The sequence below is a fragment of the Alloacidobacterium sp. genome (assembly GCF_035631355.1).
Lineage (GTDB): Bacteria > Acidobacteriota > Terriglobia > Terriglobales > Acidobacteriaceae > Alloacidobacterium.
On the sequence record NZ_DASQIX010000104.1, the window covers coordinates 1 to 52,291 of the forward strand.

The 52,291-nt window shown below is 54.2% G+C and carries 47 protein-coding genes and 1 pseudogene; 28 read left to right on the top strand and 20 right to left on the bottom strand.

The features are described 5' to 3' along the window. The 6 genes and pseudogenes from VEV40_RS18325 to VEV40_RS18350 all read left to right on the top strand — a co-directional run. Window positions 1-438 (top strand): annotated as a pseudogene (locus tag VEV40_RS18325) (hypothetical protein); the annotation flags it as partial. An 18-nt stretch (window positions 439-456) separates the two neighbouring features. After that, window positions 457-2,772 carry a hypothetical protein gene (locus VEV40_RS18330; RefSeq protein WP_324834423.1) on the top strand — a complete coding sequence of 772 codons (2,316 nt, stop codon included), beginning with the start codon at window positions 457-459 and terminating at the stop codon, window positions 2,770-2,772. 27 nt (window positions 2,773-2,799) lie between these two features. Continuing rightward, a complete protein-coding gene (locus tag VEV40_RS18335) occupies window positions 2,800-3,039 on the top strand; it encodes a hypothetical protein (RefSeq protein ID WP_324834425.1) in 240 nt (79 codons plus the stop codon). After that, window positions 3,040-3,321, top strand: a complete 282-nt coding sequence (locus VEV40_RS18340) for a hypothetical protein (RefSeq protein WP_324834427.1) — start codon at window positions 3,040-3,042, stop codon at window positions 3,319-3,321. A gap of 53 nt (window positions 3,322-3,374) precedes the next feature. Further along, window positions 3,375-3,866: a 5-(carboxyamino)imidazole ribonucleotide mutase gene (gene purE, locus VEV40_RS18345; RefSeq protein ID WP_324834428.1), complete on the top strand. Its 492-nt coding sequence runs from the start codon at window positions 3,375-3,377 to the stop codon at window positions 3,864-3,866. Continuing rightward, the gene (locus VEV40_RS18350) at window positions 3,863-4,996 is read left to right on the top strand and encodes a 5-(carboxyamino)imidazole ribonucleotide synthase (RefSeq protein WP_324834429.1); all 1,134 of its coding nucleotides are present in this window, start codon (window positions 3,863-3,865) and stop codon (window positions 4,994-4,996) included. The genes purE and VEV40_RS18350 overlap by 4 nt, the downstream gene beginning before the upstream one ends. 106 nt (window positions 4,997-5,102) lie before the next feature. Here the strand turns inward: VEV40_RS18350 and sucB are convergent, their stop codons facing one another. From sucB to hemB, 4 genes are all read right to left on the bottom strand, one after another. Continuing rightward, entirely contained in the window at window positions 5,103-6,719 is a 1,617-nt protein-coding gene (sucB, locus tag VEV40_RS18355) for a 2-oxoglutarate dehydrogenase, E2 component, dihydrolipoamide succinyltransferase (protein ID WP_324834430.1), read from the bottom strand. 95 nt (window positions 6,720-6,814) lie between these two features. Next, window positions 6,815-7,600: a lipoyl(octanoyl) transferase LipB gene (gene lipB / locus VEV40_RS18360; protein ID WP_324834431.1), complete on the bottom strand. Its 786-nt coding sequence runs from the start codon at window positions 7,598-7,600 to the stop codon at window positions 6,815-6,817. Window positions 7,601-7,642: 42 nt separating this feature from the next. Continuing rightward, window positions 7,643-9,064 (bottom strand): dihydrolipoyl dehydrogenase, encoded by a 1,422-nt coding sequence (gene lpdA, locus VEV40_RS18365; protein ID WP_324834432.1) that lies wholly within the window; start codon window positions 9,062-9,064, stop codon window positions 7,643-7,645. A 136-nt stretch (window positions 9,065-9,200) separates the two neighbouring features. After that, a complete protein-coding gene (gene hemB / locus VEV40_RS18370) occupies window positions 9,201-10,190 on the bottom strand; it encodes a porphobilinogen synthase (protein WP_324834434.1) in 990 nt (329 codons plus the stop codon). A gap of 82 nt (window positions 10,191-10,272) precedes the next feature. Here hemB and VEV40_RS18375 point away from each other — a divergent pair, with 82 nt between their 5' ends. Then, the gene (locus VEV40_RS18375; protein WP_324834436.1) at window positions 10,273-10,551 is read left to right on the top strand and encodes a DUF2164 domain-containing protein; all 279 of its coding nucleotides are present in this window, start codon (window positions 10,273-10,275) and stop codon (window positions 10,549-10,551) included. An 11-nt stretch (window positions 10,552-10,562) separates the two neighbouring features. On the opposite strand, the gene VEV40_RS18380 is transcribed toward VEV40_RS18375, so the two are convergent. Next, window positions 10,563-11,003, bottom strand: a complete 441-nt coding sequence (locus VEV40_RS18380; RefSeq protein ID WP_324834438.1) for a hypothetical protein — start codon at window positions 11,001-11,003, stop codon at window positions 10,563-10,565. A 154-nt stretch (window positions 11,004-11,157) separates the two neighbouring features. Between VEV40_RS18380 and VEV40_RS18385 the strand changes: the two genes are divergently transcribed. From VEV40_RS18385 to VEV40_RS18395, 3 genes are all read left to right on the top strand, one after another. Continuing rightward, complete coding sequence (locus VEV40_RS18385) at window positions 11,158-13,659, top strand: endonuclease MutS2 (RefSeq protein WP_324834441.1); 2,502 nt, start codon at window positions 11,158-11,160, stop codon at window positions 13,657-13,659. A 65-nt stretch (window positions 13,660-13,724) separates the two neighbouring features. Continuing rightward, the gene (locus VEV40_RS18390) at window positions 13,725-14,366 is read left to right on the top strand and encodes a cytidylate kinase-like family protein (protein ID WP_324834442.1); all 642 of its coding nucleotides are present in this window, start codon (window positions 13,725-13,727) and stop codon (window positions 14,364-14,366) included. Between the two features lie 313 nt (window positions 14,367-14,679). Continuing rightward, window positions 14,680-16,002 (top strand): hypothetical protein, encoded by a 1,323-nt coding sequence (locus tag VEV40_RS18395; protein ID WP_324834444.1) that lies wholly within the window; start codon window positions 14,680-14,682, stop codon window positions 16,000-16,002. A gap of 70 nt (window positions 16,003-16,072) precedes the next feature. Here VEV40_RS18395 and dnaN read toward each other — a convergent pair whose 3' ends face one another. Then, complete coding sequence (gene dnaN / locus VEV40_RS18400) at window positions 16,073-17,239, bottom strand: DNA polymerase III subunit beta (protein ID WP_324834445.1); 1,167 nt, start codon at window positions 17,237-17,239, stop codon at window positions 16,073-16,075. Between the two features lie 636 nt (window positions 17,240-17,875). Here dnaN and VEV40_RS18405 point away from each other — a divergent pair. Continuing rightward, entirely contained in the window at window positions 17,876-18,208 is a 333-nt protein-coding gene (locus VEV40_RS18405; RefSeq protein WP_324834446.1) for a helix-hairpin-helix domain-containing protein, read from the top strand. A gap of 93 nt (window positions 18,209-18,301) precedes the next feature. Here VEV40_RS18405 and VEV40_RS18410 read toward each other — a convergent pair whose 3' ends face one another. Beyond that, on the bottom strand, window positions 18,302-18,556 hold the full coding sequence (locus tag VEV40_RS18410) for a GlsB/YeaQ/YmgE family stress response membrane protein (protein WP_324834447.1): 255 nt from the start codon (window positions 18,554-18,556) through the stop codon (window positions 18,302-18,304). A 137-nt stretch (window positions 18,557-18,693) separates the two neighbouring features. Continuing rightward, window positions 18,694-20,133, bottom strand: a complete 1,440-nt coding sequence (gene dnaA, locus VEV40_RS18415; protein WP_324834449.1) for a chromosomal replication initiator protein DnaA — start codon at window positions 20,131-20,133, stop codon at window positions 18,694-18,696. A 434-nt stretch (window positions 20,134-20,567) separates the two neighbouring features. Here dnaA and rpmH point away from each other — a divergent pair, with 434 nt between their 5' ends. From rpmH to mnmE, 6 genes are all read left to right on the top strand, one after another. Further along, window positions 20,568-20,723, top strand: a complete 156-nt coding sequence (gene rpmH / locus VEV40_RS18420) for a 50S ribosomal protein L34 (RefSeq protein WP_324834450.1) — start codon at window positions 20,568-20,570, stop codon at window positions 20,721-20,723. Window positions 20,724-20,779: 56 nt separating this feature from the next. After that, the gene (gene rnpA, locus VEV40_RS18425; RefSeq protein WP_324834452.1) at window positions 20,780-21,190 is read left to right on the top strand and encodes a ribonuclease P protein component; all 411 of its coding nucleotides are present in this window, start codon (window positions 20,780-20,782) and stop codon (window positions 21,188-21,190) included. After that, entirely contained in the window at window positions 21,187-21,480 is a 294-nt protein-coding gene (yidD, locus tag VEV40_RS18430; protein ID WP_324834453.1) for a membrane protein insertion efficiency factor YidD, read from the top strand. The genes rnpA and yidD overlap by 4 nt, the downstream gene beginning before the upstream one ends. A 44-nt stretch (window positions 21,481-21,524) precedes the next feature. Then, window positions 21,525-23,294, top strand: a complete 1,770-nt coding sequence (gene yidC / locus VEV40_RS18435) for a membrane protein insertase YidC (protein WP_324834455.1) — start codon at window positions 21,525-21,527, stop codon at window positions 23,292-23,294. Between the two features lie 128 nt (window positions 23,295-23,422). Next, complete coding sequence (locus VEV40_RS18440; protein WP_324834456.1) at window positions 23,423-23,950, top strand: protein jag; 528 nt, start codon at window positions 23,423-23,425, stop codon at window positions 23,948-23,950. A 3-nt stretch (window positions 23,951-23,953) separates the two neighbouring features. Then, window positions 23,954-25,342, top strand: coding sequence for a tRNA uridine-5-carboxymethylaminomethyl(34) synthesis GTPase MnmE (mnmE, locus tag VEV40_RS18445; RefSeq protein WP_324834458.1), 1,389 nt, complete (start codon window positions 23,954-23,956; stop codon window positions 25,340-25,342). A gap of 30 nt (window positions 25,343-25,372) precedes the next feature. Here the strand turns inward: mnmE and VEV40_RS18450 are convergent, their stop codons facing one another. From VEV40_RS18450 to rfbH, 5 genes are read right to left on the bottom strand one after another with little or no spacing between them, the layout of a single operon-like run. Next, window positions 25,373-26,419, bottom strand: coding sequence for an NAD-dependent epimerase/dehydratase family protein (locus tag VEV40_RS18450; RefSeq protein ID WP_324834460.1), 1,047 nt, complete (start codon window positions 26,417-26,419; stop codon window positions 25,373-25,375). After that, complete coding sequence (locus tag VEV40_RS18455) at window positions 26,419-28,218, bottom strand: thiamine pyrophosphate-binding protein (protein ID WP_324834462.1); 1,800 nt, start codon at window positions 28,216-28,218, stop codon at window positions 26,419-26,421. The genes VEV40_RS18450 and VEV40_RS18455 overlap by 1 nt, the downstream gene beginning before the upstream one ends. After that, a complete protein-coding gene (locus VEV40_RS18460) occupies window positions 28,215-28,802 on the bottom strand; it encodes a hypothetical protein (protein ID WP_324834464.1) in 588 nt (195 codons plus the stop codon). Before VEV40_RS18460 ends, VEV40_RS18455 begins: the two co-directional genes overlap by 4 nt. Next, window positions 28,802-30,307, bottom strand: a complete 1,506-nt coding sequence (locus VEV40_RS18465; protein ID WP_324834466.1) for an N-acetylneuraminate synthase family protein — start codon at window positions 30,305-30,307, stop codon at window positions 28,802-28,804. Before VEV40_RS18465 ends, VEV40_RS18460 begins: the two co-directional genes overlap by 1 nt. Window positions 30,308-30,341: 34 nt before the next feature. Then, on the bottom strand, window positions 30,342-31,703 hold the full coding sequence (rfbH, locus tag VEV40_RS18470) for a lipopolysaccharide biosynthesis protein RfbH (RefSeq protein WP_324834468.1): 1,362 nt from the start codon (window positions 31,701-31,703) through the stop codon (window positions 30,342-30,344). A 154-nt stretch (window positions 31,704-31,857) separates the two neighbouring features. Between rfbH and rfbF the strand changes: the two genes are divergently transcribed. From rfbF to VEV40_RS18520, 10 genes are all read left to right on the top strand, one after another. Next, window positions 31,858-32,628, top strand: coding sequence for a glucose-1-phosphate cytidylyltransferase (gene rfbF, locus VEV40_RS18475; RefSeq protein ID WP_324834470.1), 771 nt, complete (start codon window positions 31,858-31,860; stop codon window positions 32,626-32,628). Continuing rightward, a complete protein-coding gene (gene rfbG, locus VEV40_RS18480; protein ID WP_324834472.1) occupies window positions 32,613-33,704 on the top strand; it encodes a CDP-glucose 4,6-dehydratase in 1,092 nt (363 codons plus the stop codon). Before rfbF ends, rfbG begins: the two co-directional genes overlap by 16 nt. Before the next feature lie 3 nt (window positions 33,705-33,707). Next, window positions 33,708-34,916 (top strand): FkbM family methyltransferase, encoded by a 1,209-nt coding sequence (locus VEV40_RS18485; protein WP_324834473.1) that lies wholly within the window; start codon window positions 33,708-33,710, stop codon window positions 34,914-34,916. Window positions 34,917-35,098: 182 nt separating this feature from the next. Next, window positions 35,099-36,502 carry a hypothetical protein gene (locus VEV40_RS18490; protein ID WP_324834474.1) on the top strand — a complete coding sequence of 468 codons (1,404 nt, stop codon included), beginning with the start codon at window positions 35,099-35,101 and terminating at the stop codon, window positions 36,500-36,502. Beyond that, entirely contained in the window at window positions 36,492-37,490 is a 999-nt protein-coding gene (locus VEV40_RS18495) for a glycosyltransferase family 2 protein (RefSeq protein WP_324834475.1), read from the top strand. The genes VEV40_RS18490 and VEV40_RS18495 overlap by 11 nt, the downstream gene beginning before the upstream one ends. An 18-nt stretch (window positions 37,491-37,508) precedes the next feature. Next, on the top strand, window positions 37,509-38,150 hold the full coding sequence (locus tag VEV40_RS18500; RefSeq protein ID WP_324834477.1) for a DapH/DapD/GlmU-related protein: 642 nt from the start codon (window positions 37,509-37,511) through the stop codon (window positions 38,148-38,150). Beyond that, window positions 38,147-39,397, top strand: coding sequence for a group 1 glycosyl transferase (locus VEV40_RS18505; RefSeq protein ID WP_324834478.1), 1,251 nt, complete (start codon window positions 38,147-38,149; stop codon window positions 39,395-39,397). Before VEV40_RS18500 ends, VEV40_RS18505 begins: the two co-directional genes overlap by 4 nt. Beyond that, window positions 39,394-40,803: a hypothetical protein gene (locus tag VEV40_RS18510; protein ID WP_324834480.1), complete on the top strand. Its 1,410-nt coding sequence runs from the start codon at window positions 39,394-39,396 to the stop codon at window positions 40,801-40,803. The genes VEV40_RS18505 and VEV40_RS18510 overlap by 4 nt, the downstream gene beginning before the upstream one ends. Window positions 40,804-40,871: 68 nt before the next feature. After that, entirely contained in the window at window positions 40,872-41,846 is a 975-nt protein-coding gene (locus VEV40_RS18515; protein ID WP_324834481.1) for a hypothetical protein, read from the top strand. Between the two features lie 386 nt (window positions 41,847-42,232). Next, window positions 42,233-43,267 carry a glycosyltransferase family 9 protein gene (locus VEV40_RS18520; RefSeq protein WP_324834482.1) on the top strand — a complete coding sequence of 345 codons (1,035 nt, stop codon included), beginning with the start codon at window positions 42,233-42,235 and terminating at the stop codon, window positions 43,265-43,267. 49 nt (window positions 43,268-43,316) lie between these two features. Here the strand turns inward: VEV40_RS18520 and VEV40_RS18525 are convergent, their stop codons facing one another. The 7 genes from VEV40_RS18525 to VEV40_RS18555 all read right to left on the bottom strand — a co-directional run bounded on the left by VEV40_RS18525 (window position 43,317) and on the right by VEV40_RS18555 (window position 51,929). Beyond that, a complete protein-coding gene (locus tag VEV40_RS18525) occupies window positions 43,317-44,984 on the bottom strand; it encodes a hypothetical protein (RefSeq protein ID WP_324834483.1) in 1,668 nt (555 codons plus the stop codon). Window positions 44,985-45,134: 150 nt separating this feature from the next. Further along, on the bottom strand, window positions 45,135-45,704 hold the full coding sequence (locus VEV40_RS18530; RefSeq protein WP_324834485.1) for a DinB family protein: 570 nt from the start codon (window positions 45,702-45,704) through the stop codon (window positions 45,135-45,137). Between the two features lie 196 nt (window positions 45,705-45,900). After that, window positions 45,901-47,937 carry a threonine--tRNA ligase gene (thrS, locus tag VEV40_RS18535; RefSeq protein WP_324834486.1) on the bottom strand — a complete coding sequence of 679 codons (2,037 nt, stop codon included), beginning with the start codon at window positions 47,935-47,937 and terminating at the stop codon, window positions 45,901-45,903. 98 nt (window positions 47,938-48,035) lie between these two features. Continuing rightward, complete coding sequence (locus tag VEV40_RS18540; RefSeq protein WP_324834488.1) at window positions 48,036-48,596, bottom strand: GyrI-like domain-containing protein; 561 nt, start codon at window positions 48,594-48,596, stop codon at window positions 48,036-48,038. A gap of 96 nt (window positions 48,597-48,692) precedes the next feature. Continuing rightward, window positions 48,693-50,474, bottom strand: a complete 1,782-nt coding sequence (locus tag VEV40_RS18545) for a M20/M25/M40 family metallo-hydrolase (protein ID WP_324834489.1) — start codon at window positions 50,472-50,474, stop codon at window positions 48,693-48,695. A gap of 110 nt (window positions 50,475-50,584) precedes the next feature. Beyond that, on the bottom strand, window positions 50,585-51,277 hold the full coding sequence (locus VEV40_RS18550) for a GNAT family N-acetyltransferase (RefSeq protein WP_324834490.1): 693 nt from the start codon (window positions 51,275-51,277) through the stop codon (window positions 50,585-50,587). 46 nt (window positions 51,278-51,323) lie between these two features. Then, entirely contained in the window at window positions 51,324-51,929 is a 606-nt protein-coding gene (locus VEV40_RS18555; protein ID WP_324834491.1) for a TetR/AcrR family transcriptional regulator, read from the bottom strand. Between the two features lie 69 nt (window positions 51,930-51,998). On the opposite strand from VEV40_RS18555, the gene VEV40_RS18560 reads away from it, so the two are divergent. After that, a partial coding sequence (locus VEV40_RS18560) for an MFS transporter (protein ID WP_324834492.1) occupies window positions 51,999-52,291 on the top strand: 293 nt, incomplete at its 3' end.

Here is a 52,291-nt window from a genome sequence, read left to right on the forward strand (position 1 = left end):
GCTGCGTATGTGCGTAGCGCGGCGTCGGTGAACAACGATCCGGACTATGTTCGGCGGGTGAGTTTCAATGTTGCGCGTGTTGCGCAGGTGACAGCAGGTGGATTACAGCTCGCGCAACCGCTGCTTGCGGGTTCACCGGCGAGCGGCATGAAGGCCCAACCCATTGTGGGCTTCGTTGACCGCGAGGGTGGGAGCTTTTTTCAGGAGTGGTCGGCAGTATTCGTTATGCCGGGCGAGCAAGGTGAGCGCGTGATCTTTCACTATCCACGCCTACAGCCGATGCAAGGCGCGTCGGAAAGCGCCGATGTTCTGGCTGCACCGCTGGAGCGCGTCGCGTTAAACGCCAGCTTCCGCGCACTGCCGATGACGGATGCCAATGACGGCGAGCAGGTGGTTTGCTTCCGCAGCTTCATGCCGGCAAACGCGACATTGATATAGCGCACTCAAGGAGATTATGTGATCCTAACGATCGACAATCTTGATGGCGCGGGCGTCCTGAATTACACGAGCGCCCTGGTTGCGAAGCCATCGCTGCGCATCGAGCGGACTTTGAATGAGCCTTCGATCTGCAGCTTCACGCTTGCGACGCAAGCGTCGGGTCTGCCGGTGCCTCTTCGTCTGGCAAGAATTGTTGTCAGCGATGACAATGATGTTCTTTTATTCACTGGTTATGTAGCCAGCGAGCCTGCGCTGGAGCTGGTGGGTGAAGGACTAGCCGGGCCGGTGTATCAGGCTGCGGTATCGGCTGTAAGTGACGATGTTCTGCTCGACATGCAGGAAGTGCTGTCAACAAGGGCTAGTTTTGGCCTCGAAGCAGGGCAGTTGGCGCAGAACCTCACCAACAGTGTAGATCCGACGCGCTTCACATTAAATACAGCACAGGCGCAGGGAACAGTGGGCCGGTTTGTTCCCGAGCCAGGCAAGGGCTGGTCGGGAAATGTTGGCGCCGTCGCTTCCACTTCGCGCAATGCATACCGGGTTGTTGCTGGTGGCATGACGATGGCGCCCATAGGCAGCGTTATGCATTCCTTGAATGAAACTGACGGCTCTCTGCAAGTCGGCAAATTGCAGGCATCCATGGTTAAGATGCTCGCGAATGACGTGACCGTTTGCGGGGAGGAAGAACCAAGCGCTTATGTAACGGAGGTATTTGCCGGTGATGGTACGACAGTACGTTTCGATTTGACTGAAGAACCTTTCTTCCCTCCTTCTTCTAAGACGAAGCCGCTAGTGGATCTTTTTCAGGAGCCTGCGATTAATTCGTTACTATGGCAGTTACAAGATCCGGGAGGTCATGTTTCCATCACGCCGAATGGGCTGACCTGCACAGGTGGAAATGGCATAGATGGACAAACCAATCTGTGCGCAAACAGCAATGTGGAACTTGGCGGCTCTCTTGTAATCGAAGCTAACGGGCTGATCTTAAGCGCCGGAAGCACGGGAATCATCAATGGGCTGTATGGCGGCGACGTGAATACGGCGACCTGTATTGCCGGGTTCCAAGTAAGCCAGGTGAATGGCAGCACCAGTATTTCGCCGCTCATTGCCGGGCTTGTTGCAGGCAGCTCGTTCTTTCCTGTGGCAGGTCATATGTACACGCTGCGCCTGCGCGTGTATGCCAAAGAGCTGCAGCGCGTCCTGCAGTCGTACTACTCTGTGGGCGCCAACGGCACGGAGCTCTACGGCGGTTCGGCTGTTCCCTGCGGAATAAATCTGGTGCTGGAAATACAGGACACGACGAATGGCATAAGCCAGGCTCCTGTTGTTCTGTACGACGGCTCGCTGGCCATGCCATCGTCTTTCTGCACATTTGGGCTGCTGAACAGCATGAACCTGATTTGCAGCATCCGCAGTGTGAATATTGCTCAGGAAGGACCGGTATGGGTCGCGAGCCTTCCGTCCGGGGGAAGCATGACAACGCGGCGAATCGGAACTACGGCGCAGGGAGCGGATTGCAAGATTGAGCGGACCGGCAAGCTTCGTTTTTATGCGACCAGCGTGCCGGAGTTCGGGGAACAGGTATTTGTTTCCTACCGGACGAGACGCCGCGCCGTGGCGCGCATGGCGAATGCCGTGAGTGTATCTTCGCAGAATTCCTCGCAGTTACCTGCCACGTCGCGTTGGATGGGCACCGTGACCAGCCCTCAGGCTCTAAGTTCGGCGGATTGCGAAAATGCCGCGTCAGCATTGCTTTCCTTGTCGTCAGGCCGCGCGGCAGCGTGGAAAGGGACATACACCGGCTGGAACATGGAGACGCAGGGCGACATCTGGCCCGGCGATCTGCTGGCGGTCACGGCTCCTTCGGCTAACATGACAGCCGATCTTGTAGTGCGAAGTGTGCAGATTGATATGGGCTGCACATCGCCGCAGATGAACAGGTACACCATTCGCTTTGCCAACGATTGGGCAGACGCGCTCGCCATCAAAACTTCATTCGCAGTGCCTGCCGATACATGGCTGCCGCTGCAACCGCAGACGGTCGAGCCGTTGGCTAATCTGCAAACGCTGGACATGTCACCGATCAATGCGAGCGCGATTCAGGTAAATGCAAACGCGACGCCTCCTTCAGGTGGCGGGTTTGAAGTACGCCGGCGGGATTGGTCGTTTGGGCCTGGATCTGATTCTGACCTTGTGCTGCGAAGCCCGGTCAGCAACTTCACCATTCCGCGCGAAGCGGCAATGGAACAGTACTATGTGCGGATGTATGACGGATCGACGCCACCGAACTACTCGCGATTCTCCAGCGCGATTATTGTCAATGTCCCTCTCTAAGACATATGCAATCAAGGTGAACAGATCATGAGCTTTATGTACTCGGGCGATTCCGCGCAATCGTTCTGGACGGGGGCTGGCGTCCTATGGGTCTTTTCAGCCGCGATAAGCGCCATGGAGCCACCGCGAAATGGAGCCAGCAGCTTTTATGGCTGGCTCTATCGCTTTACCCATCTTCTGGCAGCGAACCTGGACAGAGTCATCCGGCCAGCCGCGCCTGAAATCATGCAAAAACAAACACACACCCAAAATGAGGAGAACGAATAAATGGCCCACATACTGCTGGGAATTGAACATGGAATCGAAGTAGCGGCGGAAGACATGCTCAAATTTGTGAGCGGCGTCGCGGTTGCAAGCAACAAAGCCACCCCCGGCGTCGTTGCCGGACTTGGCGTCCTGCTCGGCGCCCTCGCTAAAGCGCTGGCAGACGTCAATGGCGTAGCGGCCAATCCGCTGAATCTTTCTTTAGATGCGGCGACCATCCAGGATGTCAAGGCCGTCTGGCCCGCGATAGCGCAGTTTGCGGGATCGCTTGGAATCAAGCTGTAGCAAACACGCGAACATTCGGGGCGCTCTGGAGATGACACACTATAATCACACTCATGGAGCACGCCCCGCTTGTCGGCGTGGTGATGGGCAGCAAGAGCGATTATGAAGTGCTTAAGCCTGCCGTCGACCTGCTGAAAGAATTTTCCATCCCTTATGAAGTGCGAATCGTTTCTGCCCATCGCACTCCCGATTGGCTTTTCACTTATGCAGAACAGGCAGAAGCGCGCGGCTTGCGAGTAATTATCGCCGGCGCTGGCGGTGCTGCGCATCTGCCCGGAATGCTGGCAGCGAAGACGCTTGTTCCAGTGCTCGGCGTGCCGGTTCCGGCAACCATGCTGAACGGCATTGATTCACTGCTATCGATTGTGCAGATGCCGAAAGGTGTGCCCGTTGGCACGCTGGCCATCGGCAAGCCGGGCGCGGCGAATGCCGGTTTGTTCGCTGCTCAAATATTGGCGGCATCGGACCATGGACTACGTGAGCGGCTGCGTGCCTGGCGCTCTTCACGCAAAGAAGAAGTGCTGGCCGAGGAGCTGCCGCAGTGAGCGCAATCCTCCCCGGCTCAACCATTGGAATTCTTGGCGGCGGACAGCTCGGGCGCATGACCGCAATGGCCGCGCGTTCGCTTGGCTACCGCATTCAGGTCATGGACCCAGACCCGTCGTGCCCGGCACGTTTTGTAGTTGACGCTTGCTTTGAAGGCTCATGGGACGATGCGCGTGCCGCTGCCGATCTGGCGCGAGGCAGCGATGTAGTCACTCTTGAGATTGAGCAGATTGCCATATCCAGCCTGGAGGCTGCAGCGAAGCACGCCCAGCTGCGTCCCAGCGTGGCGATGATGCGGATTATCCAGGACCGCATTCTGCAAAAGAACTGGCTGGTGGAGCACGATTTTCCGGTTGGTGAGTTCAGGGCGATCCAGGCAGAAGCCGATTTACAAGCCGCTGTGCCAGCGCTCGGCGGCCGCTGCTTTGTAAAGAGCGCCCGCGGCGGATACGACGGACGCAGTCAGGTAAAAATTGACTTTGCCAATGATGTGGATGCTGCCGAGGCGTGGCGTTTGCTTGGTCAGCAGCCAGCAGTTGCGGAAAAAGCTCTGGAGCTGGAAAAAGAAATCTCAGTGCTGGTGGCGCGTGCGCCGAACGGTGAAGTGAAAAGCTATCCTTCGGCGGAAAACTACCACGAGAATCAGATTCTGGCGTGGAGCGTGATTCCGTCTTCGGTCTCCGCTGAAGTGGAAACGCAGGCCCAGGGAATTGCTTGCCGAATCGCTGAACAGATGAAGCTCGAGGGCGTGCTTGCCGTCGAGATGTTTCTTACAAAGGACGGAGGGCTGCTAGTGAATGAGCTTGCGCCGCGGCCGCATAACAGCTATCACGCCAGCGAGCGCGCATGCGCCACCAGCCAGTTTGAGCAGATTGTCCGCGCCGTCTGCGATTTGCCGCTCGGCGATGTGTCCATCGTGAAGCCGGCGGCGATTGCGAACCTTCTTGGTGAACTCTGGCTGGACCATGAACCGAAGTTTGACCGCGCACTTTCCGTGTCGGGGGTGCGGCTGCATCTGTATGAGAAACATACACCCCGAGCAGGACGGAAGATGGGACACCTTTCCGCAATTGGCGAAACGCCAAAAGATGCAGTGCAGCGCGTGTTGCAGGCAAAAGCGCTACTCTGAAATTACGAAGGCAGGCTCAATGCCTGCCTTCTGTGATTCTGTAGAATGACCGAGTAACAGCTGGTCCTTCGCTTTCGCTCAGGATGACAACCTGCGCTCATTAAAATTAGCCGATATCTTCGCTCCAGTTCTCCAGATACTTTTTCACCTCTGCCATGAACTTTCCTGCGTCGGCCCCGTCGATGATGCGGTGATCGAAGCCAAGTGTCAGGTGGATCATGTGCCGGATCGCGATTGAATCTGTCCCGTCATCGCTGGTGACGACCGCAGGCTCCTTGAAGAGGCCACCAACGCCGAGAATAGCGCTTTCAGGCTGATTAATGATGGGCGTGCCGAACTGCTCGCCGAAGATTCCCGGATTTGTAATCGTGAAGGTGCCGGAACCAACTTCGTCAGGCTTCAGCTTCTTGCCGCGCGCGCGTTCCGCCAGGTCTGCGATGGCACGGGCAATGCCCACGAAGCTGCGCTCTTCCGCCTGCTTGATGACCGGCACGATCAGGCCCCAGTCAAGCGCAACAGCGATACCGAGGTTAATGTTCTGATGGTAGCGGATAGCGTCGCCTTCCATCGACGCATTGACGATCGGCATCTTCCGCAGCGTCGCAATCACAGCGCGCGAGATGAACGGCATATAGGTCAGCTTTACAGCATTACGCTGCTCATACTTTGACTTTTCCTTCTCGCGGATTTTGACGATGCGCGTGAAGTCGATCTTGAAGACGGTGTGCACGTGCGCGTTCGTGCGCTTGGAATCGACCATGCGCTGCGCGATGATCGAACGCATCTTCGACAGCGGAACCAACTCGCCAGGAAGAGCGGGGGTAGCGGGCGCGGCCGGAGCGGCAGGCTTCGCTGCAACGGGTTGAGGCGCGGAAGCGCTGACTGGTGCAGCAGGCGTAGCGGCGCCGTGCTTCTCGATAAAGCCTAATACATCGGTCTTTGTGATGCGGCCACCAGCGCCTGTGCCGGAAACCTGGCCGAGATCGAGATTGTTGTCTTTCGCAATTTTGCGAACGAGCGGCGAGGAGCGCACGGTCTCGGCAGCAGCCGCTGCGGGAGCGGCCTGCGGCACAGCGGCAGGAGCGGGCTCAGCCTTTGCGGGCGTTGGCGCGGCCGCGGCGGGCGCAGTTGCTGCGGCACCCGCTGCTCCACCAATCACTGCAACGACGGTATTGATCTGGACGGTGTCTCCTGCAGGAACCTTGATCTCTGTTAGCACGCCAGCGGCAGGAGATGGAATCTCAGCATCGACTTTGTCGGTCGAAATTTCAAAAAGTGGTTCGTCGCGCTGGACTGTATCGCCGACCTGCTTCAACCACTTCGTAATCGTGCCCTCGAAAATCGATTCACCCATCTGGGGCATGATCACGTCTGTTCCCGGACCTGCGGCGGCGGGCGCAGAGGCAGGCGCAGCCGGAGCTTCAGCAGGAGGCTCAACTTTAGGGCTGGCAGCTTGCGGGGTTGGTGCGGCAGCGGCAGTCGAGCCGGACTCATTAATCACGCCAACGACGGTATTGATCTGGACCGTGGTCCCCTCGGGAATTTTGATCTCGGAAAGAACGCCAGCGGCGGGCGACGGAATCTCCGCATCGACTTTGTCGGTTGAAATCTCAAAGAGCGGCTCGTCGCGCTGCACACTGTCCCCGGGCTTCTTGAGCCATTTAGTGATGGTTCCTTCAAAGATCGATTCGCCCATCTGGGGCATGATTACATCCGTCGGCATGTTTCCCTTTCCGCAGTGCTAAAAGCTTGTATTGCGCAAATTGTGATTATAAATCTGTGTTCAGGCCCGAGGCTGGCATGGCCAAACCGTTTAGTTTACGCGAAATGCGTTCCCTTCTCATCTCGCAGACGCTTCAGATCGCCTGGAATTGTCATAGGCGTGTCCTGCGCCGGACTCGTTGCCGGATTGGGGAGCAGATCGTCCAGAGACTCCAGCCAGAGCACCTGATGATCAAAAACCTGCCCGAAATATCGTGAGACGGTGTGCATGGCGTTTTCAAAATCAGGGGGCGTGCTGGTTTCCAGCTCCAGACTGGTCACGTCGCGGTCCGCGATGCCGCAGGGAACGATAAGATTGAAGTCGCGCAAGTCCGTGGTCACGTTGAAGGCAAAGCCGTGCGAGGTAATGCCACGGGAAATATGCACGCCGATAGCGGCGATTTTTCTCTCCTGTACGGAACCGCCGGCAAAAGTCCACACCCCGGTCCTGCCAGCAATACGCTGTGCGCGGATGCCATAGTCGCCGCAGGCGCGGATCAGGACTTCTTCGAGCTTGCGGACGTAGTCCACTGCGCCGAGACGCGGATTGAAGCTGCGCAGATCAAAGATGGGATAGCCAACCAGTTGTCCGGGGCCGTGATAAGTCACGTCTCCGCCGCGGTTGATCTCATGCACTTCCACGCCGCGCGTTGCCAGCAACTCATCGCTCGCCAGAATATTTGCGCGGCTGGAGTTACGGCCGAGCGTCAATACTGGCGGATGTTCCAACAGCAGCAATACATTACCGATGCGCTGCTGATGCCTTAGTTCGACCAATGTCTTTTGCAGGGCCAGTCCTATGGCGTAATCGATGCGTCCGAGATGGAGGACTGAGAGGACCATTCCAGAAAAAGCCCGGCTTATCACCGGGCTTTGTTTCTACCGTTATGCATTGATCGCCAGACCTTCGACGCTGCCAAAGCCATCCAGCATGGCCTCTGCAAGCGTCGGATGGGCGTGGATCATATACATCATGTCCTCGACCGTCGCTTCCAGTTCCATGGCTGTGACCGCTTCCGCAATCAGCTCGGTTGCCTGTGGGCCGATGATGTGTACGCCGAGAATCTCGCCATACTTCGTGTCTGCTACCACCTTGACGAAGCCTTCGTGCGAATCCACGATTGATGCCTTTGAGTTGCCGGTAAATGGGAATTTGCCGACTTTTACGGTATGCCCCGCTTCTTTTGCCTGGGCTTCTGTCAGGCCGACGCTGCCGATCTGCGGCTCAGTGTAAGTGCAGGCGGGAACGCGCTGACGGATGATAGGCCGCGCATATTTTCCTGCGATTTTTGCCGCGACCACCATGCCGGCCATCGAACCGCTGTGCGCAAGCTGCGGCAATCCGGCGACGATATCGCCAATCGCATAGACACCCGGCTCGTCGGTCTGCATCCATTCGTTGGTCTTGATGAAGCCGCGCTCCGGTTTGATTTTCGTCTTCTCAAGGCCGATACCTTCAACGCGTCCGGCACGGCCCACCGCCACCAGGACCTTCTCTGCTTCCTTCACTACCTGTTTCCCGTCGGATGCGGTGAAAGTAACTTTGACTCCAGTCTTCGTCTTCTCAACCTTCTCCACCTTCGCGCCGGTATGCGCATCGATGCCGCGCTTGCGGAAGGCGCGGGCCAGTTCCTTGCTGACGTCTTCATCCTCGACCGGGACCAGCCGCGGCAGATATTCGACGAGGGTGATTTCTGAGCCGAAGCTGCGGAAGATTGAAGCGAACTCAACGCCAACTGCGCCCGCCCCAATCACGATCTGCGATTTGGGAATCTGTGGAATGGATAGGATTTCGATGTTGGTCAGAATCTTGTCGTCTGGGGAGAGGCCGGGCAGCATCTTGGCATCAGACCCGGTCGCCAGCACGATGTTCTTCGTTTTGAGCTGGCTGGTTTTGTCTGTTGTGTCCGTGACTTCGATGGCGTGCACACCATCTTTCGCGGGGCCGGTCAGGCGTCCGAAACCGGGCACGACGGTCACTTTGTTCTTCCGCATCAGGAAGTCGAGGCCCTTGGTGTGCTTAGTGACGATCTGGTTCTTGCGGTCGAGGATGGTCTTCCAGTTGAGCTTGGCGTCGCCCGCCAGCTCGATCCCGTAGTCCTTGGCGTGCTTCAGGTGGTCGTAGACCTCGGCATTGAAAAGCAAGGCTTTGGTGGGGATGCAGCCCACATGCAGGCAGGTCCCGCCCAGCTTGTCTGCTTTTTCAATCAGGGCGGTCTTCAGACCAAACTGGCCCGCGCGGATGGCGCAGGTATATCCAGCCGGTCCGCCGCCGATAATTGCTATGTCATACGTTGTTTCTGCCAAGGGATGCTCCGTTCAAGAGAATAGCTCGATGGATCGAGGGGCGAGGACCCTTCATCCAAACATTTCATTGTACGCGGTAAGCCGCGAGGTGCTGCCTAATGAGAGATGTTCCAGCCGAGCGGAAGATGCAGAGCGCTTAACCCAACACCTTCGCAGCATTCTTAGCGAAATACGTCACGATAAATCCCGCTCCTGCCCGCCGGATCGAAATCAGCGATTCCACCATGGCCCGTTGCGGATCAAGCCAGCCTTTCGCGAAGGCTGAATGCAACATCGAGTATTCACCGGAGACCTGATAAGCGCCAATTGGCACATCGAAGCGCTCGCGCGCGGCACGGATCACGTCAAGATAAGGCATGGCCGGCTTCATCAGGACCATGTCAGCGCCTTCAGCCAGATCCAGCTCGATTTCGCGCATTGCCTCGCGCAGGTTCGCGCCATCCATCTGGTAGCTGCGACGGTCGCCGAATTGCGGCGCGGAATCAGCGGCTTCACGAAACGGCCCATAGAAGGCGGAAGCAAATTTCGACGCGTAGGAGAGAATCGGCGTCTGTTCCAGTCCTGCTTCGTCCAGTTCATCGCGGATGGCGGCCACGCGGCCATCCATCATGTCGCTGGGGGCGACGATGTCGGCCCCGGATTGTGCCAGTGAAAGCGCCGTGCGCGCAACCAAGCGGACGCTGGAATCGTTTTCGACCTCATATGACTCGCCCTGCTTCTTCACAATGCCGCAGTGTCCATGCGAGGTGTATTCGCAGAGACAGACATCGGCAATCAGCAGCAGGTTTTTCAGGGCGCTGGTCTTTTTGAACTCACGCAGAGCGCGCTGGACGATGCCGTCATCGGCCCAAGCCCCCGTCCCTTGTTCATCTTTGCCTTCCGGCAGACCAAAAAGCAGTAACCCCCCAATACCGAGCGACGCGGCACCTTCAACTTCCTTCAGGGCCTCATCAATGGAGAGATTGAAGACCCCCGGCATAGAGCTGATCTCGTTCCGCACGCCTTCGCCCGGGCAGATAAATAACGGATAGATAAGCGCGGAAGGCTCCAGATGAGTTTCGCGTACCAGAGCGCGCATAGGTTCGCTGGACCGCAGGCGGCGCAGCCGGGTTACTGGATATTCCATGCTTTTATTTTAGTGTGTGGTGCGAAGCATAGGCATCATCGCTGACAACAGACCTGTAAGCTGACATATAGGAACCAGACCCATGACGACGATTCAGCTCTCAAAGCAGGCGCGTGCCGACGCAATTGCCTCGATGCAACATTACTTCAAAGAAAATATGCGTGAACCGATTGGCGATCTACCCGCCAGCTTATTGCTCAACTTCTTTCTTGAGGAAATTGGGCCCGTCATATACAACCAGGCGATTTCTGATGCGCAGGCACGCATGCAACAGCACCTATTAGATCTCAACGGAGAGCTTTACGTTGATGAGTTCCAGTATTGGCCTAAAGTGGACAACAAGCGAAAGATTCGCCGTTAATCTTGCCCCAATCAGGGCACGGCTATCTGCTCATATTCCTGACCCGCCGGCGCAGGCAATAGTACCCACAGCGTGTAGATAGAGAGCACGGTTCCTGTTAGAGGCTTGATGAGCGTAAGGAACGCAGCCACGATGGCCAGCGTTCTTGCCCAAGGAGCGCGGCGCAGCAGGCTTATCCCGGTGATGAAGGCCAGCAGGGATCTTCCGAAGACCAGTACGGTTATAAACCCAGGCACCCACATCATATGAGGAAAGGGAAAACCAGGTCCGAAGGTGTAGTAGCCATGATGACCATGCCCCCATACTCCCCAGCCACCAAAGGCGCCGGCGACAAAGGGAAGAGCGATAAGCCATCCAATAACGCTCCATGCAGCCCATACGATCCAGAGAATGGCGACGGTTTGAATGTGCCGCTGCACGCGTGAGTAAGCCATCGGACGGGAAAGCGGCATGGGAGGCACGGGGCGCCCGCATTTGGGGCAGACTTGCTCAAATCCTTGCATCGCCTGGCCACATCCGCTGCAGAACATTGTCCGATTCCTCCTGAAGAGGGCTACGCAGCCGACCTACTGCCGGTTCCAAAGAATCGCAATTACCATGTATTTCATGGCTTTAGTGAAGTCCATCCCGTCTCCACTGGGTGATTTCAGCCATGGCGTTCTGGAATGGGACAGGTTTCTCGCTCTTCTGGCTGGCTATTCGGTTTCTCTTATAGGGAAGAAATGGATTCTCAGCCTGCGCCCTTCGATGGACCGCGGATGGCTCGACCGGCAGCATTCTCTAGTTGAAGAAATACGGCTGCTGCTTGGCGAAGGCACGCAGCCGCGATTGGGTTCGCTCTTCGATCCCACCACCCTGCTCGACAAGTCACGTATTGAAGGAGCGGCGCTGGAGGCGGAAGAAATCCGCGACCTGCTGAACCTCGCCGACGACATCTCTAGCTGGACATTGCTGCTGCGCCTGCCGCCCGAACGCGTTCAGGACAGAATTCCGGAACTGAAGGCCCTCTCCGCGCCTTTGTTGACGAGCGAGCTTGGCCCATTAGTGAAATCTCTGCGCGCGAAGTTCCTCCCCGATGGCACACTTACCGACGATGCTTCTCTCGAGCTCCGGCGCATACGCCGTGAGATGGGGCGTCAGCAGCGCGCCATCGAGGAGAGCTTGCGTTCCGCGCTGCGCCGCTTATCAGAAGGAGGCAGCACACAGGACGATCTGATCACCATACGCGGCGAGCGCTTTGTCATTCCCGTAAAGAGCGAGATCAAGCGCCGCGTGCAAGGCGTGATTCACGGGGCGAGCTCCAGCGGGCAGACGGTTTATCTTGAGCCGCTCGAAACCATCGAGCTGAATAACGAGCTTGTGCGGCTGCTTGAAGACGAGCAGGCCGAGATCCACCGCATTTTTCTCGCCATGACACACCAGATCGCGGCCGATGCTGCCATTATCGGCGAAGGCGCGGCCGTGCTGGCCGAGGTTGAAACTTTGCTGGTTCGGGCGCGATTCGCACAGGAATTCGAATGCGTACGGCCCCGGTTCTGCGATGACGCTTCGCCTGTCTTCGAGCTGAAGCAGGCGCGGCATCCCTTGCTCGAAAAACGATTGCGCGAAATCCCACCCTTCGCTGACCCTCAGGACGGGGCACCCAAGCGGTCCAATACCGGGAAAATCGTGCCTCTCACTTTGGCTCTTTCCAGCGAAGAACGGCAGCTTATCATCAGCGGCCCCAATACAGGCGGCAAAACCGTCTCGCTCAAGACGGCGGGACTGCTCTCTACCATGGCGCTGGCCGGTATTCCTGTACCTGCGGAAGACGCCGTGCTTCCGGTCTTTGAAAATATTCTGGCTGATATTGGCGATTCGCAGTCAATCGAGCAGAGCCTGTCAACTTTTTCGGCCCACATTGTCAATCTGAACCGCATTGCGCAGATCGCCAGTCGCGGGTCGCTGGTGCTGCTCGACGAACTCGGCTCGGCCACCGATCCCGAGGAAGGTGCGGCACTCGCTGTCGCCATCGCTGGACACTTTCTGCGTGCGCAAGCGTGGTCAGTCATCTCGACGCATCTCACTTCGCTCAAGGTCTATGCGGCAGACAACGCTGGCGTGAGGAATGCCGCAGTCGGCTTTGATGAGCACACTTTGGCGCCCACTTATGAGTTGCGACTCGGCGTGCCGGGCGCATCGGCAGGTATCAACATCGCACAGCGGCTGGGCCTGAACCCGGAGATCATCGCAGGCGCCCGCTCACAGCTCAACACACAGACGCAGGATATTGCCAGCTTCATCGACAGCCTGCATGCACAACTGGAAGAATTAAGCGTAGAACGCAATCGCGTGCAGAAGCTGGAGCAGGAGCTCGCTCGCGAGCGCAACCGCCTGGCGACAGAAGGCATGAAGGAGTGGCGCGCGAAAGTCCGCGAGTTGGAACAAAAGCTGCAATCCCTGCTCAAAGACTTTGAGTATCAGGCGCGCGAAACTGTCCGCGCCATCGACGACCGCGCGGTGCAGCAGAAGCTCTCCAAACACGCCGAGCAGCGCATTGCCCGTTTGCGACGCGAATTTCAGGAGAACTTCAATGCAGCAGTCGTCGCCGACAAAACCGGCGCGGACAAAGGCGACCAGCACGCGCATCCTCATGTTGCTCGGAATATCTCATCCGGCGACACGGTAAAACTGAGAACTCTCGGCCGTACAGGCATTGTGCAACGTGAGATTGACGAAAATACCTTTGAGGTCGCAGTTGGCCCCATGAAGATGCGCGTAGCGCGCGACGAAATCGCCGAAATCATTTCCCGGCGATCCAATCCAATCGAGGCGGCTCGACGTCGGGGCATCTCTGTTTCAGCCACTCACCCTGATTCGGAAATGCGTCCGGAGATCAATCTGATTGGCCGCACGGTAGATGACGCCACGGACGAAGTCGAAAAGTTTCTCGATCGCGCATATCTGGCCGGGCTGCCACGCGTCCGCATCATACATGGCACAGGAACGGGCGTCCTGCGGCGTGCATTGCGAGCGATGCTGGAACGTCATCCGCATGTGGCCTCAATCAGCGAGCCGGGCCAGGCTGAAGGCGGCGCAGGCGCGACGGTGGTTGAGCTTCGGAGCTAGGCGCTAGCTTCTGGACGGCCCGCCAAAACCAGTGCTAGGATACGTCACGCGAGCGGGGGCGCATCATGATTCGGGTCATTACGGTGGAACGCGAGTACGGAAGCCAGGGAGCGGAGTTTGCCTATCATCTTGCGCACCGCCTGCAGTGGAAGCTCGTCGATCAGTGCCTCATCGATGAGATTGCCGCGAAGGCTGGCATCACCAAAAAGCTGGCCGAGAGCTGTGACGAGCGTCTCGATCCCTGGTATTACCGTTTCGGCAAAGCCTTCTGGCATGGCTCGATTGAACGGCTGCCGGCAACGCCTGACCCGGAATTTTTTGATGCGGAGCGCATGGTCGAGTTTGTGCGCGATTACCTGCATCAACTGGTCAAGACGGGTCATTGCGTCATCGTCGGGCGTGGAGCGACCAGCGCGCTACTGACGACGCCCGGCGTCTTTCACCTCTTTGTGCATGCCTCCATGAAGCGCAAGGCGGAATGGTTCGAGAAGAATTTTCCTCAGCACGCCAACGATGCCGAACAAGAAATTCTGGCGACAGACAAGCGGCGCTCCGCTTATGTACGCCGCTTCTATAACCGCGACTGGACGGACTACCGTCTCTATCATCTCATGCTGAATTCATGTATGGGTTTTGACGCGATGGTCAACGCAACTATCGATGCGGCAGGACTATCAGCATCTATTTCACAGCACGTAGAACGCTAGCTCTGCGCAATTTGGTTGCCTCTGTTTGAAATTTTTCTGTTCGGTTTCTACCTTAACTTATATAGCGATTTATTTTTTCTTCTTGGAAATTTCTTCGCAAATGCCTGTTAATACAGCCCATTGCCGTCATCCCAAAAGTCACTACTCAAGCAAGCAACCGAATCCCTGCACAACATCTTCCGACTGACTAGTGTCACAAATATCTGTAGCTGGGAGGGAGCTACAGAGCAACGAAAGAAAAGCAGCCAATCACTCCTCGAAACCTGCGAATGGTAGCCAGGGAAACGAAGGAAAGATGGCAAAAGGTATAGCGATGAAAGTCAGACGTCTTTTACCGATTTTTATTCTCACAACGTTGCTGTTGAGTCTCCCCGCTGCGTCATTCGCGCAGGTAAGCATAGGAGTAGCTGTTAACACTGCGCCTCCACCTCTTCCGGTTTATGACCAGCCGCTTTGTCCCGGATCCAATTACATCTGGACCCCCGGATACTGGGCATGGAACGGATACGACTATTACTGGGTGCCTGGCACATGGGTGATGGCGCCGTCTGTTGGTTTGCTGTGGACACCGGGATGGTGGGGCTGGGGTAGCGGTGGCTACCTTTGGCACACTGGATACTGGGGTCCGCAAATCGGCTTCTATGGCGGCGTGAACTACGGCTACGGCTATTACGGCAATGGCTATGAAGGTGGCCGCTGGCGAGGAAACAACTTCTACTACAATACCGCTGTCAGCCATGTGAATACCACGGTCATTCGTAATGTGTATGTCAACAAAACCGTCATCAACAACGTCACCGTCAACCGCGTGAGTTACAACGGCGGACATGGCGGCATTACAGCGCGTCCGAATGCACAACAGCAAACGGCTGAACGGGCGCGTCGTATGGGACCTGTCAATGCACAAGTCACGCACCGGAATGTAGCCGCGCAGGACCGCGCGAACTTCTTCAAGAGCAATCATGGAGCTCCGGCAGTAGCCGCAGTTGCTCGCCCTGCAAGCTCTGTGAATGACTTCCACAGAAATGCTGTCGCAGCAAGGCCGGTCAATGTTTCAGCAAGCAGACCGCTGCCTGCCAACAAGTCTGAAAACAATGGTGCGCGTCCGGAAACACGGCCAGCCCCGACAAACCGCCCGGAGAATACTGCTCGACCTGTAACCCGGGATGAACACAACAATGCCAGCCGGCCGCAGCCAACATCACGGCCGACTCCGGAAACTCGTCCAGCTCCAAACAACAAGCCGGAAAACACAGTGCGCACTGAGCCGCGGACAGCGCCTCAATCACAGCGACCTGAGAATCCGCGGACAGAAGCAAGACCGGCGCCTCAGCAGGAACGGCCTGCTCCTCAGCCCCGGCCGCAACCGCAGCAACAGGCGCACAATTCACCGCAGCCTCGGCCAGAGCCCGAGCATGTGCAACCACAACAGCGACCTGAACCGCAGCAACATGTTCAACCTCAGGCGCGTCCGGAACCACAACAGCGCGTTCAACCCGAACCGCGGCCTGTTCCACAACAGCGACAAGAGCCGCAGCAACATCCCCAGCAGCAGACGCGTTCTGCACCTCAACAGAAATCAGAAGCTCAACCGCACAAGAACGAGCCACGTAACCAGGAGCGTCCGCAATACTAAAACTGAACAACTCACAAAATCGAAGGCCCGGTCTGAGCCGGGCCTTTTTCTTTTTACAGAAGTGATCTATTCAAATGCGCATGGGCATGATGATGTAGCGATACTTGTAATCGTCGCCGCCATCTTCAGGACGCATCTGCCCGGCAGATTGCGCATCCTTGAACTCCAGCCGCACTTCTCCTGTCGTTCCAGTGGCCTTAAGAAAGTCGAGCAGGTATGCCGAATTGAACCCGACCACGATTGGATCGAAGCTATATGGGGTTTCGATCACGTCTTCAGATTCACCCGAATCAGTGGAAGAAGAAGAAACCTTCAGCTCATTCTGCTCGATACGTATCTTGATCGCGCCTGAACGCTCATCAGCAAACTGCGCAACACGCTGGATGGAGACATTGAGGTCTTCGCTCCGCACAACGACGAACTTATTGTTGTCGCGCGGCATGACTGCCTCATAGTTCGGGAACTGTCCGGTAAGCTTGCGACTGGTCAGCGTGCGGTGTCCGATCCGGAAAAAGAGTGTCTGGTCATCATCCGCGAATTCGAGATACTCTTCGTCGCTGTTCACCAGCAATGACTGTAGCTCCGCCAGCGCTTTGCGCGGAATCAGTGTCTTTTTCTCGCCGCTGATGTTCGACAAATTCTCGCCGGACTTCTCAATGTGCGCGAGACGGTGTCCGTCGGTCGCGACCATGGTTAGGCTCTCCACCTTCAGGACGAGCAGCGCACCATTGAGCGTGTAGCGCGACTCTTCATTCGAAATGGCGAAGATAGTTTTCGCGATCAGATTTTTCAGCGATGAGCTGGGAATCTTTGTGAGGCTGCTCTCTGGAAACTCAGGAACCTGCGGGAAGTTGGCTCGGGCCATGCCGACCATCTTGGTGTTTGACCGCCCAGCGCGAATCTGCACCCAGTGGTTTTCCAGCAGCTTGATGGAAATGTCTCCATCCCCCAGCAGCTTGATGTAATCGTAGAGTTTGCGGGCAGGAATCGTGCAGGCTCCAGGCCTTTTGACTTTCGCTGAGCACGATGTCTTCATGCTCTGGTCCAGGTCCGTGCCCGTGATTGTCAGCTTGTCATCGGCGGCTTCAATCAGAAAATTCGAGAGGATGGGAATAGTCGTCTTACGCTCTACTACACTCTGTGTTGCTGTGAGTTCCCTCAGCAATTCCTGCCGGCTTACGGTGATTTCCATCACGCCCCCCGCCGTTTGTTTTTCCTCTACGCCTGCACCAGGCATATTCTGCCCCCTTTGGGATTTGCCTCAATTTACACCAACGCGCGCAAAAGAATGAAGCGCGAAGCTCGATGGCATTCATTCTAGTGAGAAAACACCGGATTTGTATCTGCGGAAAACGTGTCCTGGAAGTGGGAAATTCCAAAACCGGGAAACCGAACAGGCGAATGACACAACGAATGGCCGACAAGCGTGTGCTACTGCTGTTTCTGTTTTTAAAAGTAATAATTAAACCAGTAGTCGTAATAGATGATTGCGGAAAAGTGGAAAGAGCGTCGAAAAGCATGCTGGACAGCTATTTTGTGCGGTACAGGTTTTAGAAAACCGGAACCTGAAAAAAGGAATGTATGGAAGAGAGGACATATTTCCAGTGTTGAGGCACAGGTTCTCCTCATTCTGCACAAGGCTCTAAAAAAGCCCGTGTGGAAAATCCATGAGGCAGGTGGAAAGAGCGTTTTCATGCAAAGGTGATAGGCCTCCGACCTTATTGGAAATCCACTGGATCCGCTTAATCCGCAGTATCCACATCCTTTGCAATGCAGAGTCAAGTTCGTCCCGAGCGGGCCATTGACAAACAAGGCAAAGACGAAGAGTATGACCGCGGTGGTGCAGATTTCCCTCGGGAAGGAGACAAAAGGAATGAAGCGCAAATTCTCGTGGTTGGCCCCGCTGGCATTGGCTGTCGCCCTGATGACTGGTCTGACTGTAACCAGGCTGCACGCGGACGCCCAGACTCCGCCATCGGCGAGCACTGTGACAAAGGCTGCGTCTTCGGCAAGCAATCTGCTGGACATTAATACCGCAAGTCTCGATCAACTGAAAGCGCTGCCGGGCATCGGAGATGCGTACGCGCAGAAAATCGTGGCTGGACGCCCCTATACGAGAAAAGATCAACTGGTCCAGAAAAAGATCATTCCTCAGGCGACCTACCAGAAGATAGCCGGGTTGATCATTGCAAAACAGCCTAAATAGGAAATAACCCGCATAGTTTCCGCAGCAACATACAAAACGCATCGAAGATTGTTCTAAACAGGCGTCTTCGATGCGCTTTGTGTTTTATAGGGCCTATGCTCTTTTGCCGGTGATGAGTCTGAGCAGGAAAGTGAGAATCACTGCGCCAAGGATCGCAATGATGATCGTGTAAATCATGCCGCCCTGGCCACTGAATCCCAGAGCTCGCATGATGAAGCCGCCGATGATAGCGCCGATGATGCCGACTATGATGTCCATTATCGTGCCATAGCCGCTGCCCTTCATCAGCTTACCAGTGATCCAGCCGGCAATCAGGCCGACGATGATCCACCAGAGAATAAAAAGCATAGAAATCTCCTCTCCTCTGAACGCGCAGGTGCAGCTACAGCGGTCCGAAACCTGCGTATGATAAAGCGCAGGTAAGTTAGCGCAAAAGTAGGAAATTTTTCAAGCTGTAAGAAATTGCAGGGCCAAACAGCTATGAATCAGTTGTTTAAGGTCTCTTGTAACTTATTGATCATCCGGTTCAGGTCCTTGTCGGCGCGGCGCTGCTCCTCGATTTTGCCGATGGAGTGCATTACCGTCGTGTGGTGCTTGCCACCAAATTGACGCCCAATTTCCGGCAGTGACGCCTCGGTCATGGTTTTGGCCAGGAACATGGCGATCTGGCGCGGAACAACAACAGCGCGCGAGTTGTTCTTCTGTTTCAACTCGGCAACGCGCATGCCAAACTGTTCCGCAACGGCGCGCTGGATGGCCTCTATGGTGATCTTGCGCACCTGCGTGTCGATGAACTGCTTGAGACACTGCTGCGCAGCAGGCAGAGTGATTTCGACTCCGCTCATATTGCACCAGGCAAAGAGCCTAGTCAGTGCGCCTTCCAGCTCACGCACGTTTGTTCTGATGTTTGACGCAACGAAGAGCGCCACATCGACAGGAAGCGCAACATGATCGTTTTCGGCCTTTTTCTGCAGAATGGCAACTTTGGTCTCAAGATCAGGCGGCTGGATGTCGGCTATGAGACCCCACTCAAAGCGTGAGCGCAAACGGTCTTCGATTTCAGCAAGCTCCTTGGGCGGACGGTCCGAAGCGATGACAATCTGCTTCATGTTTTCGTGCAACGCATTGAAAGTGTGGAAGAACTCCTCCTGCGTCCGCTCCTTCTGCTTGAGGAACTGGATGTCGTCGATCAACAGCAGATCGACGGTCCGGAACTTATCGCGGAAGCTGGTCATCCGGTCATAGCGCAGCGAATTGATCATCTCGTTGGTGAACTTCTCGCTGGTTGCATAGCAGATGGCTGCCCCCGGATCGCGCCGCTTCACTTCATGGGCTATTGCCTGCATCAGGTGCGTCTTACCCATACCGGTGCCGCCATACAGAAAAAGCGGGTTGTATGCCTTTGACGGGCGTTCCGCCACGGCTTCCGCCGCGGCGCGCGCGAACTGGTTGCCTGCGCCGATCACGAAAGCGTCGAAGGTATAATGCGGGTTGAGTTGCGCCGCCGATGACCAGTCAAAGCGACCCTGCTGTGGCACACCCGCCATACGCGGCTGACTGCGAAAGCCATCGCGCAATCCATTGGGCGGGGCTGTCGGGGCGTGCGTGGGCACCGGAGCGAAACCACCATCATCACGCACGCGCACCAGGGTCGGGTCTTCTTCCGGCGTGATGAATGCGACCTCTTCAAACTCAAGCTGAAGATTATCAATGGCTTCCTGGATCAGGTCGCCATAGCGGTCACCTACTTTTTGAAATTCAGGTGTGGGGATGCGCACGAAGAGTTTCTTGCCTCTGATGTGGCTGAATCGGGTCGGCTTCAACCATGTGTCAAACGATTGCCGGTTGATTTTCTTTTCCAGCGCCCCGAGAATCCGTACCCAAGGGTTGAGCGAAGCAGGAGGTGTTGCCGGTACAAACGACATCTTGTTTCCTTCGCGCGACGTTTGCGGCAGGTGCGATCAATGCTCCAGATGAGGGCCAAAGAAAAAAATACAGTCCTTGCCCGGTTGTACAAAGCCCGGGGCCAAGGATTGCTCTGGCGTGCCAGGAGCTTGGATGAGTGCGAAATTTAAGCTCTCAAGATTGCGATCGTTTTATGCAGCAAGACGTGCAGAAAAATCTCTAATTGACGGAGCCGATAGTAGCACATTTGGACCCCGTTGCAACCTTACTTTCGATGCAAATTGCGTTTCTATTTTTTTGTTGCACCACCTGTTGTGAAAAAGCGGGACCTGACCGCGTTTTTTGCGCTCCCGGACGCAATAAGATATACTTAGAAATTGCTGCACTGAGCATTTTCCTACTCTGTGAACAGCACCCAATTTCATCGGAACAATTTTTTGAGGAGCGCACTTCCATGCCGAAGCGCACATTTCAACCGAATCGCCGCAGCCGCTCGAAGACCCACGGTTTTCGCAGCCGCATGAAGACCAAGAGTGGAGCCGCAGTTCTTTCGCGCCGCCGCGCCAAGGGCCGCAAGCGCGTCTCTGTGAGCGCCGGTTACCGCGACTAACTCATCCAGCCTCTTCGCCGCGCCGATTTTGCCAGCCGAAAATAATTGAAAAAGCCATGCAGGAACCAGCTTCTGATCGGACGCCCCCCACATTGAGCGGCGCGCGTCTGACCAGACACGCCGACTACCAGCGCGTGTATCAGCAGAGCCGGAAGCATTTTTCTGCATCGATGACGTATTTCTTCACTCCGCGCGCTGAAGACCTGCCAGTAGTCAACGGCCCTCGCGTTGGCCTCACCGCCGGCCGTGTGCTGGGTAAGGCTGTTGAACGCAACCGCATTAAGCGCCGTATGAGAGAGGCCGTTCGCCATAACCTGGGCTGCCTGCAATCCAATGTCGATGTAGTGTTGCATCCGCGCAAAAGCGTGCTGGAGATGGATTTTTCCCGACTGGAAGGCGAGGTTGGCCGGGTCTTTGTGACTGTCGAAGCGTCCCTTAAAAAAGATGGGCAAAAGGCGGACGTATGAACCAGCAAGACAGGTTTCGCGTAACTCTGATAGAGGCACTGCATGCTTTCTACAAACGGCTGCTGTCGCCTCTGGTTCATGCTGGAGCGGGAGTATCTGGCGGAGCGTGCCGCTTTCAGCCGACATGCTCCGAGTACGCGGCAATTGCATTCCATGAGTACGGATGGCTGCGCGGCAGTTGGATGGCGCTTAAGCGACTATTGCGCTGCCATCCAGGCTGCAAAGGCGGTTTTGATCCGGTCCCGCCGAAGCACCATTCATGCAGAGTTCGCGCGCGCCAGTTACCATGAAAGAAGCGCACACTTCACACGATTCGAAATCATAGGAAGCACTCTTGGCAGAAATAAAAAATCCCAATCAGCAGGGCGGCGGCGGGCAGGACTCGAAGACCATTCTCGCGTTCACCGTCATCTTTCTTGCGATGTTTCTCGGTTTGCAGCTTTTGAAACCGAAGAAACCGGCAGAATCCACCCCTGCTCCTGCGACGCAGCAACAGACATCGACGGCCAATAACAATCAATCGACAGCAGCGACGCCACAGCCGGCGGCTGTTCCAGCTACGCCTGACATCTCGGCAAATACGACCCAGGCTGCGGCCGAGACCACAACTGTCGTTGAAAACGAGCTCTATCGCATTACTCTCTCGAATCGAGGGGCGCAGGTCACTTCCTGGATACTGAAGAAATATAAGGATGATGACGGAAAGCCGCTGGACCTTGTAAATCACGATGCTGCGGCCAAGTTCGGCTACCCTTTGTCGCTCTACACCTACGATCAGGGTCTGACGAATCGCCTGCAGCAGGCGATGTTTGTGCCTTCGGCTACCGGCAGCATCACCGCGCCTGGAACGCTCAGTTTCGAGTATTCGAGCGGCGGCCTGACCGTCCATAAGTCGTTTGAGTTTGACTCAAGCTATGTGATTCACGCAGAAGTGACAGTGACACAGAACGGCGCGCCGGTTCCGGCCCTGCTTTCCTGGCCTTCCGGTATTGGCGATCAGATCACTCTGCCGCAGTATGCCACGGGAAGAATTGAGACCGCGCAAAATGGTAAAGCAGATCAGATCGCTTACAAGAAAGTGTCTGGCGGAGCAACGCTGCACGGCCCATTTGACTGGGCGGGCGTAGGCGACTTGTACTTTGCTGCAATCTTCCTTCCCGATTCGTCCAAAGATCTCGATGTGGTGAGTCTGCACAACACCATCGCCATTCCCCAGAACCATAAAAATCCTGATCCGAACCACACTGAACAAGCTGCCGTGATTGGAGCGGCAATGGGCGCAGCGCAGCCCTACAGTGTCCGCCTGTTTGCAGGCCCGAAAGCTTTGGAAGTGTTGGCAGCGGTTCCAACCAGCGGCGGAGTGAGCCTGGAAAAGGCGGTAAGCTTCGGCATGTGGGGGCCTATCTCGAAGCCGCTGTTCCTGATTCTGAAGTTTCTTCACGATCACATCACCGGCGAGTGGGGCTGGGCGATCCTGATTCTTACCGTGATCCTCAACCTGGCCATGCTGCCGACGCGCTTCATGATGATGAAGTCGTCGCTGAAAATGCAGCGTATCCAGCCGCAGATGGACTCGATCAAGGCAAAATACGCGAAGCTAAAAACCACCGACCCGCGCCGCCAGGAGATGAACAAGGAAATTTTCGACCTGCAGAAGCGCGAGGGCGTAAACATGTTCGGCGGCTGCATTCCGTCGCTGATTCAGTGGCCTCTGCTGTATGCGTTTTACCGGATGCTGGAAAATGTCATCGAGTTGCGCCAGGCGCACTGGCTTTGGCTGCCTGACCTTTCCGCCCCGGACCCGCTGCACGTCCTGCCGATCTTCTTCATTGTGTCCATGTTCCTTGTTCAGTGGCTCACGCCCTCGCCTGGCGTTGATGCTTCGCAGCAGCGCATGATGGCCTTCACCATGCCGGCGGTGTTCGGTTTTATGACCTGGAACATCGGTTCCGGCCTGGCTCTCTATTGGGCGGGCAGCAACGTGCTCGGCATTGTGCAGCAAATGATGATGAACCGCACCAAGATGGGACGCGAAGTGCGCGAGATCGCCATGAAAAGAGCGGCAAAAAAAGCGGGCAAGCAACCATCGCTTGTGCGCAAATGAAATTCGTCCAAAAGTCGGAGTTACCAAGGTGCCCTGACCATTGGGCGCCTTTATTTTTTGTCGATACATAAGTGGCGTCTGCGGGAAATGCAAGTCACTACTACAATGGCCAATGAGATACTAAATCGATGCCGATTGATGACTACTCTGCTGCGGCTCAGAAAATTGCCGCATTTCTCAAAACCTTGACCACGCTTGGGGAACTCCGATTGAAATATCGGATCACTGCCGGAGCCGGCGCGGCCGATCCGGATGGCCTGGAAGCTCGCGAGATTTATGTGGAACTGGCCGGTCCAGACGCATCGCTGCTGACGCAGAGAGGCGGAGAACTGTTGCGATCGCTGGAGCATGTGGCGGCGAAGATCATTCGCCTGGATCCCGAAGAGCACGACAAAGTCTCATTCGATGCCCACAACTTCAAGGCCCTGCGCGCGCGAGAGTTGAAGCTTGCGGCGGAAACAGCTGCGGACAAGGTCCGTCGTACCGGCCAGCCCTATAGCTTCGCCCCGATGAGCTCGCGCGAACGGCGAATGCTCCATCTGGCCTTTCGCAGCTATACCGATCTCGAGACCGCTTCAAGCGGCGAGGGACTGCGCCGGTTTGTCGTGGCCTATCCCAAAGGCCATGATGCGGCGAAGGCGCATTCGCGCAGATAGACTGTGCAGTCCGATTCACATCCCGCTATCGAGCGCGCAGTCTCAGAAAACGACACCATCGTCGCCATCTCTACTCCGCCAGGTCGTGGAGGCATTGGCATTGTGCGCCTTTCAGGGGCGGACGCTCTCGCCATTACGCAGCCGTTGTTAAAACTCCGCGGTGATCTCGAGCATGCGCGCGCCCGGTTTGCCGAAATCATCGATCCCGAGACGCAGTCAAAGCTCGACGAAGCCATTGTTACCTATTTTGCTGGCCCTCATTCCTATACCGGCGAGGACATTGTAGAAATTGCCGCGCACGGGTCCCCGGTTATTCTTGATCTGCTTGTGCGGCAATTGCTTGCAGGCGGAGCGCGGCTCGCCGAGCCTGGCGAATTTACAGAACGCGCATTTCTATCGGGACGCATCGATCTTACGCAGGCCGAGGCGGTTCGCGATTTAATCGAATCGCAAACTCTGTATCAGGCTCGCGTGGCGGCGCAGCAGTTGGGCGGATCTCTTTCCCGTCGCATCAAGCCAATCAAGCAGGGCTTAGTTGAGTTGATTGCCCTCCTCGAAGCTGGCATCGACTTTGCGGAAGACGATGTGGACATCACGCCGGATGCCCAGGTCATTGTTCGCATTGGCGCTATCGCCGCACCCTTGACCGAGCTTGCACGCACATTTGAGCAGGGACGGATCGTGCATTCAGGTCTGGCGCTGGCCATCATCGGAAGCCCAAACGTTGGCAAGTCATCGCTCTTCAATCGTCTTGTGGAGCGCGAGCGCGCCATTGTGACCGCGATGCCGGGCACTACGCGCGATCTGGTAACTGAGAAAGTTGCAATAGGCGGGATACCGATCGAGCTTGTGGATACCGCCGGCCTGCGGGAAGCGGCAGACGAGGCCGAATCCATTGGGATACAGAAATCGCGGGAAGCTTTGGCTGATGCTGACCTGGTATTGATCGTGCTCGACGCTTCTGCGCCGGTGCATCCTGAAGAAGAAGACTTAATCAAAGCCGCAATTGGACGCCGCGTTCTCATCGCGGATAACAAAGCTGATCTTGCTGACTCTCGATCAAGAGATTATGACTCAATACGGGCGATAAGGACATCAGCATTGACTGGCGAGGGCATCAGCGAGTTGCGCTCGGCAATTCTTGATCTAGTACGCGTCTCCGGTTCCGGCTCCGAAGACAGTATGCTGACGAACGTCCGCCATCATCAGGCAGTCGAGTCCGCGCTCGAAAGTTTGGGGAAGGCAAGGAATGCCGTGAGCGGAAACATCCCCCACGAAATGCTGCTGCTGGACTTGTATACCGCTCTGCGCCAACTCGACGCGCTCACTGGCGAAACCACCTCGGATGATGTGTTGAACCTGATATTCTCGACATTCTGCATTGGAAAGTAATAGTAGCTTAAAGGTTTTGGACTGTGCCGGTTATTGTTCTCTGTACCATTTAGCCGTCCGTCGAATCGCTTCGTTGAGTGGGATTATCTCGCGCAATCCAAGAACTTCTCGCGCACGATCTACCGCTGGAACATAGCGTATTGGGGCAGCCCCAGGAACAGATTGCTGAGCAATATGTATTTCGGCCTTCGGGTTGAGCGTTGTAGCGATCACTTGTGCCAATTCGAGAATGCTCACATCGTGTGCCGAGCCGACATTGAAGGGGACCAAGGCAGGTGCTCTGAATAGCATTGTCCAAAGCCACACCGTAAGATCTGCTGCATACAGGTAGGACCTTCTCGGCGTGCCATCTCCACGAATCTGAATCGGCCTGCCCGCGAGAATGTCCCCTATAAAGTTGCCTATGGCGAAGTGTTGGTCCAGTGGAAGGTGGGGACCGCAAAAGGCCCAGCAGCGGGCGATCTTACATTCCATCCCCGACTGCTTCTGATAAATGCTGCAGAGAAGCTCCGAAATTCGTTTTCCTTCTGCGTAAACATTCGCGGGATCAAGCGGCTCAGGGGCGCCGGTATAACTTTCCGGTACTTGTATTAAGTCGGCAGGTTGCCTTCCGTACACCGCGCCGGAACTCGTGAGGAGGACCTTTTTTGCGCCACATGTGGCTGCGAATTCCAGAGTTCGCTCAGTGCCGGCGATGATGGTTGAAAGCATCTCAAGAGGTGCTTCTGCCGCTTGTCTCGCGCTGGCTTCGGTCGCAGCGTGGATGACATACGCATATTGCCCATCGGGAAAATCAAAATTGCGCACGTCGCCGGGAAGCAGATGAACTGCAGGATCAGACGCAAGATGCGGGCACTTTTTCGCAAAGCCTTCGGGATTCCGGGTGAGCACAGTAGCTTCAGCATCTAAACCGAGTTGACGGTTCATGTAGCAGAAGCTCTCGACCAGCCAGCACCCAAAAAAACCCGTCCCTCCGGTCAGGAAAATCCGCTGGTTCCTTGCATCCTCCCAGAGAGGAGCTGTGTGTTCCAGGACAAGATTGAGATCCTGCGCGGCAAGCCGCTTGGCCCGATTCATCAATCCTCCAGCGGGGGAATGATCATTTCGGAAAGAAAGACCTCGCGCGGAAGCCTTGGCGCCATGTCCTCCATCGGGAGACTAATGATTGTTCCGTCCGGCCGCACGGATGATGTGGCACGCGGTGCCGTCACCTGGTCTGACGAGACGTGCACAGCACATACCACCGGACCGGGACGGTCCAGCACCTGTTGCACCTTCTCACGGATTCCGGTGTGATTTTTAATTTCATCGCTGGGAATTCCGTAGGCCTCAGCGACCCTGCGAATATCAGGTAAAGTCAGATGGCTCGACGGGTCGCTGCCCACCATCCTGCCCTTGAAATAATTGCGTTGTGTAGCCATGATCGACGCATATGTACCGTTGCAAAGAACGAAATATTTGATTGGCAGATTCAAGCGGCGAATCGTCTCGAGATCTTGAATATTAAGCTGGAATCCACCGTCACCGTTGACGCAGATGGTGCGTCTCCGCTGTGATGCCAAACAGGTTCCAATCGATCCTGGCAGTCCTGTACCCATAGCGCCAAGGGAAGGCGAGTTGACGACCCGCTGGCCCGCTTTTATCCGAAAGCACTGCAGGAAGACATCGCTGCATGCACCTGAGCTGCCAGGAGCCAGTACATCTTCAGCGGTGCAGAGCTCGGACAAAATGTCGACGAGTACGTAAAGATTCACATAGTCGGGAGCCTGCGTCCAGTACTCAGGAAGGATTACCGGGTATTTAGCATGCCACTCCTTTGTCTTTGCCATCCAGGAGCTTACGTCTGGAAGACAGACGTCCTGGAGTTGGTCCAATAGCTCGCGAATAAAATCAGCGGCATCGGCCAAAACTGGTATATCAATGGGCATCTCAAACTTCGAGATTTCCAGCGGGTCGACATCGACAAGAACTTTGCGGGCCGCGCGAGCAAAGTTCTTGTGACTAAACGCAGTTTGCGGCATGTCGAGCCTCGCGCCTATGAGGAGGATACAATCCGAATTCTGTTGAGTGAAGTTCGATCCGCGAGACGCAACCGAACCTGGCCGGCCGGCAAACCATGGATAATCTTCGGGCAACATATCCATGGATTTCCAAGTCAGCAGAACGGGGATTTTTAGCAGATCTGCAAGCCCCTTTACCAGGCCTTGGTTATGCGCGACGCGTGCCCCGTTTCCGATGAAAAGAACGGGGCGCTTTGCCTGTCTGAGGAGATCGGTCGTCGCGGAAACCTGCTGGCGCAGGTCGAGGCTGCTTTGCAGCGGCTCCGGCTTGAAGCCACGGAGCGCCGTTTCATCGATCATTTGCGCTTGAACATCGAGTGGAATATCGAGCCATACCGGACCGCGTCGGCCCGTAGTTGCCAGATGAACCGCACGTTCCAACTCGTACCTGACGTCCTGTGGGTCTATCAGCGTCTTGGCATACTTTGTCAAAGGAGAAACGACAGAAACTATGTCCAACTCCTGCGGACCCATGGAACGGACCCTGCGATTGGTCAGAAGATCTGCGCGTTTGACCTGTCCGGACAGGAAAATGCATGGCGAGGAATCAAGCCATGCGGCGGCAAGACCTGTGATCGCGTTTGTACCACCAGGCCCGGTTGTCACTAGGGCTGCTGAAAGGCCGCTGGTGAACTCGGCATGCGCCTGGGCCGCAAACGCGACGGCCTGCTCATGGAGACAGCAGACATATTCAAGACCCGGTTGGCAACCAACTGAGTCGACCAAATGCATGCAGCCGCCACCCGTCAGCATGAATATGCGTCGCACTCCGGCATCGGTCAGAAAACGGACAACATAGTCCGAAAGTTTGATCAAGGTTCACCTGCCATTTGGGAAATTTGCTGTAGCACTTCATCCATGGTCAAATTGCTGTTGTTCCAAGGTTGAGCGGGCTGCAGGGTTCTGAGGCCAAGCGACGCGGCCTGAAAAATATTTTCTGATGAATCATCGATGAAGATGTCCCCTCGACGGAGCCACGCAATAAACTCACCCTTGGATTGGTCGTAAACAGGCGTATTGGTCCCTGTTCGGGTGGGCACAACTCCAAAGCAACGGATCCACGCGCCGAAATGGTGCATGACCCACCAGGCAACGTCAGGAGCTGTTTCGAGCGGGCGAGCCGTTAGCGCAATGTGGCGGCAGCGGTATCCCTGCTTGCGAAACCATGCGAGCACTTCAGGATTCGGTGTCATTTTACAGGCGCGTTCTGTTTGGCGGAAGCGATCCATTGATGCCAGATATTCGGCTCGCTCCACGCCAAGAACGGTATGCGGTGGGTTACAAGTTAGTTCATCATAAGAGAGCGCGCAATCTGGATGCTCTATGCGCCATCCATGAAAGAACCATTGGTACATCAAATCGTTCAGGATATCATCAACATCCCAGATCACCGTCAGCATCACGCGAGCCAATAAGTCACAAATGTTTTGCGATTGCGCGATGCAGTGATTGCTGGATCCGTGTAAAAGGAGTCGTCAGAAGAATAGCTGGACGAGACTTCTTCAATGACAGCTCCATGTTTTGTCCAGAACGAATGTTTGACTCCGTGCGGAATTGTGACGATATCATTAGCCTTCCGCGTGGTCTCATGGCCATCGAGTTCTACCGTCACATCGCCATAGAGAACGTGATAGGTCTCATCCTTCTGGTTGTGCCACTGCTCCGGATGCTTTTGTCCAGGAAGAACAACCATGAGACGCTTGCAGTAGTTACGATTGACAACGGTGATCGCGGTAAGGCCGAACTCCCGAAATCGTTCAATACCGTAATGATGAGATATCTCGAGATCGCATTGTCCGGGCACTTGGACCTTGCTCTTGCGCAGGAGCGCCTTTACATCCTGGACAATTTTATAGACTGCCTCACGGGTGTTTACCGCATTTACCTGATCACGCATGATCGGACCGTTCGCCGGAATCTCCTGGCAAGGGACAAACTCCGCATACTTTGAGAAGTCTTGTGCTACCAGTTGTCCTTTGACGTTGGGCATCGCGTAGAAAACGTTTGTAGAGCGAATGGTTTCGCCAGCGGAAACTGCCTCGCGCACAAATGCTCCACGGGCGAGATCGCGCAGAGCAACCTGCTCACCTGGAGGCGCCGGGTAGCGCGTTAGGGGGTCGCCGATCATCGAGAGTGTATCGGCCGCAGATTGGAGCCATTGCCTCACCTGCGTTGGGTTCGCACTGTAGGCATTCAGCACGTACTTCTCTGTCGGAACACCGGTATGTTTCTCGAACATGACTGCGCCCATAGCCAACGCAATCCTAACCGCTTCGAAATTATCTGGCCTCTCGTGAGTGGAGTATCCAATGGGGATCTCGGGATATCGCTTCCGGAGCAATGCGATCTGACCGAGATGCAGATGGTCGTCAGGGGCGGGATACTCTCCGACGCAGTGCATGATAGTCAGCGATTTGTTGCGATGCCTCAAGAAGCTGACTACACGATCGATCTCTTCGAGGGGCTCGCCTGCCGTTGACGCAACAATAGCTAGATCATGTTTAGCAATCTCCTCAAGAAGCGGCCAATCAGTCATGTAACAGCTGGGAATCTTCATGAAGTCGAAACCGTGTTCGACGATCTTGCCGACCGATGTTTCGTCCCAAGGAGTGCACATTGACAAAAAACCTGCTTCGACGATTGCATCTTTGATCTGCCGGTATTGATCCCATGAGAGGCGGGTTTCAGAGAAGCGTTTGACGTATTTCAGATCGTAATGGCCCTTGTAGGCCGGATGGATGCAGGTATCAATGTCGCGATATTGCAGTTTCACGCAGAAGCTGAATGGAAACCCCTCGGACGCCGCCTTGAGTTCGTGGACGATTCGGATGCCGTGCTCCACATCTCCCATATGATTGTTGGCCATCTCGTAAATAAAGAGTGGCCGCCGCTTGAGATCCTGCATTCGCTGTTTTCTCCTGTTTTCTCTGGATCTGATGTCATCGGGTCTGTGCAAAGCTGGATTGCAGCTCCCCGCTTTGCGCCCTGTATTCTGTAATAAAGGTAGTAATCTTGTTTGCCACAAAATCCAGCATCGACTTGGTCAAACCTGGGTAAACGCCCACCCAGAACACATTGTTCATCACAAAATCCGAATTCGGCAGCTTTCCGATGACACGATACTTGCAACCCTCATAAGCTGGCTGACGCAGCAGATTGCCTCCGAAAAGCAGACGGGTCCCGATCTTCTGTGACTCCAGGGCGCGAATCAGCTCATCGCGACGAAAGGGCGCGCTTTCACGAACTCCGATAGGAAATCCAAACCAGGAAGGGTCCGAACCAAGAGTTGCTTCGGGCAGCACAAGATGCTCCTCAAGCGGCTGGAGTGCAGTCCGAAGATACTGAAAATTCTCTTTCCGACGCGCGACGAATCCAGGCAGCTTTTCGATCTGAGATGAGCCGAGCGCAGCCTGCATGTCGGTAGCCTTCAGGTTGTAACCAATATGCGTGTAGGTGTACTTGTGGTCGTATCCGCAAGGCAGGCTGCCGAGCTGCCACTCGAATCGTTTCCCGCAGGTATTGTCCTTGCCGGTGTGGCACCAGCAATCGCGTCCCCAGTCCCGGAACGACTCAATGAGCACCTGGAGGCTCGGCTTGTCCGTAAGCACGGCTCCTCCCTCGCCCATGGTGATATGGTGTGCGGGATAGAAGCTGACGGTGGCAATGTCGCCAAAGGTCCCAACATGACGGCCTTTCCATGTGGATCCGAGTGCGTCACAGCAATCCTCGATCAACCATAGGTTGTGCTTTTTGACGAAAGCAGTGACCGCATCAAGATCAAAAACATTGCCCAGCGTATGAGCAATCATTACAGCTTTGGTCTTTTCACTTCGAGCGGCCTCCAACTGGGTTACGTCGATTTCATAACCGGGAACCGTAACATCAACAAATACCGGAATCAGTCGGTTTTGGATAATCGGATTGACGGTGGTCGGGAACCCGGCAGCTACCGTGATGACTTCGTCACCAGGCATCAGGCGGCGCTCTCCCAGCTTCGGCGAAGTCAAAGCGCTGAGAGCGACCAGGTTTGCCGATGAGCCGGAGTTGACGAGCGAAGCACAACGAACACCGACGAAACGAGCCAGCTTGCGCTCGAAATCCTCAGCAAATCGTCCGGTTGTGAACCAGCAGTCAAGAGCCGAATCGACCACAGAACTGAGATCGGCGGCATCAATCACTTTGCCAGAAACAGGTACTGAGGAACTGCCGGCCTTGAATTCGCTCGGCGGAAAAGCCTCTTCCAGATATTGGGAACAGAGGGTGAGGATTTGCTGCCGAAGTTGTGCTGCCTTATCAGTCATCAGAGGTCCGTAAGCTCAGGATACACAATCGGGAACCGGCAATGCAGGGTAGTGTACTGTATAGATGAAGCCGTATAAGCAAGGAATGGACTTGGGGCGACAAGAGCGTTCTGCCATTTAAACAGCCTTTCTGGTGGAGACCTTAAGAACTGAAATGAAAGCAGTTATTCTTGCAGGAGGGCTCGGCACCCGGCTCAGCGAAGAGACCGGAGTTCGTCCCAAGCCAATGGTGGAGATTGGCGGACGGCCGATCCTCTGGCACATCCTGAAGATCTACTCCCAGCATGGGATCAATGACTTCATCATCTGCTGCGGATACAAGGGCTACATGATCAAGGAGTATTTCGCGAATTATTTCCTGCATATGTCTGACGTAACGTTCGATATGCAGGAAAATCGCATGGAGGTACACCAGAGCGTAGCCGAACCTTGGCGGGTAACCCTCATCGACACGGGTGACAATACCGGCACCGGAGGCCGGCTGGCTAAGGTTGGCAGGTATTTGGCAGGCGAAGACGTATTCTGTATGACCTATGGCGACGGTCTGAGCGACCTCGATATCGGCGCCACTATCGATTTCCATAGAAGCCACGGCAAGAGCGTCACCTTGACTGCAGTGCAGCCACCAGCCCGTTTCGGAGGACTCGGCCTCGACGGATCCATGGTTTCCGCGTTTCAGGAGAAGCCGAAAGGTGAAGGAGGATGGATCAACGGCGGTTTCTTCGCATTGTCACCCGCGGTCCTGGACGAAATTCACGACAACTCCAGCATGTTCGAGAACGAACCGATGCAAAGGCTGACTGCGAAGAATCAAGTGCAGGCATTCTTTCATCGTGGCTTCTGGCAGCCAATGGACACCGTCCGGGACAAGCAGCGTCTTGAAGAGCTTTGGGCTGGCGGGAGTGCTCCATGGAAGAAATGGTGAATCTTTGGCGCGGCCGGCGGGTCTTTCTAACCGGTCATACCGGGTTCAAAGGCGGTTGGCTGGCTCTCTGGCTGGCTAAATTGGGAGCGCAGGTACGCGGATACTCACTCGACCCTGCGACTGAACCAAACCTGTTCACGGTGGCCCGCATTGCTGGCATCCTTGATGACATCCGCGGCGACATTCTGGATCGTCCCCGGCTGGAGATATCGCTGCAGGATTTTGCTCCGGAAGTGATATTTCACCTCGCAGCCCAACCATTGGTACGACGATCGTATGCCGATCCCATTGGAACCTATGCGACCAATGTGCTGGGTACGGGCCATGTTCTGGAGGCCGTTCGCAAAGTCCATTCAGTGCGCGCTGTGGTCTGCGTGACAACCGATAAATGTTATGAAAATCAGGAATGGATCTGGCCCTATCGTGAGACTGATCCGCTCGGTGGCCATGATCCGTACTCGTCGAGCAAAGCCTGTGCAGAGATTGTGAGCGCGGCTTATCGCAGCTCTTTCTTTTCGGTCGACCGCCCGGAAGAGCATCGGGTCGCTTTGGCGACAGCGCGAACTGGCAATGTGATCGGCGGCGGCGACTGGTCAGAGGACCGGCTTATCCCTGACCTGGTCCGAGGATTCCAAGCAAGCCAACCCGTGCTCATACGGCGGCCCAACGCTGTCCGCCCTTGGCAACATGTCCTGGAACCGGTCTACGGGTACATCCTGCTGGCTGAACGGCTGCTCGGTGGCGAGGAGCAGTTTGCCTCGGCCTTCAACTTCGGCCCAAACGCCGAGGATGCATGGCCGGTCGAGCGGATCGCAGACCACATGGCTGCAGCCTGGGGCGAAGGTGCGACATGGGTCAGGGATGCCGATCCTGGGGTTCATGAAGCCGGCATGCTGCGCCTTGACGCCAGCAAGGCGCAGGCAAATCTAGGGTGGCAGCCGCGTCTAACTATCGAATCAGCCCTGAATTGGACTGTGGATTGGTATCGCGCATGTCGGCAGGGCGATGAGATGAGGGATTTTACCTGGAAGCAGATCAAATTGTACGAGTCTCAGCGGAAAATGCGGCTTAGGTGATACGTGAATACAGAACCACAAGCGATGAGTATAGATACTTTTGAAGTGGAATTATGCAGCGTCTTGAATGAATCGCCCCATGAAGCTATGCAGCGAGAGCGTGCGGCATTCGACCGCGTGGCTCAAGAGTCCGGCGGCCGATTTGTCCTTTTCGGCGCCGGCGGCTTCGGCAAACTCGTACAGAGCAAGATGGCCAGCATCGGATTGGCCCCATTGGCCTTTGCGGACAACAATCCTGCGCTGGCGGGCACCTCTATTGAGGGAATACCGGTGTACTCCCCGTCCATGGCAGCAGCACGTTTTGGCCGAGACGCTTTGTTTCTGGTGACGATCTGGAGCGCGCAGGCAAAGGACCGAATGTCTCAACGAATTCAGCAATTGTTGAACATCGGTTGCCGGTACGTAGCGCCTGCCCCACTATTATTCTGGAAATACCCCGAGACTTTTCTTCCCTATTTCCCCTTGGATCTTCCTCATAAGGCGCTACAGTCTGCAGATGACGTCAAGGCGGGATTTCACCTCTTCTGTGAAGATACCTCGCGACGTGAGTACGTGGCGCAAGTGGCGTTTCGTGTGCTCTTGAATTACGACGGACTAAGTCTGCCGGACGATGCAGACCACTACTTCCCTCGGGACCTGCTTGATCTTAGAGCTGATGAAGTTTTCATAGACTGTGGTGCGTTCGATGGAGACACGGTGGCACAGTTCATTCGTCAAAATGGTGAATCTTTTGGTTCGATTGTCGCGTTCGAGCCAGACCCGCTGAATTCGGAAAAGTTACAGCGACGGCTCGAACAGTTTCCGGAGTCAATTCGGCGCAAAATCGTTGCGCATCCTCAAGCACTCGGCGCCAGGAGCGAGACCGTTTATTTCAACTCCGACGGCACGGACCAGTCAAAATCTGGAAGTGGCTCGATTGCAGTGGAGTGTGTCACGTTGGATGAAGCCCTTCGGAATTCCACACCCACATTGATCAAATTTGACATCGAAGGGGCTGAGCTGGATGCACTGGAGGGAGCCCGCGAGGTGATTGCACGCAGCCGTCCGGTGCTGGCAGTTAGCGCCTACCATAAACAAGACCACCTCTGGCGGGTTCCGTTGGCTCTCCAGCAGCTTTGCAGCGACTATGCGTTCTTTCTACGTCCTGGAGGATCCGAAGGTTGGGATCTCATCTGCTGTGCCATACCGCGGGAGCGGCTGAAGCAGCATTGATGTGTTCTTATCGCGCAATGGTATTCGACGCGACGAGTGTCTAAAAATTGAAGTTGATGTTCCGGCTGCAATCTAGAATCCATTTCCAGGAATCAATACAATCTAAATACAATCGACGCCCAAAAATTAGGAGAAGATCCACTGAATTTCTCTTCGCCGCCTGACATATCGAGGCATTTTTGATGCCGCAAATTTCAAATGAAATAGCGGACCCAGGCTGGTTTGAATCGCAGCGCAGACGCGTGTTCCATTTGCTGCGCACCAAGCTGGGAGTTGATAGGCCGATTGCTTTCACGGTTCTGGCGCGTGTCTGGGCAAGCTTCGCCGGGTTAGCTACGCTAATTCTTATTGCTCATTTTCTAACCCCAGCAGAGCAGGGGTACTACTATACTTTTGGAAGCCTGGTTGCGCTACAGATTGTTTTTGAGTTGGGCTTTTCGTTCGTCATCCTGCAGTTAGCCAGTCACGAACGCGCCCATTTGACCATTTCTTCCGCCGGCGAGATTAGCGGAGATAAGATAGCTCATGCTCGGCTGGCTTCTATTCTTCAGAAGGCAGTCCGCTGGTATTCGAGCGCAGCAATTCTGTTAGCCATCTTTCTGATTCTCGCAGGAAGCCATTTTTTCTTGACTCACAGCCAGACGGCTACCCCAGTGCATTGGCGCCTTCCTTGGTACGCTACCGCAATAGCGGCCGCAATTACCTTTCAGCTTGACCCAGTACTCTCATTTATGGAGGGATGTGGTTATGTAGCGAATATTGCCCGCGTTCGTTTTGGCCAGGTCGCGATTGGCAATGCGTTGGCCTGGATAGCTCTGATCTCTCATCGCGGTCTTTTTACTCCCGCCATGATGATTCTCGGCAATATTTGTGTTTCTGGCACCTGGCTGTTTCGACGGCGCAGGCTGCTTCTCGGCCTTCTGAGATACCGTGTTGGGCTTCACCGCATTCACTGGGGATCCGAGGTCTGGTCCTTTCAGTGGCGTATTGCAGTTAGCTGGTTGTGTGGCTACTTTATTTTTCAGCTTTATAATCCCGTGTTGTTTGCCTATCAGGGTGCTGTCGCAGCGGGGCAGATGGGCATGTCCCTAAGTTTAGCGAGCGCTATTCAGTCTATTTCCATTTCTTGGATGAACACCAAAGCAGCGCCATTCGGTTCGATGATTGCCCGAAAGGAGTATGCTCAGCTTGACCATGTCTTTTTTCGAACGCTGACGCAGTCTTTTACAGTTTGCGCGGTGGGTTCTGCGCTAGCGTGGGGCATCGCAATATATCTAAATTGGGCCCATCTCCGAATCGCGAACAGGATATTAAGTCCGAGTTCTTTGGGAATTCTCCTTATCGGTACAATGCTCAATAACATAGTCTTCGCGCAGGCTCTTTATCTGAGAGCGCACAAACAGGAAAAATTTCTTCTAAATTCAGTTCTGGGAGCAGTTCTTGTTGGGTGCTCAACGTACTTCTTGGGAAGAGCTTACGGAGCGTTCGGCATGGTCACCGGGACGCTGATGGTCGGACTACTGATGGGGCTGCCTCTGGGCACATATACCTTCTTTAAATATCGGAGATTATGGCATGCACAGTGAGCAGCCGCTGCTAACAATCGCCATTCCCACTTATAACCGAAGCATGTATTTGGCACAATTGTTAAAAGTTTTGGCGCCGCAATTGATAAATAAGCCTCTCGTCGAACTGATGATTTCTGACAATTCCTCATCGGATGATACTCCGGCTGTTGTCAAATCTTTTATCGCCCAGGGAATGTCTTGCCGGTATATTCGCAACGAAAGCAACATCGGTCCAGACGCCAATTTTTTGCAATGCTTCGAGAAAGCAAATGGTAAATATGTTTGGATCTTTGGGGATGATGATGTTATCGAGCCTACAGGGTTAGAGAGAGTGCTCAGTCATCTTCAATCCGGTGAAGAGTATGATCTTGTTTTTGTGAAGGCTGAAGGCTTCAAGGGGCCCTATACACCTAAGATCCCGCCCGCGCACAAAGGGGTCACTGTTTTCGACCATGCAGAGGATTTGGCTTGTTATATACATGTGTATTTCACTTTCATTAGTGGAAATATCATAAATAGAGATCGTGTCAGAGCACACTCTTCACGCAAATTCACCGATTTAGTCGGAACTAATCTCGTTCAGTTAGGGTGGGTTTATACCGCATTGGAGCATCATCAACGCAGTCTTGTGATTCATGATCGCTTAGTCGCAACTTTGGCTAATAATACCGGCGGGTACGCCCTCTTCAAAGTGTTTGGTCCGGGCTTCCAGAAAGTTACTGAAACGTGGCTGACTTCAGAACGCGTCAAGCGGGTAATCATTCATGGTGTGCTACAACGATTTTTTCCTTCTTTCCTTTTAAGTCACAAGCTGGGCTCCAGCAATTTCGCCCAGGAAAACCCACACCAAGTTCTAGGACCAGTATTTGGACAAAATATCCGTTACTGGCTCTTCGATTTTCCAATTATCAGAATGCCTCGAACGATGGGAAGGCTTTGGTTTTGGATGGTGCTGGCCGTGAACAAGATAGATAAAATGCTAGGTAGCCCTTTATTGCGAATCTAGGGGAGTCGAATTTGCCGGATGAACAAAATTTGGGAATTCGTAAGTGTGAATGGATGGTATTTACTAGCCCAGGAAGTCTGGGTGCGCGCCGTGATGTCATTGAGGGGTTGGATCCTAGGCCGCAAACTTCGAACCAGAGGTTTTCGTGTTGGACAAAAGTCCATTATTAAAGGGCTGTGCTGTATGCAAATCGGTAGAGATTTTCATGCAGGTGCAGGCCTATGGCTTGAAGCCGTCACCCATTATAATCAACAGAGTTTCACTCCTCGAATTGTTATTGGAGATCGTGTGCATATGAGCCGAGGTGTTCATATTGCCGCAACGAACTATGTTGTGATCGGGGACGACTGCTTATTTGGCAGCAACGTAACGGTTATCGACCATAATCATGGTCAATACAGCGATCCTTATAGTTCACCCTATGATCCACCTAGTCGGCGTCCTTTAGATCACAACAGAGTTGTTACAATTGGCCGCAATGTGTGGCTGGCCGATGGCGTGGTTGTCACTCCGGGATCATCCATTGGCGAGGGCTCCGTTGTTGGTGCTAATACGACAATCCGAGGTGATATTCCTCCATTTAGTATAGTTACTGGGAATCCTTTTGTGATAAGAAAGCAATATGATGTTAGCCGTAGGGAGTGGGTGACGACTCGATGAAGCGAGTTGCTTGTACAATTATTTCATTAAATTATCTTCCATACGCGCGTACACTATACGAATCTTTTGTCGCGCATCATCCGGATTGTCCATTTTTTGTGCTATTGGTTGACACGATGCCGACTGACTTATCTATAACACAAGACAATCTACATTTGATTACATTATCGCAGTTGAATCTGCCTGATATTGAGCAGATTTCATTTAAATATGATTTACTTGAACTAAATACCAATGTAAAGCCGTCATTCTTGAAGTACCTTCTGGCACTCGGCGCAGAAAAAGTCTTATATTTCGATCCCGACATTTATGTCTATCATGAGGTCGGGTTTATTTATGAGCTACTAGAAGACTACAATATAATCTTTACTCCTCATTGCGTTTCTCCTACCCCTGATCACGATAGAAGCCTAGAACAGGCCTTTCTTTCCCTTGGAGTTTATAATCTTGGCTTTGTGGCTGTATCAGCCAAGCCTGAAACTATCGCATTTTTGGATTGGTGGGAAGAAAGGTGTTTATCGCTCGGTTACTCGGAAGCGCGGACAGGACTCTTTGTAGATCAAAAATGGGTAAATCTGGCCCCGGTATTTTTTGACAAGGTCCTTACTCTAAAACATGCTGGATGCAATGTAGCTTACTGGAACCTGTTCGAACGCCGGCTTGCATCAGATACCACAGGGTGGTTAGTAAATAAAGACATACCATTAATTTTCTTTCATTACAGCGGAGTAGAATTATCAGATGGAGATAACATATCATCAAAGTCTAGAACGAAACTGACTTTTGCCGAGCGGCCAGACCTGAAGGACCTCTTCAGTGAATATAAGAAATGCGTCCAACACAATACTCAGGATATAAAGGAATACGATTACTCATTCGGCAAGTTTACAGATGGTACGCCCGTCTCCCTTCTTGCTAGAAGGGTCTATGCGTCTCTGTTGAATTCCGGTGTGCGTTTAGAGCGGCCTTTTGATGCGAAAGGGGCATTCTACAAGCTAGCTCGGCGGAAAGGCCTTATTGGGGCAAAAGATTCGAGTCACAAATACGATTCGAGGAACTATAATCCTGCCGATCGTAAGCTCACGCTGCTACATATGTTGTTTCGCATTACATTGCATATTGCCGGAAACGATAGATATACGATGTTATTAAAATATCTGGGTTATTGTGCCGTATTACGTAATCAAGCAGCTATCTTAGAGGCGACCTGCTCCAGCGCAGGTGCGTCTGGCGTAAAGAAGCTATGACTCTGTTAGGGTGCCTGTTGGTGCCGCTCGGTCTCCTTGTGGCGCTTGCATCAGAAGAATGGGCCTTTAGATTATTTGTGATCTCGGCTCCTTTTTCTGATTCTGTGATAGCCAATGTGGGCTCTGGCGACAATGCGTCCGGGATCCAGATTTGGATGTTTTTTGGATTGCTTTGGCTATTACGTAAGTGCCTCTCAATGGTGTGGAATTTGCGTTTCGACGCGAACAGAGGGATTTTGTCGTCTGCGAGAGGCCTGGGCATATTTGCGTTGATCTGCTGCTTATCTCTCGTGATGCCGCTCTATATAAACGGCTCTCTTGCCTTGATGGCGCCATTGCTTCTTGACGATACGACAACTCCTTTATATCTCACCTCACAGAATTTCACCGCCCTTTTATACATACTATTTGGTAGCTCACTTGCTCTGTTGATTGCGCATAAGTGCCTGGAAGTAAATGGAATAAGGAGAATATCAAAACTCTATCTCGGTACTGGAGTATTTGTTGCCTTATGGGGAATTTATCAGCTCGCGAGCAATGTGCTAAACTTACCATATCCGACGGCATTATTTAATAATAATTTAAGCGCTTCAGTGTCAGGGCCTGACACCACGCTTGATAGCATAAATCTGCACAGAGTTTCCTCCGTCGCAGTTGAACCGTCGATTTTAGTCCAGGTTTTGCTATCGATTCTCCCATTGACACTTCCAGCTATTATGAATATTGGATGTGTATTTTCGAGATCAAAAGATAGAATGATGGCAAGCATTTTGCTGCTGGCGTTGATTCTTACCTTTTCTCCGGTTGCTCCGTTAGGAATCGTTATCTGTGCAGTATTAGGATGGCAGGTAATGACAAAGGCGTCAGTTGTGCACCGTAGGAAAACCACGGCTTACATTGTGGTGTGGATCACCGGTTTGGGCATGGCTACAGGTGTTTTATATCTGATCAGTGGTGCGTTTCGCGGCTTACTTACAACGATGCTTTTGTCGAAAGCTGCCAGTTATTCCGGCCTAGAGAGACTTAAGACGATTACTTATGCTGCGAATTATTTTAGCGACTATCCTATACTGGGCGTGGGATGGGGTAGTGTCACCTCGCATGATCTGGTGTTTAAGTTATTGGCGAACGTAGGTATTTTAGGCACATTAGCATTTATCTACTTTGTCGGGGTGATGATGAAACGAGGCTATCACTATGTAAAACTGCGGGCAGACCCTATGTTAAATAAAGGGATGTGGGTCGTCAGTTTTATAGTAATGATGGTCGCGAATGCACTGACCGGTTTCGGATATGTATTTGGTCACTTCTGGCTTGTTACTGGTGTAGCCATTGCGTGCACAGTTTATGTTAGGCAAGAGGATATTCGGAGACAGAAGACTATATCCAGAGAAGCCGCGATATGAGGCTTGTACTTGTTTGTGGATCGTTTCCCCCCGCTGTATGCGGTATAGGTGATTACACGCATAAACTGATGAACGCTCTCATCGAAAAGGGCCTATCAGTGGAGGTGCTTACAGATCAGGATTGGAAGCTGTTTCACGTTGCTGATGTCCTCCGACGGTTAAGATCGGGAGCTTTCGATATTGTTCATATTCAGTATCCGGGTCTTGGATATGCAAAACACCTAGGGCCACCCGCTATTTCCTTAATAAGGGATGTTGTTGTAACGCTTCACGAATTTAGTCATGTCCATTTACTGCGAAGGGTTGCCAGTATACCGTTTTGCCTACGATCGCAGGTTATATTTACGACCGAATATGAACGACAGAATGCAATTGCAAAGATGCCTTTTTTGGTGCGTCGATCCCAGGTGATTCCTATAGGAAGTAATATCCAGAAGGACACGTCGACTTTGGAGAAGAGACATTTCCAGGAAATTGTTTATTTTGGGCTTATTGTCCCGAAGAAAGGAATAGAAGACGTTATTAAATTAGCTGCGGTTGTAAAAGCTCAACGTCTTCCGTATAGAATTCGGGTCATAGGTAGGATTGTGCATGCCGTTAGAGAGCTTGTTGCTTATGCCGGCAATTTGCTTCAATCTACCAAGGATCTTCCAATAGATTGGTCTATTGATCTTACTGAAGATGAGGTAGCAGTCCTCCTTGGAAAGACCGCTTTTGCTTATTTGCCATATCCCGATGGGGCATCCGAGCGGCGCGGCTCTTTAAAGGCGGCTCTTGCGGCAGGAGCGGTTTGCATCACAACTAAAGGTCCCCAAACTACACAGGAGATACTGAACGCCACTCTGATTGGCCAGACCCCAAACGCTGCCCTTCAAGCAATTGAAGAATTAACACGGGACCGAGCAAAATGGCTTCAATATTCATTACGAACATATAAGTACGCCGAAGCATTTGAATGGACAAACATTGCCGATCTCCATATAAATCTATATGCGCATATCATGGGTTTGCGTTCAAGTGGCTTTGCCACGCCTAATGGCTAAAGAGTGAATGTATGGCAGGCGTATTAACGTCACGACAACGCATAGGCTCGAAGGTGCCTCTGCACTTTACTCTTGGTCTTCGTCGGGACCATTGCTCCATGCCGCTTTGTCTTGAGATCGCGAGCGCGATACGCTGGTGCCGATCGGATTTGATTTATATTCAATTTCGATAGGCTTGCCTCATGTATAGATCTGAGTATCGGTACCGTGTCGTTCACCAAATAATTGAAAGGTTGCTCGCGCTCTCTGCTCCGCTGCTTCCTATGGTGAATGGTCGGCCGCTTCGCGCGCGGCCGCGAAGAATCCTGGTCCTTAAGTTTGGTGGCATGGGAGAAGCTGTTCTGGCACGGTCCCTGGTAGAGCGTCTTCAGGAACGCCATCCATCCATGATCTTTGACTTTCTTGTTGAGAAACGCACAGTGGAAATGATGACTATAGGGCGTTCCGGCAACGTGCTGATGTATTCGCCGGACGCAGACGGCATGCCCAAAGCATTGTCGATTCTCAAGGAGATCCGAAGCCGCCGATATGACGCAATCCTTGATTTCGAGCAACACTCTTTGCTCACAGCAGCGTTTACCAGGGCAACGTCAATCCCTGTTCGTCTCGGCTTCCTGCCGTCGAAACCCAATGCGCGTGGTCAGATGTTCACTCACTCCGTCCAACTTCAGGAAGGTGAACTGATGTGGAATGCTTTTGTGCGACTCGGTCGAGTGCTGGATTCCGATCTTCCAACATCATTGATGACCATTCCTCTCCCCATTTCCACTGAGGCCGAGGTGTGGTTTCATGAATGGTGGAATGCCAATGTCGGTATCGACAAAAGAGGGCCGGTGGTCGCAATGCATCTCGGGGTCGGACCCAGCGCTCAGTATCGTCGTTGGCCTGCAGAGCGCTTCGCAGACTTGGCAGTAGCGATAGACAAACTCCAGCCGGGAATCACAGTTGTCTTGACCGGAGCTAAGGGCGAGAGGGCACTCTTCGACGAGTTCCGTAGGTGCTTCCCCGGAAACACAGTGGACGCTGCCGACCTTGGTGGGCTCGACCGTACAGGAGCTCTTTTGCGACACTGCGATCTTCTGATCAGTGGCGACACGGGCATAATGCATTTTGCGGCAGCCATAGGTACCCCAACCGTAGGTTTATTTGGTCCGAACACTCCGGCATGTTGGGCTCCAATAGGGCCGCATGCTGCCTTCGTTTATTGGACGTCTCAGCCTTGCAGTCCATGCATTAACAGCTATCGGAGACATATTCCTGAGAAATGTATTGCGGCACAAGAGAGCGCCTGTATGTGGGATATTACTGTTCAAGACGTACTAAACGCTGCTAGATCAGTGATACAAGGCTCGTGGCTTGATGACCAGCGATACACTCATACGATCCAAGGACAGGCCCATTCGATCGTTCCACTAACCTGAAAAGACCAAAAGTGCTAAACGACAACTGCGTGCATTGATCCAAACCTAATTAGGGGTCATAGGACTCTACCACGCCGTTAACCTTTATCGAAGGCAAGCCCGAATTCGCCGAGATGTACGGAACTTCATTGGCCATCACGGCATCAGGAAATTCCCAGTTTGTTGCTAACACACCTGTACCGCAAACAGATCCGATGCTCGAGAAGCCACCTGCAGAGACACACGCCTTCATCGTGTTACTTTCAACCGAGTTGAGCACCAATTGTCCAACAGATCCCCATCCAATGTTAAGCAGTTCAGGTACTGGCGAATAGGATCCGGCATCCTGCAGTGAGAATCCATTAAAGGCCAGATTGTCAATAGTTGAGTTATTCTCTAGGATAACGGCGGCGGCCTGTATGTCTGTACTCCGATAGATCCGACAACTATCAAAGGACAGGCTCGATCCAAGGAAAGTTACGTTGCCATAAAGGGGGGATGGCCGCAAAAAACCACAAATGTGGTTTGCCTGAGGCGATTTCCAGTCAACGCCTGATCGGGCGGATGGTACCAGGGTAACGTTCCTAAGAGAGATAGTTCCAAAGTTTTCCGCGATACCAAGGATTGTGGGAGCTGTTAAATTGCAATCTGAGATGGTTAAAAAGTCGACAGAGTTAGGGTAACTGCCATTGGCCATTCCAATCAGGAATGCGGCTTCCGAAAGCGTGCCGCTGCAATTGCTCACACTCACATGATCTATAGTGAATCTATTAGGCCCTCCGTTTGTTGTATAAAGCCGCATCAGTGACCAGCTATTAAATGTGCAGCCGCTAACAGTAACTCGCGAGATGTTGCCCGAGTACCCCTCTGGACAGTTCAGCGCAATCGAATCGTCGCTCGTCGTGAAATCACAGTTTGAAATCGTAATATCGTTGGCAGGCCCGTCGAAATGGAGTCCATCATTGCTCAGGCCAAAGCTCCTCATCACGCATCCAGACACCATTACATTTCCAACATTCGAGAGCCTTATATGGTATGCAGGGGTACTCACCACAACCACTCTTTCAATACTGATGTTGTCCAGGTTCATCAAGTTGATACCGAAATACCAGGCTTTGTCGGTGCCCTGTGTCATTCCACTTGTCGAATCTCCGTTATGGCCGTCTCCCTGATTGCCATTCACTGTGAAGTTGCTGAGTGAGACGTTTTTTCCTCGCGCTGGAGCTGGCGGTCCTGGATTGGACAGGACTGCCGCATCAGGAGGTCCATTGTGGATGCCGTCGTTGTTGGTGCCCTTCTTTATATAGAATCCTGTGCCGCAGCCCAGCCCGGCAATGCTCCAATGCCCGCCAGCCGGAAGGAACAAACCAGAAATCAGGGCGCTTCCATCAATGATCAATGTGATCGGATTGCTGGCTGTCGCGCCTGCCATGGCCGCATTGATACGCGGTCCATCATCCGTGGCAGAGCCGCCCGTATACTTGTTGTGTCCGTTTTCCAGGTTGCAATCGAGAGCGCACCCGATCTCGGATGCCCGGATGTAAGTCATGCCCGGGACTCGTACCGGCGCCGCTGCCGGACCCAGACAGGGTATAGGCAATTCGGTGCCGCAACCCGTTTGGGATAAACCAAAAGCCGAACCAGCCACCAACAGGGCCGCCCTCTGAACAAAGCAGCGCCTGTCCATTAAATTCGTGCCTGCATTCCTCTCTCTTGCCACAGTGTCTTTGTTTTGCATTAAAGCAGAGCCGCTTTTACATACGGCTTCAGTTGGGCCCGTGTCAGTGATTTATGCATTTTTGTGATCGACACGCAGAATATCTCCTTGCCGGAAAGACCGCAATAGGAACCATATAAATTTTGCTCTTGGCAGGCATACTAAAATCTCTTACTGTCGGCCCGCTGCTTCAACTGAATTGGTGGGGTCGGCACCTTGCCATGTATTGTCCGCGGTCGGACCGTAAGTTGAGGGGATTTCCTTACCGAGCAGGCGCAGATAGACAGTGAGCTGAGTGCGGTGGTGGGCAGTGTGCAAAATGCGCCGCCAGAAGACCCAGATACGCTGCCGTTGAACATCGAAGAAGGGGACGGTTTCCATCCACCAGGCGGTGTCCTGCTGGGCGAAGAAGGAGAGGCGGTTCAGGACGAGTTCGACCAGACGTGTTGACGCGGTTTCGATGGTTAGAGCATCGGGAAGCACTTCTTTAGGTGGTGGCTCCGGAGTACCGAGAAATTCGCCGAAGAACCTGCGCTCGGAGAGCAGCTGATGCTTAAGGATGTCGCGGACATCAGTGGATTTGCGGTGCGGTTTGTAGTCGAGGTCGGTGTCGGAAAAGATGCGCCAGGTGGAGACGACTTTGTTGGTCTCGCTTACGTAAGTGTCGAGCAGGTGCTGGTAAAGCGGATTGGCGGCTTGCGGGATCGCGCTGTTGGGGATGGCAGTGTAGGGATAACGCATGGGCTATCTCCTTTCGGAGTCGCAGTGTTCGGGTTCTTGCTTTCCCGCCTACCACAAGAGCGGCGATAGGATGGAGCGCACCCGTTTGTGCCGTACGCTGATCAAACTATGACGCTATATTCTGAACCCAGCCAAATTTCAGAGTGTGCTTGAGCCAAAACCGCTAATTTTCGTCAGAAAGACGGCTTAATAGGTTTTACAACTCCGTCGATTTGTCTTCAATCAGCTTCCGGATTTTTGCGGCGAACGCTGAGAGCGGCTGAGAACCCTGATCACCTTTGCCACGAGTGCGCACGCTCACTGCGTTGGCTTCAGCTTCTTTGTCTCCCATGACTAGAACGTAGGGGATCTTTTGCAGGGTGAAATCCCGGATTTTTGCGTTCATTTTCTCGTTGCGGCTGTCGAGCTCGACACGCAGGCCGGCATTTTGTAACTGTTGCTGTACTTTTTTCGCGTATTCAAGATGGCGCTCACTGATGGGAACAAATCCGATCTGCACGGGCGCGAGCCAGAGCGGGAAGGCTCCGGCATACATCTCGATTAAATAGGAAACCATGCGCTCCATGGTGCTGACGATGGCGCGATGAATCATCACTGGGCGATGTGGATTGCCATCTGCGCCTGTATACTTCAGCTCAAACTGATTGGGTAGATGGAAATCCACTTGGACCGTTGAATAGGTTTCCTCATGGCCCATGACATCGGCCAGCTGGATATCGAGCTTCGGGCCATAGAATGCCGCATCTCCCTTGCTCTCGCGGTACGGCAGGCCGAGCGAATCGAGGGCCTCGCGCAGCACGTGCTCTCCCAGCGTCCACATTTCGTCGTTATCGACGTACTTCTCTTTGTTTGCTGGATCGCGCAGCGATAGGCGATAGCTGTACTTCGTGATGCCGAGATCGCGATAAGCACGCTCTACGAGCTTCATCACATTGGAAAATTCTTCCTTGATCTGATCGGGCGAGCAGAAGATGTGCGCGTCGTTGAGCGTCATGCAGCGGACTCGGCTGAGTCCGCTCAAGGCGCCCGATCGCTCGTAGCGATACATGGTGCCCAACTCGGCGAGCCGCACCGGCAGATCGCGATAACTGCGCAGCTTCGACTCGTAGATGAGGATATGGTGCGGGCAGTTCATCGGCCGCAGCACCATCTGCTCGGTCTCGAGGTCCATGGGAGGAAACATGTCCTCGTGATAGTGAGCCCAGTGGCCGGAGCGGACGTACAGATCAACCTTGGCCAGACTGGGTGTGTAGACGTGCTCGTAGCCCATCTCACGCTCGAGGCCAAGGATGTATTCCTCAAGCAGCCGGCGGATAGTGGCGCCTTTGGGCAACCAGAGGGGCAGACCAGCCCCTACTTCTTCACTGACGGTGAAAAGTTCCAGATCTTTTCCCAAGCGGCGATGATCGCGGCGTTTTGCGTCTTCAATTCGCTCGAGGTACTCGTCCAGGTCCTTCTTTGAAAAGAATGCCGTGCCATAGATGCGCTGCAGTTGCGGGTTCTTCTCGTCGCCGAGCCAGTAGGCTCCGGAAAGGCTCATCACTTTGAATGCCTTCACGCGACCGGTAGATGGAACATGCGGCCCGCGACAAAAATCCACGAACCTTCCATTGCGGTAGAGTGAGATCTCGTCGCCTGGCTTCGTAAACTTCTCCACGAAATGCACCTTCATGAAGTCATTGCCGGCTTTGAATTTTTCCAGCCCTTCTTCGCGAGGCTCCCATTCGCGAACGAATTTCTCATCGCGCGCGACGACCTCAGCCATTCGGCCTTCGATGAGCTTCAGGTCTTCCGGAGTAAAGGGCGTGGGGCGGTAGAAATCATAGAAAAAGCCTGAATCGGTGGCAGGGCCGTGACCGAGCTTGGTCTCGGGGAAGAGCTCAAGCACCGCGGTAGCAAGCACATGCGCACCAGAGTGGCGCACGACCTTGAGTGTGTCTGGATCTTTTTCAGTCAGCAATTGCAGCGATACATCTTCATCGAGAGGCGTGCTCAGATCAACGAGTCGCTCGGCTTGCGTGTTTTCCGCGCCATACATCGCGGCTTCAGCACTGTTTTCGGTGTCGACTGTGGCAACGTTCCCGTTCAGAGGCTTGATGCGGGCAACCACAGCTGCTGAGGCGAGCCGCGGCGAAATGCCGTTGGCTATATCGAGTGGCGTTGTGCCTGCGGGAAGGTGCTTTTCTGAGCCGTCAGGGAGCTGGACGCGGATGATTTTGTCGGATGCGTTCATACGGTGAGATTGCTGCCAAAGCCTTTATTTATGGTCTTATTCCATGCTAGCAGGTAGGCGCGAATGGCGGATGTAGGGGCTCGGTGCGATAAGCTTGGTCACTTCAATCCAATGTGCAGCCCAACTTGGACGTTCTGCGGGTCGAAGTCCGGTGGGTAAACTTCGTAATCAGCCTTAAAGGCGCGCTGGCCGCCGAGGTCTTTAGGCGGCATCGACCATATCTGCCGCCAGATTTTCGGCAGGATTTCCTGGACAGGACCATTTTCGCTTTTGAGCACAGCATAAGAGCCGGCAGGAACTTCTTTAAGTGTGAGTCCGGCGGGAATGTCCCCGGTCGATGTAACGCGCGCGCCGATGAGGTAGGTGTATTCGCCCGTCTGATCGCTGTCGTAATCGGTGTAAACGACGATCAGACTCTGCCCGTCGCGGTTGGGAATGCTAGCCGCAACATTCTGCTGCACAAATCGCTGCCAGAGTTTGGGAATTTCGCCCTGACCAGTTGCCTCAGTTTGATTGTTGGTGCGGACAGCGAGGCCAACGACATTGAATGATTTCTGCTCCTCGACTTTCACCGGATGCTCCTGCGCGCGAAGGTGGGGCGCTGCAAGCATGCAGAGCAGCGCGGTCAGATAGAAGCTTAGTTTTATACTACGGCTCATCGCCGCCAGTATAACTAGGGATATCGAGGCTGGATGAATTTTGTGGTGCGAAGAGCTGAAAATAAGGCGGAAGTCAGAGCTTCCGCCTTTATGCGGTTACTTCTTTTCTTCCGTCGGCGGAACAGCGCCTGGGAAGAGGTTAGGCAGCGGCGCATTCTGCTGATCGCGTAGCTCCGGATGCGGCAGCGGCTTGCGGGGCAGCATCTGGTCGCGCATAGCCGCATCATAGACGAAGATGGCCTCGACTGTGGCAATCTGCTTCAGGTCGCCCGGTTGCAGGCGCTCGTAGACATCCTGATTGGAGTGGTGAGTGCGGCTTTCGTAGTCGAGGCTGTCCTGAATGAACTGGAAGCCGGGAATGCCGACGGCGTCAAACGACAAATGGTCGGTGCCGCCGGTGTTCCGCATCGAGAGTGTGGTCACGCCGAGGTCTTTGAGCGGAGCAATCCACTGCGCAAAGATGGGCGCCACGGCTGCGTTCTCCTGCAGATAGACCCCGCGGATTTTACCAGAACCATTGTCCACATTGAAATACGCAGAGACCAGTTTCTGCTCCGGCTTGGTTTCAAGTGGCCCAGTCTTGCGCAGGAACTCGGGAAGTGCGGCCTGATCGGGCGTATTGAGCGGCGCAGCATAGCCGAAATGCTGCTTGACGTATCCGCGCGAGCCGAAGAGTCCTTCTTCTTCGCCGCTCCATAAAGCAATGCGAATCGTGCGACGCGGTTGCACATTGAGCGCCTTGAGAATGCGCATCACTTCCATGGCAACGATCGATCCCGCGCCATTGTCGGTTGCGCCAGTGCCGGCGATCCAGCTGTCTAGATGGCCGCCGACCATGACAAGTTCATCTTTCAGCTTGGGATCGGTGCCGGGTATTTCGGCTACCGTGTCGAAGCCGTGTTCGTGATCGCCGGTGAACTTGGTTTCGACATCCATTTCCAGCGTGACGGGAACGTGCGCCTCAAGCAGGCGGTAGACACGACCGTAGCTCTCAATCGCCATGACGACCACAGGGACTTTTACCTTGTGGTCGGCGAGATAGGGCTGGCGCCCCAGCGCTGCGCCGTTGTCGTCAAAGATGGTACCGCCGGAGCCGCCACCGGTTTTGCCGTCACGACTGGGCCGGATGACCGCCAAAGCCTTTTCGTCAGTGAGGAACTGCGCGATCTTATCGACCAGCTGATAGCGCTGCAGGTATCGTTGCAGGCGCGCCTGAAAATCGGCCTCGGCACGGTTGGTGACCGGAAACTCTGCGAGATCTTCAAGTTCCTTGTCTGAATAGCGTTCAAAGAGAGCTTTATCGACAGGCGGGACTTCGCGCATCTCGCCGAGCAGCACAATTTTTCCCGCGAGCTTGCCCCTGTATTTGTCGAAGTCCTTCTCGTTTTCGATGTTGACGGAAACGGCCTCGCCGCTGACGGTTCCATTGGTCGATGGTGACCATGGCGTGGCCTGCGCAATGAAAACAGCAGTGTCAGGTGAGGTCATGCGTACCCAGGTATTGAGCTGCTGCCAGCCCATTCCGAACTCGCCCCAGTCTTCAAGGTGCGCATTGACGCAGCCCATTGCGGTGAGCTGATCGCGTGTCCAGGCATTGGCCTTGGCCATGTTGGGCGATCCAGTCAGGCGTGGGCCAATGTCGTCTGTTAGCGCCGATGCATATTCCATTATGTGGGAATGCAGCAGGCCTTCTTCGCGGATGCGCTGATACATGTTGAGATCAAGATTTTCAGTAGCGGGCTGGGGTTGTTCGTAGGAAGGGGCCGTATTTTCGGCCGCGGGTTTGGGTTTGGCTTTGTCTGCGGCGTAAGCGGCAAAGGTAGGGATGGCAATGACTAACAACAACGCCGACAGCGGCCGGCGACATCGGTTCAACATGCGTACATGTCCTCCTCCAGGGGTAATCAAGGGAAGTGGAAGAATATCAGAGCTTCGCTTGGGTTGAGTACGGAGACGTGCGGGCTGCCAATAAGTTTCAGCGGCGCGGCCTACAGCGGGCGCTTCAGCACGACCACATAAAGCGCCCGCCTTATTCTGAAGCCGGCCTTTTCATAGACGCGAATGGCATTGGCATTGTCCTGACGGACGCCCAGAAATGGCGTTTTGTTTTGCGCGAAGATTCCATTTGCGACGGTTGAGACAAGCGCATTGGCGTAGCCCCGCCCTCGGAACTCAGGCCAGGTACAGACTGCGCTGACTTCGATAAAACTAGTCAAGGTGCAACGCTGGCCAGCCATCGATGCAAGCTGGCCATCCGCTTGGATTCCTTTGTATCCGCCGAGTTCGATGGTGCGCCTGCGAAATGGGCCCGGCTCTGTTGCCTCGGCGAGCTTGCGCATCTCGGAGATGTCTTCTGCGCCGAGTTCCTTGATGTCAAAGCCATGATGGTTGATTTGCGGAGGCTCGAGGCCGATCATCTGTTCCATCGGGAAGCACTGGAGGAGACGCCAGCCGTCAGGCAGAGTTGGGGGTGATTCGAGAAATAAGACGGACACATCGTCCGGGCCGAGAATCTTTGCCAGCGAGGCATAGGCCTGTGTGCTTTGTTCCTTCATTCCAGTCAATGGACCCATATCGACTGGGTAGCGCCGGGCAAGGTCATCGCCTTCAGCCAAATGCGCATGTGCCGATGTGAGGGCATGCCAGATTGGATTGTCGAGTACAGATGTGTCAGGGCTCATCTATGTTATGAAATAGATGAATCCGGGGTGCGCGCGGAGTCAAAAACTAGCCCGCTTTTCTTGCGATACCGTCGAGCATTGTATGCAAGTGTTTGCGCGCATTATCGAGTGCTGAGCGGTCGTCCGAGAGGCGCGATATCATCAACGCTCCTTCGAGCGTCGCGATAATGGTCGAGGCGATGGCTGCGGGTGAAACACCGCGAGCAATTTCGTCTTGTCTGATTCCCTGGCGTACAAGCGCTTCAAGATAATCAAGCCATTCGCGCAACGCTTCGCGGGCGTGGGCGCGCAAGGCAGGATTGCCGTCATCTGCGTCGATCGCCGTATTCATCAAGGCGCAACCGCCGGGGACCGGCGATGGCTTGGCAGCGAAGCCGTCAATCATGCCATGCAATTTACCGAGGGGAGTCGGAATTTCATCGAGCGCAATGCGGCGTCTCAGCCTGATTTCAGACCAGGCATAGTCGAATGCGGCGACAGCGAGTTCTTCCTTGCTCTCAAAGTGACGATAGATGCCGCCTTTTTCGAGCCCAGTCTCTTCCATCAGCTCGGAGAGGCTCGTGCCTGAATATCCGTGCAGATTGAAGACAGCGGCGGCCTTGCGGATGATTTTGTCCCGCGTCTTTTCGCCTTTGGTCAGCGACGTGCTCATACCGATCCACCACGAAAATTTGCGACCGATCGGTCTCTACCGAATCTGTATTCAGCATATCAGTTTCCCATGAGCACAGCGACACTAACCCGTCCCCAGGTTTCTGTTGATGTTGCAGCGACGCCACGCGCAATCAATCCCTGGGCGGTGGCGATTACCGTGACGTTGGCCACGTTCATGGAGTTGCTCGACACTTCGATCGCCAATGTCTCGCTGCCGCACATTGCCGGCGGGCTGGGATCGAGCTTCGACGAAGCGACATGGGTGCTGACAACCTATCTGGTTGCGAATGCCGTTGTCTTGCCGCTGAGTGCGTGGCTCTCGCGCGTCTTCGGGCGCAAACGCTACTACATGATGTGCGT

Excerpts from the sequence above, each read along its gene's own strand:
- VEV40_RS18335 (WP_324834425.1), top strand. The coding sequence starts at position 2,800 with ATGAGCTTTATGTACTCGGGCGATTCCGCGCAATCGTTCTGGACGGGG.
- VEV40_RS18340 (WP_324834427.1), top strand. The coding sequence starts at position 3,040 with ATGGCCCACATACTGCTGGGAATTGAACATGGAATCGAAGTAGCGGCG.
- purE (WP_324834428.1), top strand. The coding sequence starts at position 3,375 with ATGGAGCACGCCCCGCTTGTCGGCGTGGTGATGGGCAGCAAGAGCGAT.
- sucB (WP_324834430.1), bottom strand. The coding sequence starts at position 6,719 with ATGCCGACGGATGTAATCATGCCCCAGATGGGCGAATCGATCTTTGAA.
- lipB (WP_324834431.1), bottom strand. The coding sequence starts at position 7,600 with ATGGTCCTCTCAGTCCTCCATCTCGGACGCATCGATTACGCCATAGGA.
- hemB (WP_324834434.1), bottom strand. The coding sequence starts at position 10,190 with ATGGAATATCCAGTAACCCGGCTGCGCCGCCTGCGGTCCAGCGAACCT.
- VEV40_RS18375 (WP_324834436.1), top strand. The coding sequence starts at position 10,273 with ATGACGACGATTCAGCTCTCAAAGCAGGCGCGTGCCGACGCAATTGCC.
- VEV40_RS18380 (WP_324834438.1), bottom strand. The coding sequence starts at position 11,003 with ATGCCGCTTTCCCGTCCGATGGCTTACTCACGCGTGCAGCGGCACATT.
- VEV40_RS18385 (WP_324834441.1), top strand. The coding sequence starts at position 11,158 with ATGGCTTTAGTGAAGTCCATCCCGTCTCCACTGGGTGATTTCAGCCAT.
- VEV40_RS18390 (WP_324834442.1), top strand. The coding sequence starts at position 13,725 with ATGATTCGGGTCATTACGGTGGAACGCGAGTACGGAAGCCAGGGAGCG.
- VEV40_RS18395 (WP_324834444.1), top strand. The coding sequence starts at position 14,680 with ATGAAAGTCAGACGTCTTTTACCGATTTTTATTCTCACAACGTTGCTG.
- dnaN (WP_324834445.1), bottom strand. The coding sequence starts at position 17,239 with ATGCCTGGTGCAGGCGTAGAGGAAAAACAAACGGCGGGGGGCGTGATG.
- VEV40_RS18405 (WP_324834446.1), top strand. The coding sequence starts at position 17,876 with ATGAAGCGCAAATTCTCGTGGTTGGCCCCGCTGGCATTGGCTGTCGCC.
- VEV40_RS18410 (WP_324834447.1), bottom strand. The coding sequence starts at position 18,556 with ATGCTTTTTATTCTCTGGTGGATCATCGTCGGCCTGATTGCCGGCTGG.
- dnaA (WP_324834449.1), bottom strand. The coding sequence starts at position 20,133 with ATGTCGTTTGTACCGGCAACACCTCCTGCTTCGCTCAACCCTTGGGTA.
- rpmH (WP_324834450.1), top strand. The coding sequence starts at position 20,568 with ATGCCGAAGCGCACATTTCAACCGAATCGCCGCAGCCGCTCGAAGACC.
- rnpA (WP_324834452.1), top strand. The coding sequence starts at position 20,780 with ATGCAGGAACCAGCTTCTGATCGGACGCCCCCCACATTGAGCGGCGCG.
- yidD (WP_324834453.1), top strand. The coding sequence starts at position 21,187 with ATGAACCAGCAAGACAGGTTTCGCGTAACTCTGATAGAGGCACTGCAT.
- VEV40_RS18440 (WP_324834456.1), top strand. The coding sequence starts at position 23,423 with ATGCCGATTGATGACTACTCTGCTGCGGCTCAGAAAATTGCCGCATTT.
- VEV40_RS18450 (WP_324834460.1), bottom strand. The coding sequence starts at position 26,419 with ATGAATCGGGCCAAGCGGCTTGCCGCGCAGGATCTCAATCTTGTCCTG.
- VEV40_RS18460 (WP_324834464.1), bottom strand. The coding sequence starts at position 28,802 with ATGCTGACGGTGATCTGGGATGTTGATGATATCCTGAACGATTTGATG.
- VEV40_RS18465 (WP_324834466.1), bottom strand. The coding sequence starts at position 30,307 with ATGCAGGATCTCAAGCGGCGGCCACTCTTTATTTACGAGATGGCCAAC.
- rfbH (WP_324834468.1), bottom strand. The coding sequence starts at position 31,703 with ATGACTGATAAGGCAGCACAACTTCGGCAGCAAATCCTCACCCTCTGT.
- rfbF (WP_324834470.1), top strand. The coding sequence starts at position 31,858 with ATGAAAGCAGTTATTCTTGCAGGAGGGCTCGGCACCCGGCTCAGCGAA.
- rfbG (WP_324834472.1), top strand. The coding sequence starts at position 32,613 with ATGGAAGAAATGGTGAATCTTTGGCGCGGCCGGCGGGTCTTTCTAACC.
- VEV40_RS18490 (WP_324834474.1), top strand. The coding sequence starts at position 35,099 with ATGCCGCAAATTTCAAATGAAATAGCGGACCCAGGCTGGTTTGAATCG.
- VEV40_RS18495 (WP_324834475.1), top strand. The coding sequence starts at position 36,492 with ATGCACAGTGAGCAGCCGCTGCTAACAATCGCCATTCCCACTTATAAC.
- VEV40_RS18500 (WP_324834477.1), top strand. The coding sequence starts at position 37,509 with ATGAACAAAATTTGGGAATTCGTAAGTGTGAATGGATGGTATTTACTA.
- VEV40_RS18505 (WP_324834478.1), top strand. The coding sequence starts at position 38,147 with ATGAAGCGAGTTGCTTGTACAATTATTTCATTAAATTATCTTCCATAC.
- VEV40_RS18510 (WP_324834480.1), top strand. The coding sequence starts at position 39,394 with ATGACTCTGTTAGGGTGCCTGTTGGTGCCGCTCGGTCTCCTTGTGGCG.
- VEV40_RS18515 (WP_324834481.1), top strand. The coding sequence starts at position 40,872 with ATGAACGCTCTCATCGAAAAGGGCCTATCAGTGGAGGTGCTTACAGAT.
- VEV40_RS18520 (WP_324834482.1), top strand. The coding sequence starts at position 42,233 with ATGATCTTTGACTTTCTTGTTGAGAAACGCACAGTGGAAATGATGACT.
- VEV40_RS18525 (WP_324834483.1), bottom strand. The coding sequence starts at position 44,984 with ATGCAAAACAAAGACACTGTGGCAAGAGAGAGGAATGCAGGCACGAAT.
- VEV40_RS18530 (WP_324834485.1), bottom strand. The coding sequence starts at position 45,704 with ATGCGTTATCCCTACACTGCCATCCCCAACAGCGCGATCCCGCAAGCC.
- thrS (WP_324834486.1), bottom strand. The coding sequence starts at position 47,937 with ATGAACGCATCCGACAAAATCATCCGCGTCCAGCTCCCTGACGGCTCA.
- VEV40_RS18540 (WP_324834488.1), bottom strand. The coding sequence starts at position 48,596 with ATGAGCCGTAGTATAAAACTAAGCTTCTATCTGACCGCGCTGCTCTGC.
- VEV40_RS18545 (WP_324834489.1), bottom strand. The coding sequence starts at position 50,474 with ATGTTGAACCGATGTCGCCGGCCGCTGTCGGCGTTGTTGTTAGTCATT.
- VEV40_RS18550 (WP_324834490.1), bottom strand. The coding sequence starts at position 51,277 with ATGAGCCCTGACACATCTGTACTCGACAATCCAATCTGGCATGCCCTC.
- VEV40_RS18555 (WP_324834491.1), bottom strand. The coding sequence starts at position 51,929 with ATGAGCACGTCGCTGACCAAAGGCGAAAAGACGCGGGACAAAATCATC.